Origin of the sequence: Aerococcus tenax, from assembly GCF_003286645.3 — a bacterium.
GTDB lineage: Bacteria > Bacillota > Bacilli > Lactobacillales > Aerococcaceae > Aerococcus > Aerococcus tenax.
In genome coordinates, this window is the sequence record NZ_CP127382.2 from 1,955,112 (window position 1) to 2,012,782 (window position 57,671).

52 protein-coding genes and 1 other annotated feature (2 of these 53 cut by a window edge) are annotated in these 57,671 nt (G+C 44.6%); of the genes, 13 read left to right on the forward strand and 39 right to left on the reverse strand.

The genetic code is table 11. The annotated features are described in order from the left end of the window. The 5 genes from DBT50_RS09035 to fic form a co-directional block, all read right to left on the reverse strand. Positions 1 to 1,397 carry the 5' portion of a DUF262 domain-containing protein gene (locus tag DBT50_RS09035; protein ID WP_111852239.1) on the reverse strand. 703 nt of this gene lie to the left of the window's left edge, so 1,397 of the gene's 2,100 nt are visible here — the first part of the coding sequence; its start codon is at positions 1,395 to 1,397; the stop codon falls past the left edge of the window. A gap of 266 nt (positions 1,398 to 1,663) precedes the next feature. Continuing rightward, complete coding sequence (locus tag DBT50_RS09040) at positions 1,664 to 3,115, reverse strand: 6-phospho-beta-glucosidase (RefSeq protein ID WP_111852240.1); 1,452 nt, start codon at positions 3,113 to 3,115, stop codon at positions 1,664 to 1,666. Positions 3,116 to 3,167: 52 nt separating this feature from the next. Then, positions 3,168 to 5,114, reverse strand: a complete 1,947-nt coding sequence (locus tag DBT50_RS09045; protein WP_111852241.1) for a beta-glucoside-specific PTS transporter subunit IIABC — start codon at positions 5,112 to 5,114, stop codon at positions 3,168 to 3,170. Between the two features lie 11 nt (positions 5,115 to 5,125). Further along, the gene (gene licT, locus DBT50_RS09050) at positions 5,126 to 5,950 is read right to left on the reverse strand and encodes a BglG family transcription antiterminator LicT (protein ID WP_111853423.1); all 825 of its coding nucleotides are present in this window, start codon (positions 5,948 to 5,950) and stop codon (positions 5,126 to 5,128) included. A 196-nt stretch (positions 5,951 to 6,146) separates the two neighbouring features. Beyond that, complete coding sequence (fic, locus tag DBT50_RS09055; protein ID WP_224785062.1) at positions 6,147 to 6,752, reverse strand: protein adenylyltransferase Fic; 606 nt, start codon at positions 6,750 to 6,752, stop codon at positions 6,147 to 6,149. 245 nt (positions 6,753 to 6,997) lie between these two features. Between fic and DBT50_RS09060 the strand changes: the two genes are divergently transcribed. Beyond that, on the forward strand, positions 6,998 to 7,693 hold the full coding sequence (locus tag DBT50_RS09060; RefSeq protein WP_111852243.1) for a DUF6287 domain-containing protein: 696 nt from the start codon (positions 6,998 to 7,000) through the stop codon (positions 7,691 to 7,693). A gap of 119 nt (positions 7,694 to 7,812) precedes the next feature. On the opposite strand, the gene DBT50_RS09065 is transcribed toward DBT50_RS09060, so the two are convergent. The 6 genes from DBT50_RS09065 to DBT50_RS09090 all read right to left on the reverse strand — a co-directional run bounded on the left by DBT50_RS09065 (position 7,813) and on the right by DBT50_RS09090 (position 13,046). Next, positions 7,813 to 8,826: a uroporphyrinogen decarboxylase family protein gene (locus DBT50_RS09065; RefSeq protein ID WP_181566104.1), complete on the reverse strand. Its 1,014-nt coding sequence runs from the start codon at positions 8,824 to 8,826 to the stop codon at positions 7,813 to 7,815. A 39-nt stretch (positions 8,827 to 8,865) separates the two neighbouring features. Continuing rightward, on the reverse strand, positions 8,866 to 9,525 hold the full coding sequence (locus DBT50_RS09070; protein WP_064293419.1) for a methionine ABC transporter permease: 660 nt from the start codon (positions 9,523 to 9,525) through the stop codon (positions 8,866 to 8,868). A 1-nt stretch (position 9,526) separates the two neighbouring features. Next, positions 9,527 to 10,498, reverse strand: coding sequence for a methionine ABC transporter ATP-binding protein (locus DBT50_RS09075; protein ID WP_111852245.1), 972 nt, complete (start codon positions 10,496 to 10,498; stop codon positions 9,527 to 9,529). 1 nt (position 10,499) lies between these two features. After that, a complete protein-coding gene (locus DBT50_RS09080) occupies positions 10,500 to 11,312 on the reverse strand; it encodes a MetQ/NlpA family ABC transporter substrate-binding protein (protein ID WP_181566105.1) in 813 nt (270 codons plus the stop codon). 524 nt (positions 11,313 to 11,836) lie between these two features. Next, a complete protein-coding gene (locus tag DBT50_RS09085) occupies positions 11,837 to 12,079 on the reverse strand; it encodes a hypothetical protein (protein ID WP_111852247.1) in 243 nt (80 codons plus the stop codon). 34 nt (positions 12,080 to 12,113) lie between these two features. Next, on the reverse strand, positions 12,114 to 13,046 hold the full coding sequence (locus tag DBT50_RS09090; protein WP_111852248.1) for an Rpn family recombination-promoting nuclease/putative transposase: 933 nt from the start codon (positions 13,044 to 13,046) through the stop codon (positions 12,114 to 12,116). Positions 13,047 to 13,362: 316 nt separating this feature from the next. On the opposite strand from DBT50_RS09090, the gene DBT50_RS09095 reads away from it, so the two are divergent. After that, positions 13,363 to 13,512, forward strand: a complete 150-nt coding sequence (locus DBT50_RS09095; RefSeq protein ID WP_181566106.1) for a hypothetical protein — start codon at positions 13,363 to 13,365, stop codon at positions 13,510 to 13,512. 717 nt (positions 13,513 to 14,229) lie between these two features. Next, the gene (locus tag DBT50_RS09100) at positions 14,230 to 14,967 is read left to right on the forward strand and encodes a cyclase family protein (protein ID WP_111852249.1); all 738 of its coding nucleotides are present in this window, start codon (positions 14,230 to 14,232) and stop codon (positions 14,965 to 14,967) included. 132 nt (positions 14,968 to 15,099) lie between these two features. On the opposite strand, the gene DBT50_RS09105 is transcribed toward DBT50_RS09100, so the two are convergent. From DBT50_RS09105 to DBT50_RS09120, 4 genes are all read right to left on the reverse strand, one after another. After that, on the reverse strand, positions 15,100 to 16,035 hold the full coding sequence (locus DBT50_RS09105) for an Abi family protein (protein ID WP_111852250.1): 936 nt from the start codon (positions 16,033 to 16,035) through the stop codon (positions 15,100 to 15,102). Positions 16,036 to 16,786: 751 nt separating this feature from the next. After that, entirely contained in the window at positions 16,787 to 18,040 is a 1,254-nt protein-coding gene (locus DBT50_RS09110; protein ID WP_111853426.1) for a CaiB/BaiF CoA transferase family protein, read from the reverse strand. Positions 18,041 to 18,670: 630 nt separating this feature from the next. Continuing rightward, on the reverse strand, positions 18,671 to 19,624 hold the full coding sequence (locus tag DBT50_RS09115) for an NAD(P)H-dependent flavin oxidoreductase (protein WP_224785063.1): 954 nt from the start codon (positions 19,622 to 19,624) through the stop codon (positions 18,671 to 18,673). Between the two features lie 54 nt (positions 19,625 to 19,678). Then, positions 19,679 to 20,464, reverse strand: coding sequence for an enoyl-CoA hydratase/isomerase family protein (locus DBT50_RS09120; protein WP_111853428.1), 786 nt, complete (start codon positions 20,462 to 20,464; stop codon positions 19,679 to 19,681). Positions 20,465 to 20,697: 233 nt separating this feature from the next. On the opposite strand from DBT50_RS09120, the gene DBT50_RS09125 reads away from it, so the two are divergent. Further along, on the forward strand, positions 20,698 to 21,636 hold the full coding sequence (locus DBT50_RS09125; protein WP_181566107.1) for a LysR family transcriptional regulator: 939 nt from the start codon (positions 20,698 to 20,700) through the stop codon (positions 21,634 to 21,636). Positions 21,637 to 21,932: 296 nt separating this feature from the next. Here DBT50_RS09125 and DBT50_RS09130 read toward each other — a convergent pair whose 3' ends face one another. The 20 genes from DBT50_RS09130 to DBT50_RS09225 form a co-directional block, all read right to left on the reverse strand. Then, complete coding sequence (locus DBT50_RS09130; protein ID WP_111853429.1) at positions 21,933 to 22,718, reverse strand: inositol monophosphatase family protein; 786 nt, start codon at positions 22,716 to 22,718, stop codon at positions 21,933 to 21,935. Between the two features lie 115 nt (positions 22,719 to 22,833). After that, a complete protein-coding gene (locus DBT50_RS09135) occupies positions 22,834 to 23,145 on the reverse strand; it encodes a thioredoxin family protein (RefSeq protein WP_111852256.1) in 312 nt (103 codons plus the stop codon). A 61-nt stretch (positions 23,146 to 23,206) separates the two neighbouring features. Beyond that, positions 23,207 to 24,160 carry an NAD(P)/FAD-dependent oxidoreductase gene (locus DBT50_RS09140; protein ID WP_111852257.1) on the reverse strand — a complete coding sequence of 318 codons (954 nt, stop codon included), beginning with the start codon at positions 24,158 to 24,160 and terminating at the stop codon, positions 23,207 to 23,209. 238 nt (positions 24,161 to 24,398) lie between these two features. Next, positions 24,399 to 25,055 (reverse strand): nitroreductase family protein, encoded by a 657-nt coding sequence (locus DBT50_RS09145; RefSeq protein ID WP_111852258.1) that lies wholly within the window; start codon positions 25,053 to 25,055, stop codon positions 24,399 to 24,401. A gap of 262 nt (positions 25,056 to 25,317) precedes the next feature. Then, entirely contained in the window at positions 25,318 to 25,974 is a 657-nt protein-coding gene (locus DBT50_RS09150) for a nitroreductase family protein (protein ID WP_181566108.1), read from the reverse strand. Between the two features lie 470 nt (positions 25,975 to 26,444). Beyond that, on the reverse strand, positions 26,445 to 27,092 hold the full coding sequence (gene fsa / locus DBT50_RS09155) for a fructose-6-phosphate aldolase (protein ID WP_111852259.1): 648 nt from the start codon (positions 27,090 to 27,092) through the stop codon (positions 26,445 to 26,447). Positions 27,093 to 27,192: 100 nt separating this feature from the next. Next, positions 27,193 to 29,190 (reverse strand): transketolase, encoded by a 1,998-nt coding sequence (gene tkt / locus DBT50_RS09160; RefSeq protein WP_111852260.1) that lies wholly within the window; start codon positions 29,188 to 29,190, stop codon positions 27,193 to 27,195. 203 nt (positions 29,191 to 29,393) lie between these two features. Continuing rightward, positions 29,394 to 30,053: an HAD family hydrolase gene (locus DBT50_RS09165; RefSeq protein WP_111852261.1), complete on the reverse strand. Its 660-nt coding sequence runs from the start codon at positions 30,051 to 30,053 to the stop codon at positions 29,394 to 29,396. A gap of 12 nt (positions 30,054 to 30,065) precedes the next feature. Continuing rightward, on the reverse strand, positions 30,066 to 30,758 hold the full coding sequence (rpiA, locus tag DBT50_RS09170) for a ribose-5-phosphate isomerase RpiA (RefSeq protein ID WP_111852262.1): 693 nt from the start codon (positions 30,756 to 30,758) through the stop codon (positions 30,066 to 30,068). A 172-nt stretch (positions 30,759 to 30,930) separates the two neighbouring features. Continuing rightward, positions 30,931 to 31,641, reverse strand: a complete 711-nt coding sequence (locus DBT50_RS09175; RefSeq protein ID WP_181566109.1) for an HAD family hydrolase — start codon at positions 31,639 to 31,641, stop codon at positions 30,931 to 30,933. A gap of 259 nt (positions 31,642 to 31,900) precedes the next feature. Further along, the gene (locus DBT50_RS09180; protein ID WP_111852264.1) at positions 31,901 to 33,250 is read right to left on the reverse strand and encodes a flavocytochrome c; all 1,350 of its coding nucleotides are present in this window, start codon (positions 33,248 to 33,250) and stop codon (positions 31,901 to 31,903) included. 80 nt (positions 33,251 to 33,330) lie between these two features. After that, positions 33,331 to 33,693, reverse strand: a complete 363-nt coding sequence (locus DBT50_RS09185) for a MerR family transcriptional regulator (protein ID WP_060779097.1) — start codon at positions 33,691 to 33,693, stop codon at positions 33,331 to 33,333. A gap of 125 nt (positions 33,694 to 33,818) precedes the next feature. Then, positions 33,819 to 35,015 (reverse strand): MalY/PatB family protein, encoded by a 1,197-nt coding sequence (locus DBT50_RS09190; protein ID WP_111852265.1) that lies wholly within the window; start codon positions 35,013 to 35,015, stop codon positions 33,819 to 33,821. A 184-nt stretch (positions 35,016 to 35,199) separates the two neighbouring features. Next, positions 35,200 to 35,469 carry a hypothetical protein gene (locus DBT50_RS09195; protein ID WP_111852266.1) on the reverse strand — a complete coding sequence of 90 codons (270 nt, stop codon included), beginning with the start codon at positions 35,467 to 35,469 and terminating at the stop codon, positions 35,200 to 35,202. Between the two features lie 34 nt (positions 35,470 to 35,503). Beyond that, complete coding sequence (locus DBT50_RS09200) at positions 35,504 to 35,695, reverse strand: hypothetical protein (RefSeq protein WP_111852267.1); 192 nt, start codon at positions 35,693 to 35,695, stop codon at positions 35,504 to 35,506. Between the two features lie 106 nt (positions 35,696 to 35,801). Continuing rightward, positions 35,802 to 37,940 carry a copper-translocating P-type ATPase gene (locus DBT50_RS09205; RefSeq protein ID WP_224785064.1) on the reverse strand — a complete coding sequence of 713 codons (2,139 nt, stop codon included), beginning with the start codon at positions 37,938 to 37,940 and terminating at the stop codon, positions 35,802 to 35,804. 641 nt (positions 37,941 to 38,581) lie between these two features. Next, positions 38,582 to 39,616, reverse strand: a complete 1,035-nt coding sequence (locus DBT50_RS09210) for a branched-chain amino acid aminotransferase (RefSeq protein WP_258454718.1) — start codon at positions 39,614 to 39,616, stop codon at positions 38,582 to 38,584. 410 nt (positions 39,617 to 40,026) lie between these two features. After that, positions 40,027 to 40,551 carry a peptide-methionine (S)-S-oxide reductase MsrA gene (gene msrA, locus DBT50_RS09215; RefSeq protein ID WP_111852269.1) on the reverse strand — a complete coding sequence of 175 codons (525 nt, stop codon included), beginning with the start codon at positions 40,549 to 40,551 and terminating at the stop codon, positions 40,027 to 40,029. Between the two features lie 194 nt (positions 40,552 to 40,745). Continuing rightward, a complete protein-coding gene (gene serS, locus DBT50_RS09220; RefSeq protein WP_111852270.1) occupies positions 40,746 to 42,044 on the reverse strand; it encodes a serine--tRNA ligase in 1,299 nt (432 codons plus the stop codon). Positions 42,045 to 42,151: 107 nt separating this feature from the next. Beyond that, positions 42,152 to 42,369, reverse strand: a binding site (T-box leader). A 97-nt stretch (positions 42,370 to 42,466) separates the two neighbouring features. Continuing rightward, positions 42,467 to 43,693, reverse strand: coding sequence for a dicarboxylate/amino acid:cation symporter (locus DBT50_RS09225; RefSeq protein ID WP_111852272.1), 1,227 nt, complete (start codon positions 43,691 to 43,693; stop codon positions 42,467 to 42,469). Between the two features lie 369 nt (positions 43,694 to 44,062). Between DBT50_RS09225 and guaD the strand changes: the two genes are divergently transcribed. The 5 genes from guaD (at position 44,063) to DBT50_RS09250 (ending at position 47,836) form a co-directional block, all read left to right on the forward strand. Further along, positions 44,063 to 45,436 carry a guanine deaminase gene (gene guaD / locus DBT50_RS09230; RefSeq protein WP_111852273.1) on the forward strand — a complete coding sequence of 458 codons (1,374 nt, stop codon included), beginning with the start codon at positions 44,063 to 44,065 and terminating at the stop codon, positions 45,434 to 45,436. A 249-nt stretch (positions 45,437 to 45,685) separates the two neighbouring features. Beyond that, positions 45,686 to 46,612 (forward strand): hypothetical protein, encoded by a 927-nt coding sequence (locus tag DBT50_RS09235; protein WP_111852274.1) that lies wholly within the window; start codon positions 45,686 to 45,688, stop codon positions 46,610 to 46,612. Positions 46,613 to 46,655: 43 nt separating this feature from the next. Then, positions 46,656 to 46,784 (forward strand): hypothetical protein, encoded by a 129-nt coding sequence (locus DBT50_RS09240; RefSeq protein WP_258454719.1) that lies wholly within the window; start codon positions 46,656 to 46,658, stop codon positions 46,782 to 46,784. A gap of 184 nt (positions 46,785 to 46,968) precedes the next feature. Further along, positions 46,969 to 47,430, forward strand: a complete 462-nt coding sequence (locus tag DBT50_RS09245; protein WP_111852275.1) for a LytTR family DNA-binding domain-containing protein — start codon at positions 46,969 to 46,971, stop codon at positions 47,428 to 47,430. Positions 47,431 to 47,443: 13 nt separating this feature from the next. After that, positions 47,444 to 47,836, forward strand: a complete 393-nt coding sequence (locus DBT50_RS09250) for a DUF3021 domain-containing protein (protein WP_111852276.1) — start codon at positions 47,444 to 47,446, stop codon at positions 47,834 to 47,836. Positions 47,837 to 48,177: 341 nt separating this feature from the next. On the opposite strand, the gene DBT50_RS09255 is transcribed toward DBT50_RS09250, so the two are convergent. The 3 genes from DBT50_RS09255 to DBT50_RS09265 form a co-directional block, all read right to left on the reverse strand. Beyond that, positions 48,178 to 49,545 carry a serine hydrolase gene (locus DBT50_RS09255; RefSeq protein ID WP_181566110.1) on the reverse strand — a complete coding sequence of 456 codons (1,368 nt, stop codon included), beginning with the start codon at positions 49,543 to 49,545 and terminating at the stop codon, positions 48,178 to 48,180. After that, on the reverse strand, positions 49,529 to 50,683 hold the full coding sequence (locus DBT50_RS09260) for a sensor histidine kinase (RefSeq protein WP_111852278.1): 1,155 nt from the start codon (positions 50,681 to 50,683) through the stop codon (positions 49,529 to 49,531). The genes DBT50_RS09255 and DBT50_RS09260 overlap by 17 nt, the downstream gene beginning before the upstream one ends. A gap of 288 nt (positions 50,684 to 50,971) precedes the next feature. Further along, on the reverse strand, positions 50,972 to 51,658 hold the full coding sequence (locus DBT50_RS09265) for a response regulator transcription factor (RefSeq protein ID WP_013668933.1): 687 nt from the start codon (positions 51,656 to 51,658) through the stop codon (positions 50,972 to 50,974). A gap of 454 nt (positions 51,659 to 52,112) precedes the next feature. On the opposite strand from DBT50_RS09265, the gene DBT50_RS09270 reads away from it, so the two are divergent. The 3 genes from DBT50_RS09270 (at position 52,113) to DBT50_RS09280 (ending at position 55,341) form a co-directional block, all read left to right on the forward strand. Then, complete coding sequence (locus DBT50_RS09270) at positions 52,113 to 52,868, forward strand: TVP38/TMEM64 family protein (protein WP_111852279.1); 756 nt, start codon at positions 52,113 to 52,115, stop codon at positions 52,866 to 52,868. Positions 52,869 to 52,903: 35 nt separating this feature from the next. Next, positions 52,904 to 53,968 (forward strand): glycosyltransferase family 4 protein, encoded by a 1,065-nt coding sequence (locus DBT50_RS09275; protein WP_111853430.1) that lies wholly within the window; start codon positions 52,904 to 52,906, stop codon positions 53,966 to 53,968. Positions 53,969 to 54,078: 110 nt separating this feature from the next. After that, positions 54,079 to 55,341 (forward strand): lipid II:glycine glycyltransferase FemX, encoded by a 1,263-nt coding sequence (locus DBT50_RS09280; RefSeq protein WP_111852281.1) that lies wholly within the window; start codon positions 54,079 to 54,081, stop codon positions 55,339 to 55,341. 70 nt (positions 55,342 to 55,411) lie between these two features. Here the strand turns inward: DBT50_RS09280 and DBT50_RS09285 are convergent, their stop codons facing one another. Next, positions 55,412 to 57,247, reverse strand: a complete 1,836-nt coding sequence (locus tag DBT50_RS09285) for a LysM peptidoglycan-binding domain-containing protein (RefSeq protein ID WP_181566111.1) — start codon at positions 57,245 to 57,247, stop codon at positions 55,412 to 55,414. A 395-nt stretch (positions 57,248 to 57,642) separates the two neighbouring features. On the opposite strand from DBT50_RS09285, the gene ppc reads away from it, so the two are divergent. Beyond that, on the forward strand, positions 57,643 to 57,671 hold the beginning of the coding sequence (ppc, locus tag DBT50_RS09290) for a phosphoenolpyruvate carboxylase (RefSeq protein WP_111852283.1). Its footprint extends 2,683 nt past the window's final position; 29 of the gene's 2,712 nt are visible here — the first part of the coding sequence; it begins with the start codon at positions 57,643 to 57,645; its stop codon lies off the right edge, out of view.

The following is a 57,671-nucleotide window of genomic DNA, read 5'->3' on the forward strand; positions in this document are numbered from 1 at the left end:
TAATTCCCTTCTTCAATCCCCTGATAAATATTCAAAATTTCATGGTGATTATAATTTTCCAAACGTTCAAAGAGATAGGTACGATAATTAGGACGAATATTATAGAAATCTCTCATGCGTAAGTCAGCCAACACCTCTTCATCTTTAGGGAAGGCCAGGTTATTCGACTTATTGACCAGTATCGCTGCCAGGACTTCGACTTTTTCAATGTCTTGCCCCTCTTCCTTAGCCTTTTGATAGAGGCGTTTAAAATAGCGGTATAGCGAGGCATAAAATTTGTTGAACAGGCTGGTTGAAGATTTAATGATGATGTGGCGGGCAGTAAAGGATTCGATCAATTCTAGCATAGCGACAACCTCATCCTCTAATAAATCGCCCTTATTATAGGCTAGGACTAAGGACATCAGGAAAGGTCGCATCACGGTGAGATCGATTTGATTTAGTCGGAACAGAATATCATCAATGGCTAGATTCCCTGTATTCGCCGCAATCACTTCCTGAAAGGCATAGGAATAATCATTGATTTCTTTAAAGAAGATTTCCTTGTCAGTAAAATTTTTCTCATAAAATCGTTTAAAATCTTCATATAAGCGGGCCTTTACTGGATACTTACCTTGCTTAATGGCCATGTAGTACCAGAAAAATAAACTTAAATCATATTGGGTCCGTTTTTCAATTGGATGCCAATAAGTGATAAAATAGCGGTTTTGATCTTCCTGGTTTTCATTCATCAACAGAAAGTTACGTATCTTATCCGCTTCGGTTAGGTCTACCCCAGTGGAATTGAGGCTTTCGAAGATGAGTTGGGCATCATCATCAGGCGAACTTAAATTCACTCCCATGACTTCAAGCCGGGAAATCACTTGGATGAGATCAACAATCGACAGAGAAGTCTGGTCAACTTGTTGGTAGAAATAATTATAATTATCCAGGACATTGGTATTCCCCACGTCTACTGCCCGGTCTGCATGTTTAGGATCGGTCAGTAATAGCTTATAAATTTTATCGTCTTCTATATTCAAATGTAATTTATATTTATCGCCTTCATTAGATAGGCGGTTCACCAAGTATTCATCGCGAATATTTTCACTGGTGAAGGAGCCGTCGCTGACATTATTATCGTACATCCAATTGCATAAAGCGAGAAACAAGAGAGAAACCGTCGTGATCCGCTGTTGGCCGTCGATCACAATAGTTTCATCTATAAGGGTACCTGGCTTTACGACGATGGAACCGAAGAAATGTGTCCTGCGCTTTTCCTCATGAATATTCATTAAATCCGAAAATAATCGTTTACAGTTATCCAGTTTCCAATCATAGTTCCGTTGGTAAACAGGGATAATAATCTTTGAAGATCGCTTCAGAAAGTTAGCTAAATTTTGAATACTACCGTCCATAATTACACCTAATTCCTTTAAAATCTGTATCTTTTTTAAGTATAACAAAGAATAAGGCTACTTTTGTTTTAAAAGTAAAACATACCAATGATCAATAATCTAGGAAATTAAAAACATGAAAATTAACTGCAAACTATCTTCTCCTATTCTCCTCAGGACCTATGTTAGTGAAATATCGATAACCTGCCCAACTCATAAAAAATAGAAAAGCAAGCTACTAATCGTGGTAGCTTGCTTTTTCAATAATTATTTACTTTTTAACAGCATTACGCTCTACTTTCCCAAGACAGGTCTTCCCCATTACTTGAAATCACTTGTTTATACCAATCGAAGGAATCTTTCTTCTTGCGTTCAAAGGATCCTGTTCCGTCATTATGACGATCAACATAGATAAAGCCATAGCGTTTAGCCATTTCACCTGATGAAGCTGAAACAAGGTCGATACATCCCCAAGAAGTATAACCGATAACAGGGACGCCATCTTCTGTAATGGTGTCTCTTAAAGCCTCTATGTGGGCTTGGAGATAGTCAATCCGATAATCATCGTGGATTTTACCATCATCTGTTAGCTCGTCCTTAGCGCCTAAGCCATTTTCTACCACAAAGAGTGGTTTTTGATAGCGGTCATAAAGCTCATTCATTGTAGTACGGAAGCCCAAGGGGTCAATTTGCCAGCCCCATTCTGATTTTTCTAGATAAGGATTCTGGATGGACTTAAAGATATTGCCAGCGGTTTGATCATATTTGTCCAGATTATCCGGGTGTGCCGATACACGGCTCGAATAGTAAGAGAAGGAAATAAAATCGACTGTATTTTGGGCGAGCAGGTCCAAGTCGCCTTCTTCAATAGGTAATTCAATTCCTTCACGTTCTAAGCTCTTCAAAGCGTAATTAGGATAGTAGCCCCGGGATTGAACATCGACAAAGAAGTAATTACCTTGGTTATCAATCTGAGCCTGGCGAACATCTTTAGGATCAGGACTAGCTGGATAATAGAGTCCAGCTGCCAACATACAGCCTACTTGGTTATCTGGATTAATTTCATGGGCGATCTTAGTAGCAAGAGCACTAGCAACTAATTCATGGTGAACAGCCTGGTACTGGGCTTGGCGGTGGTTCTCTCCTTCTTCAAAGACCAAACCTGCACCCATAAAGGGAGCGTGCATGATCATATTAATTTCATTAAAAGTAATCCAATATTTAACCAAATCTTTGTAACGAGTAAAGAGGGTTCTAACCAAGCGTTCATAGAAAGTAACAACTTTTCGGTTACGCCAGCCCCCATAAGTCTCAATCAAGTGAATAGGCATATCGAAGTGGGTAATGGTTACAAGCGGTTCAATACCGTTCTTATGGAGTTCACGGAAGACATCTTCGTAGAAAGCCAATCCCTCTTCATTGGGCTCAGTTTCGTCCCCTTTAGGAAAAATACGTGACCAAGCAATGCTTAAACGAAAGGTTTTAAAGCCCATCTCTGCTAAAAGAGCAATATCTTCCTTATAGTGATTATAAAAATCAACACCTTCCTTAGCCGGATAATAATGATCTGCATCAAAATTTAAATGTTTCTTTTCACCTGCAATGATGCTTGGCCGGTCTTCACCATGAGGAACCACATCCACATTAGCTAAACCTCGGCCACCTTCCTGGTAACCTCCTTCAAATTGATTAGCAGCAGTCGCGCCGCCCCATAAAAACCTTTCTGGAAATTGTGTCATTGTATGAAGTCCTCCTTGTTTAATAAAAGATCTCGATTTAAAATATAAAATCTTAATTGCCGTTATGAAGCACAGTTAAGAGATAATCACCTCTATCAACATGGTCTTCTAAAGTTAATAGTACATCGGTCATTTCTTGGCTATTGGTTACTACAATTGGAATCACAGTTTCATAGCCACGTGAACGGATAAGCTCGCGGTCAAAACGGAGTAAAGCTTGGCCAGCTTCAACACTGTCACCTTCTTGAACAAGTTTTTCAAAGCCTTCTCCTTTTAATTCTACCGTATCTAAACCAACATGGATTAATAATTCAGTCCCATTTTCTGTGGTTAAACCTAGTGCATGACCAGTTGGAAAGACTGAAGTGATAGTTGCTCGGCTGGGAGCATAAATGGTTCCTTCATCTGCTTCAATAGCAATACCTTTACCCATGGCACCACTAGAAAACACCTCATCAGATAAGTCTTCTAAACGATGGATAGCACCCGTTACCGGACTAGCTAAGATCTCTTGTTTAGCTGCATCCCTGGCTAATTCTTTCTGAGCTTGAGGAGTAAATTCAGCAGATGAATTTTCTTCCTCTTGAATTCTTGGAATCTTAATTAAGAAACCAGCGATTAAACCTAAGAGCGTCAAGGCTAGCATGGCCACTGCCGCTACCCAAAAGTTTTGTGTAATCCCATCTTCTGGATGAATAAAACGGCCTAGAGCAAAAATACCCAATCCTCCAGCTGTGTAGGCATAGGCACGGAAGTAACCAATCACTGCCCCTACCAAGGTATTCAGAATAATCGCTACAGCAAAAACTTTCTTCATTGGAAGTAAAATCCCGTAAACAGCTGGCTCCGTAATTCCGAAGAGAGCTGGAACAGCTGATGAAGCTGCTAGGTTCTTCGTCTTCTCTTCTTTCGACCGAATCGCAATAGCTATCAATAAACCTAAAACAGAGAAGGTTGAGAGGATGGTAATCCCTAGAATATCTGAGGCGCCACCTTCTGTAAGCTGTAGAATTCCTATCGGGATCAGACCCCAGTGTAAGCCAAAGATAACCAATAATTGCCATGCTCCCAGTAAGAGCGCCCCAAATAAGATTGGACTGAAAGTAGCCAAGCTGGTAAAGAGCCAACCGACTAGACTTGATAGCCAAGTGGCAATCGGCCCAATGACTAAGAGAGAGACAGGCGTTGCAATCAGTAAAGTAACGACTGGAGCTAAGGTACCCTCAACCACTCGTGGCATCCAAGATTTCACCCAATGATTTATTTTAGAAGCTAACCAAATAGCAAAAACAATTGGAATAACGGTGGAATAATAGTTACCAGCCGGTGGTAATATAATTGGCAAACCTAGGAAAGTCGCATGAACCGCTGATTCGATTGGTGTTCCTGCAAATAAAGTATATAAAGGCTCACTTTCGACCAAACCAGGCAAAGCTGGATGTAGAAAGGCTGCTGACACAGCTAATGCAACAAAGACATTTAGCTTAAAGCGACGAGCTGCGGTTACCGCTAGAGCCATGGGTAAGAATTGGAAGAAGCCATCCCCGACCGCGTTCATTACTTGGTAAAAACCACTCTCCTGAGAAAGGCCAAAAGCAACTAATAGGGCCATAATCCCTTTGATAATTCCTGTCGCTGCTAAAGCCCCTAGAAGCGGTTGAAACAAGCCGGATAATAAATCAATAAAACGATTGAGTAAGTTGCCCTCACTGGATTGTTCACTTGTTTCTGACGATCCTTCTTCGTCTAAAGGAATAATTTGACTGATTGCCTCATAAACATAAGGGACATCATTTCCAATGACCACTTGATATTGGTTACTGGATTGAACAACAGTCACAATCCCATCACGTTTTTTCAGATAATCAGTGTCAGCTAGATCATCATCCCGCAAACGAAAACGCAAACGTGTAATACAGTGTCTCAAATCAACAATATTAGCCTCCCCACCCACGTGGTCAATAATATCTTGGGCTAAGGCTTGAAAATCTTTTGCCATTTCTTCTCCTCCTAAACTTTCATTAGCCGTTGAATATGGATCGTTAAGTAGATCACTTCTTCTATCCCCACCTCTCGATGGTATTGTTTATCAATAAAATCTCTAATTTTCAAAGCTGCTTGGTAAGCCTTAGGGTAAGAAGCTTGAACTTGCTCATTCAAGAAACTGTCCCCTTCAGCAGACATATCTTCTGAGGTTAGGCGTTGAACAAAATATTGTAGATGGGTCATAAATCGTTGGAAAGAAATTGAATTCTCGTCAAAATTCCTTCCATAATGTAAACGTATGAGCGATAAAATGCGTTCGATCATTCGCAATTGCTCCATGGTCTGTTCGAGGTGATCCCCTTCTTTCTGCGCATTGATCAGATGCAGGGCAATCGAAGAGGCTTCTCCTTCAGGCAAACTAATATTGAAAATCTGATTAATCATCTCCACAGCTTCTAAGCCTGTTTGATATTCCAACTTAAACAAACGCTTCACTTGCCAATGCAAGGGATTCTTCAAATGGATTCCCTCTTGGTAGCGAGCTAAAGCATAATGAATATGATCAGCTAGGGTTACATAGAGATTATTTTCAAAGCGAACACCTAAACGCTCTTCAGCCTGTTTAATAATCTTAAAAATCAATTCAATCTCATTAGTCGTTAAATCCTGATAAAGTTGGCTAAAGAGAGAATCATCTTCTAAGACAAAACGTTTTTCAATCTGCTCATCTTGGATGGAGTCCCCTAGTTGCCGTTGAAAGCCAATACCTTTGCCCATAACGACGTATTCTTTATGATCTTTAGTTTCTGCTTGAACCACATTATTATTTAAGATTCGAGTAATTTTCATATCTTCTCACCCCACTTTCTAAAAAAGAAAAGACCTAAACAAAAGTCTAAAGCTAGCACACCTAGCCCTACACTTTTATTTAGGTCTTGCCTGATTGAACAGTCACAATCCATATCTTATTTTAAGTATAGCGAATCCACTTCCGCTTTGCAAGCGCTTTTATAGAAATAAATAGAAATTAAATTTTAGATTTTTCCTAATTCCCCTCGACTGAACCATTATAATCAATCTCCTCCATCGAATAAGCATTCAAATCCTCATAAAGATAAGACTGTTCAATCCCCTTCATATAAACTTGGCGGCTATCAATTTCATCCGTCAAGGCTTCCTTCAGCAATAATTTGATAAAGTGGAGATTAGTAGGGCTCATTGTCATCGCCGATAGATAATCCGTCTTATTAATCTGTTGCCAATCGACACATACAGCTAATTCTTGCTTTAAAATAAGGTCCAACCAAATCCGAATTGCCCGCCCATTTCCTTCTATAAAAGGGTGGAGAATATTCATTTCAACATACTTATCGATAATCTCGTCAAAAGTCTGCTGAGGCATCTTCTCAATCGCTTGCGCCGCACTACTTAAATAAATCGCACTAGCAAAGCGAAAACCCTGTTTTGAAATATTTTTATCCCGTAATTTCCCAGCTTGAAAACCCTCGAGGCCATGGAATAAAGCATAATGGATTTCCTGTAGGCCTTTCATCGTCCCCACTTCAAATTCATGGAGCGCTCTCCTATCCCAGAGTGCGATAGCATGAGCTTTAGATAAGTATTCTTCAAACTCTAAAGAATCATCTGCCAACTCGCTCACCCCTCACTTTACTCGCTTAATATTATGATCCATTTTACCATATAAGCCTTAGTCCACTTATAGTGGAACATTGATTACTGGACAGTGCTCCTAGAACAATTCACCCTTTTAAATTCAAAAAAGCAAAATCCCCTTCATCCAGCTTGACAAGCCCCCTCCTACAGGGTTTAATTAAAGAAAAGGCTCCCAAATCGTTTCTTAAGCCTAGAAAAATTCAATAAATGGAGGAAACAACGATGAATAAAGCAAATCACAAACTCCTATCCCTAACCGCCCTACTCGCCTTATTCCTTGTCGGTTGTCAAAACAACACTGAGAGCTCCACCGCCAATTCCCAAAGCCAAGCGTCAGTAAGTTCTGAAGCCAGTTCATCTAAGGAAGAATCCAAAGCCAAGGAATCAAGCAAAGAAGAATCTAAAGCCAAGGAAAAGGAAGCCAGCAAAGAAGAAAAAGAAGAGAACTCTACCAAGGAAGAAAAAGCTGAAAGTGAAAGCCGAGCGAAAGAGACCGAATCAGAAAGTTCAGCCAATGAGTCGTCAGTCCCCACCATTGCAGGCGATCTCGCTCGTACTACCTCCCAGCAAGCCCTAGACATCGATCAAATCCAACAAGGAGATCTTTCCACTCTAGTTGGAACCTGGCGTAATGGTCGAGGGCAAGAGTTTGTCTTTTATGAAGACGGGCGCGTCGATCCTGGCAGTTATCTCAATCTAGATAATTTCAAAAGAGAAGACCAATTTTTAGTGGCAGACCTTAGATCCAATGGCGGTGTTGGTGGAGCAGCCTTATATATTATTCCGGCTGGAGTAGAAGTTTATACCCCTATCGATCACCTAGTCGATGCCTCAGATAAGAGTCGTGACCGCTTACTTGGAGGGCACACTTATGACATGATCGAATACCCTGAAGAATTCTTTTACCGGGTAGACTAAGAAATTCTAACCACACCAAAATTTCAAACCACAAAAAGACACAGCAATCCCTTCAATCACTAAGGGACTGCTGTGCCTTTTACTTTCTATACGCTATTTTTTAAAACACCACTAAGCTACTAGGCTTCAGTCCTCAAATTAAAGAGGCGATCAGTCTCCGCTTTCACTTCTTTAATATAATAGATCAGCTCGGGGTCAAAGAAGCTATTGGTCCCACAAGACGGGCTGAATAATAAGCGTTGCCCCTGGGTAGCTTTGTAGATTTGGTAGATTTGGTTTCGGATCAGGTTACGGTTGAAATCGTTAAAACTAAAGCGGTCCACCCCACAATTCAGGACGAAATCGCTATACTTGAAGACTTCCTCTACGCTAGGCAAGGATTCAAAGGCATGCCAGTTAAAGACCTGAATCGGATAATCCTTGATCAGGTCAAACATAATATCAGTCCCGTGGGCATGGAAGCTGTTAAACCAGCCCGCCTTAGCTGCTTCTAAAATCTTTAGGTCATAAGGTTTACCAAATTCTAAATATTCTTCCTTCGTTACCCGGTCATAGCGAACAAACTGAGAGGCCAGGTAGACACCAGCGGCTCCCAAGTCCAAGGCTGCCTGAACATATTGAACTTGGACATTGGTCAAGTTTTCTAGGGTTTGGTGAATGAGTTCATTTTCCTCACTGCGGATAAACTCAACTGCCCGACCCTTAGTCAACTTGTCCAGGATGGTTAGGGGACTGAAGGAAATCACGGTCACAGGGACTTGGTCACCTAAGCGGTCTAATAGGTAAGTCAGCGATTTCAACTCGCGCTGGTAAGAAGGAGTAGAGATATCGAGGTCATGGGGTAGCTTCTTCAAATCCGCTGGCTGGTTATAGGGGGTTTTGACTACGATGGACACGCCACCCTTGTAAACCGGGGAATGGTCGACTTCATCCACATAGTCTTCCACCGTGAAGAGCCCGTTACTGCTGTGGCCAGCGTAATCCAAGTCATACTGGTGAACTTTTTCCGCTAGGGCCTGGGCATATTTAACCGGGTCATGGTCGACTTCAGGCAAGTGGGATTTAAAGGAAAAAGGGACATAGTCGGTGACTTCTTTATTAATAACTTTTTTGATTAATTCAATTTTACTCATTTTTGTTTTCTCCATTATCACATGATTTTACAAGGGCTACTATCTTAAGGACTGTTTATAGAGGTAATTGCCGACAAATTGGGCACAGTGGACAATGAGGATAATCACCAGGACGGTCCCGTACATAATCACTGAGTCAAAGCTGTTGTAGCCGTAGTTAATCGCCACTGAACCTAATCCGCCAGCGCCAACGGTTCCGGCAGCTGAAGTGGTTCCGATAATCCCGATAATAGCCACGGTTAAGTTCACAATCACCAGGGGAGCGGCTTCTACTAAGACGACTTCCTTCATGATTTGGTAGTCACTAGCTCCAAATGAACGGATCGCCTCAATCAAGGGCCGGCCCACCTCCCGGAAGGAATTCTCTAATAAGCGCGCCACAGTAGCGGTTCCGCTGATGGTTAAGGGGACCAAGGCCGCAGTCCGTCCAATCACCCCGCCAACAATCCCCCGCGTTAAGGGGATGACGGCTACGACCAGGATAATAAAGGGAAAAGACCGCACAATATTAATGAAAACATCTAAAATGCTATAAATGAGTGCATTGGGTCTTAACCCTTCTTTATCGGTATAGTACAAGGCCACAGCGATGACAAAACCTAAGGCGGTCGACAAGATCATGGTAAAAAACACCATATAAGCCGTGTCAAAAACCGATGGCCCTAAAATGGCTGATAATTTTACTAAACTGGCTTCCATTCTATTCCCTCCATTCAATCTGATGGTCTTTCAAATATTTTTCCAATAAGGCTTGGTGGCGTGAATCGATTTGAATTTTAAAATAAGCGGTCGTCCGGTCGTTGATTTCCTCATAGTGGGCATCCTCGATCGAGTAGGAAATCTGTAAGTCAGAGAATATCTTGGATAAGAGGTCCTTTTGCTGGTCCACATCAGGGAGAACCAATTTAAATTCAAAGCGACCCGCTGCCACTTGGGATTCGGTCTCAGCTTCAATTCCCATAAGGCGTCTTAAAGCTGGTGGTTGGTCAAGGAAGAGATCCACCGTATTCCCGGCTGCCACAATCTTACCGTTCTCAAGAATGGCTAACTTATTGCAGATTTTTTTCACTACTTCAATTTCATGGGTGACCACGATAATGGTTAGCTTCAATTTTTGGTTGATCTTCTGCAAGAGGTCGATGATTGAACGGGTAATGGAGGGGTCGAGGGCAGACGTGGCTTCATCAGAAAGGAGGAGTTTCGGGTTCAAAGACAGGGCTCGGGCAATGCCCACCCGTTGTTTTTGGCCCCCGGATAGTTTGCTGGGATAGGCGTCTGCTTTAGCTGACATATCCACTAAATCCAATAAGCTCTGGATACGCTCCTCAGTCTCTTCAATATTCCATAATTTTAGGGGCAAGGCGACATTCTCACGGACCGTTTTGCGGTTAATTAACTCAAACTGCTGAAAAATCATACCAATTTCTTTCTGCAAGTGTCTGAGCGAATCGCCCGATAAAGTTTGAATATCTTCATCGAGAACATGAATAGAACCCCCATCAAAACTCTCCAAACCGTTAATGCAGCGCAGCAAGGTAGACTTCCCCGCCCCGCTCTTGCCCACCAGGCCATAGATATCCCCTTCATTGATGGTGAGATTGATATCCGAAAGCACCTGAAAATTACCGTAGTTTTTTTGTAAGTGTCTGATTTCTACTAAGGGCTCGGTCATCTTAATCACCTGTGTAAGGGAACCAGGTCCCACCACTGACCTCTTTCACCAGTTCAGCGGATTCCTTGGTTTCAAAGGCGTCATGGATAATCTTGACCGCCTCTTTATCTTGGTTGCCGTCCTTGGTGGCTAGGATGAGCGCGTTGGCCTTTAAATCTTTGGGTTCAAATTTGTACAGGGCATCTTCGGTCTTAAAGCCGGCCTTATGTGCCGCTAAACCACTGAAGATGGCAATATCCACCTCATCAAGAGACTCGATCAAGGTGCCGCCACCTAATTCCACAAACTCCAGATTATGGGGGTTAGAGGTCACATCAAGCGGAGTTAAGGTTTCTCCTTTAGGGATATCTTGTTTGACTTCAATTAATTTGGCCTGTTCTAAGACACGAAGAGCGCGTTGAATATTTGAAGCATCATTTTGAATCGCTACTTTGGCCCCATCAGGAAGTTCGTCTAGTGATTTATGCTTTCTACTGTAAACGCCGATAAATTGCTCAAAGAGGGGTTTGCCGGCTTTGACTAAACTGGCACCACGGTCTTTATTAAATTGGTTCATATAGGCTTCATGTTGCATGATATTCACATCGACTGACCCATCCATCAAGCCTTCATTACTTGCAATGGTACTTTCAGCCACAGACAGTTCTAGCTTGTAGCCTTTTTCCTTCAAGGCTTGTTCAACATATTTAGTCATTCCGGCACTCTGCCCACTGACACCGAGAACCACCTTCTTTTCTTCTTGCTGTCGAGAAAAAAAGATAAAGCCCGCGGCAACGATGGCTATTGCAACAAGAGACAAGACAATTTTTTTCATGTATATACCTCCAAAGGTCATTTCGTTTGATTCCTAGTCAAGAAAAAATACGGGCACTGGGCTCGTAAGTTTCTGATCAAGGATTGGATTAATAACTATTCAGTTATTAGTTTGGAAGTTTAGCATATCTATTCTTTGTCTAGCAATACGAGCAGGATACCCATTCACTATCAGCTATAATCGATCTTTTAGGCCTTTTACTATTAAGCTGGTAAAAATACATTCGCTACATTGAATTTATTTTCAAAAAAGCTGTCATTTCAAGCTTTTTCACTCAACCTGTTGCTTGATCGAAATCCCCAACCTTAAAAACGATTTCCCTAAACGATCAAAAGCAATCATTTACTTGTCGCTCTGGATTCATTTTTTAGCCAGATAAAAACAGCCAGCTCAAGATCTCTAAGCTGGTTGTTTATAGGGTGGATTCAAGTAAAAAAAGACACAGAATCCCTTTAACCACTAAGGGACCTCTGTGTCTTTCCTTTGTAAACTATTTTTATCAATTCTAAACAAGTGGCAGGAAACTATTGATTACTATCTTCGGAAGCTTCTAGAAACTTCTCAATTTCTTCAAGCGGTTCACCTAGCGCTTCCGCGATTTGAGCAGTAGTCATCCCGTTAGCTACTAAATTTGGAACGGCTGCTCGAAGAACTTCTTTACGACCTATCTCTTTACCTTCCTTACGAACTTCTTCAAAACCCACACGTTTTGCTGTCGCTAATAGGGCCTCACTGTTGGCTTTACGATATTCTAATGGATCAATCATGGTTTCTTTTCCCGCTATTCACAAAATACAGAAACTATCGGCCACTATCCTCTGGGTTCTCTAGGAATTTCTCAACCTCTTCAATCGGCAGATCTAAAATAACTGCAATTTGGCCAGTAGTCATACCATTAGCGATCATTTTTTGAATCGTTGATTTGCGTTCCGATTCACGACCTACTTCTATTCCTTCTTTACGCCCTGTCTCTATACCTGCCTCACGCCCTACACGCTCTGCCGTCGCCAATAGCGCCTCACTGTTGGCCTTATGGTACTCTAATTGATTAATCATCGTGATCTCCTCTTTCGTCATGTTGTCTAGTGCGATCAAATCATAGGCACGGTCAATATAAGCTGGTGCTTGGGGTAAACTGTCTAAGCCATTGAAAAACCGCCACCAATGATAGACTGCGGAATCTTCTGGCAAGTTCGTATTGGTGAGATCCAAATAAATGAGTTTCACATCTTCAATTTGCCGTCCATTCATTTGGGCGAGGGGCTCGCCGATCTGGGTATCCTGCATTTCGTAGACACGCAGAGCGGCATGATGTGGCTCATACAAGTTAGAAGCAGAAATATTAATTCCGTAAACAGAGTGAATACTGGAATATTTATTACGTTTTTGACGCATGGAGACTTCATCAGCATAAGCTGCTACATAAGCAGAGTAAGCATAATATTGGGTACGTTCGATAAAATAATCGGGAAAACGGACCTGCATCTCAATCGTTACTAAATCGCCCGTTGAAGTCCGGGCACGAAGATCAACTTCAGTGTAAATGAGGGTGTTGGCTTGAGCTTCTTCTTGAGCATCCTGTTTAAAGCGTTCAAAATTATAGGGCGTCGTCACCTCGACGGCTTCAAAACTTGTCCCGGTTAAATCCTGAATCAATGCTTGGAGGAGGGCTTCGTTACCTATACTAGTAAAGGTTTTTTTAAATAGTAAATCATTAGTGGGTTTATATCGCATAATCGCCTTTAACCTTTCCGATCTCTAGAGATCAAAGCGAAGTAACAGACAAACCTCCCCTATTTAAGCCCATCTTAGCATGGTCCTTTTTAAGAAGTCAAACAAATACTCAGTACAGTGAGATAGCATGTAAAGCCTCGATTTTTAAAGGTGCCTTAGCCAAGTAACTAATCTGACAAATCTTTCAAGAAAAAGCGGTCCATGGTGGTATGGATCAAGTTTTCCGGTTGGAAAATTTCTTCAAAACCATATTTCTGATAGAGACCGATGGCTGCCTTCAAGGAAGAATGGGACGATTAACCTTTATAATATCCCCTTGCGCTTTGACCTGCCAGACTTTTCGGCCATTCCAGAGTCAACTTACATCAATGAAACGAATAAAATGGCCCAAACACCCCAACGCATTGCTGTCAATCCCAAGCAGCCTGACCAAGTCATTCAAACGATTCAAAAACTGCATTACTAAGCATTAGCCTAATTTTTATGGCAAACAAAAAAGCCTTGATCCAGTTCTTCTTTTCCAGAGAAGTCACTGATTCAAGGCTTTCTTTATCAAGTCCCTTTTTCTATTGGGTAACATTCGGCTGATCATTTTTCGCTTAACCACCTCTTTCTCGGCCCAACCACAAGGTCCCAAGCAGCCTGAATGGAGGCTTGTTAAGAACGCTTTGCGGCTGTCAGCCACATACACAATGCTTGAAGGTCGCGGGGGATTGACTGAGGTCTTTCAGTCAGATGAGACGAAGTGCCCTGTCAAGCCGTGATCCCGCTCATTCATTTAGTTATAAGTTATTGTGGGTCAATCATAGTGCCTTTAACTAAGCCTGTCAATCCCAGATTTGATAGGCTTTTTCCTTCTTTTTCGATACCCTATACCGAAGCCCGTTAAGATCAGCATTTTCAGCTTCCTTAATCGTTTTACTTGATAAATAGCGATATAAAGTGAATAAGTTTTACTCTTTGGTTATGAAGTGAACATGGCCCCCACAACTAAAATCACCATTGATCACTATTCCATATTCCTGCTAAAAAGCCGATCAGACCAAGCTTCCACTGACCGACAGTCTTTGGCTCGCCCCCTCCACTCTTGCTTTTTTCGGTGTGCTTATCTAAGATAAGGGCAATTCAGTCGAACTAATGCAACAATAAGTTACTAACGAAAAATTAGAAGGAGTTATGCCCTATGTCACAAGATCTTTCCCAATTACTTAACGCCAAACGCGTCGACCTTTCCCATGAATTGCACGAAAATATTCCTTTGTTCAATGCCTTTGACCCCATTCAGGAAAAAACCTTGAACACAATCGACCAGGATGGCTTCTACGCCAAAGAATACACCCTAGCCACCTCTTACGGGACCCATATCGATTCCCCCGGTCACTTTGCAGCAGGTAAACGGCTCTTAGACGGCGTAGGATTGGATGAATTGATCTTGCCGCTCTATGTCCTCCACCTAGAAAAAGAAGTCGCTGCTGACTCCGACTTCTCCGTCACTAAAGAGGTCATCTTAGACTACGAAGCTGACCACGGCAAGATTCCCGCGGGAACTTTTGTTGCCTTTGCCAGTGACTGGTCCAAGCGCTGGGACGATCCCCAAGCCTTCTATAATGAAGACGAAAACGGCCAAGCCCATACCCCTGGTTGGACCGTGGAGGCCTTAGAATTTCTCGCCCATGAGCGCGATGTCAAAGCCATTGGCCATGAAAACCTGGATACCGATCCTGGGCACATCTACCATGACCAAGAAGCCTTACCGGGTGAATTCTACTGGCTGGACCAAGACCGCTACCAAGTCGAAGTCTTAAATAACCTCTCCGCCCTACCAACCCAAGGCGCAGTCATCGTCGTCGCTCCCCTCAAAGTCAAAGGCGCCCCCAGTTTCCCCGCCCGTGTCTATGCCTTGGTAGCTGAAGAGGAGTAAAGATAATCACCCTATTCATTAATATTAAGACTATTTTTCATATTAAAAACTAAAACGCGCCCTCTTAAACTCGATCAAGGGCGCGTTGTTATTTTATTCCATAAAGGCACAATTTATTATTGCATATATAATTTATTTAAATAATTTAAGAACTGATTTTTTATTTTTAAATCCATAATAATTTGCCTTATGATCATTTTCAATTAATTTATTCAATATATTTCGAATAGAATTAAAACGATAATTAGGATTTATCTGATCCATTAGATACTTAATAATTATTATAGGTAAGGCAATTCTATCTGTAACAATATTATTATCATCACCATAGATATAAAGATATTTCTTCCACTCTTCCTTTATTGGAACAGAAGTAATGAAACGTAAGTCAATTAAATCTCGATTATGAGCACAAGTATTTCGAACTAAATTAAGCATTCTCATCCAGGTATATAATTCATACATCGTACAATTAAAATAATTCGCAATAGGTTCCTTATTACGCCTCGACATTATTTCTAGCATATAAACTAAATTTCCAAACATAAGCAGATTAATCCCCAACCAAACTGGAGGATACTCGGAATTACCATTCTGTTCAAGTTTATTTATTATTTCACGATGGCTATCAGGATTCTTTTTTGCAATCTTAACTTGAGACTTCACCCGATAGTTGACCTTAGATTGGGTTTTAATAATTTTCTTTTTTGAAAAATTATGGATATCAGCCCAATTATTTGCTTTAAGATACCCATACTCGCCTGTATTTTTCCCTAAGTAAAAAGCTATCTGTGTTTGTAAAGCCACTTCTATATCTTCAATAACATGTAAAATATGTAACCGTAAATTCTTATCTCTATAATACCTTGTAATAACTTCTTCAAATGTAATCGACTTATATTGTTTTACTTCATTGCAATAATCTACAAAGGGTTCAGCGAATTCTTTAATTTTATAATAAGATATATAATTTAATGTTTCTTCTGCTCGTTCTGGATCATTAAAATGCATTCCACGTTCTTGAAATAGACTTACCTGATCTGTAAACTCCTTAGATTCAAAGGCCATTTAACTATCCTCCCGTCATACAACTAGAAATAAACATGGTCTTTAGGCATATTAACAGAATTTTAAGTACAAAAAAAGCTCCCCGTCAGACGTATCTGTTATGTTCAGTGACCTAAATCACTAAACTGGGGAGCGATTGAGCATTCACTTATAATACTACATATTGTGATAGAGATTGTCAAATTTTTATCTAACTTTTTAGATTAAATTCTAGTACTTGATATATTTATAGCACTAATAGCTTTAAAATTTCATGCCAAATAAAACCAACTCCCCCACTAATATCATCACTAATGAGGAAGTTGTTTTTATAGACTTATTCGACTTTTGTCACATTCTAACTCAAACCTGTTCCAAGCGCGAGGTGAGCTCCATTTCAAAAATCCTTGAAAATCCTTTTCAAGGATTTACTGCATACTTCTTCCAATTGCTATAGCTGTTCGAAGTAGAGCGAGTTACAGATATAGTATGAGTAGCTCTCTCCCCTCTTGATGCGCTTGTCATACTCTAATAGTTGAGTTCGGACGCCAAGCCTTGAAGTTGCTTCAGAAAATTCCAAGGCACAGCTTTCCTGTGCTTATGGTATTTTCCTCCAGCAATTCAAGTCTCTGACGGCGTCCTCACATCCTTACAGTTGAGTTTGGAAGGGTGAGGGGATGTCCTTTCAGAAAAGTTGAATGATCAGCAAGCTGATCTTTTCAACTTTTCTTCCAAGGAAGCGCCCTCCCTGATCCTTCCTCACATCCTTATTCTAAATAAGCCCTTTTTCTTTAAGTTCAGCAATTTTCTCTTCGGAGTAACCTAGGAGGTCGCCATAGACTAATTCATTATCTTGACCCATGGCTGGAGCACCCCGCCAGACTTTCCCTGGGGTTTCGCTCATGTGTGGCACCACCCCGAAGGCAGTGACTTCTTCGCCACTGGTTTGGTCGGTATAGGTCACGAAGTTGTTGCGGGCCTTGAAGTGCTCGGAATTGAGGGCATCTGAGGCCTTGTTCACCTTGGAAGCCGGTACCCGGTGAGCGTTTAGGGTGTCTTCGATTTCCTTAGCGGTCCGTTGACTACACCATTCTTTAATCTTTTGGTCGAGCTCTTGGCCACGTTCAGACATCACGGCATCTACCCCGTTACCAGCGACTTCATAGGCGAAGTATTCCTTGTCGAAGCCGACTGCTTCAAGGAAACGGTTATAAACATTGCGTCCAAAGGCACCAACCACCACGTATTCCCCGTTCTTGTCGAAGAAGAGGCCGTAAGGTTGGAAGGCCGTGGTCTTGTTACCGGTCCGTTCCTTGTCTTCCCCATTCTCGGTATAGGTCACAAAGGTATCACAGAGGATCCGGGCCATGGCTTCATATTGGGCCACATCCACCACTTGGCCTTTACCAGTCTTTTGGGCGTGGATATAAGCCGCTAGGACTCCATAAGTCGCGTTTAGAGCAGACACATAGTCGTTGAGATAAGGTTTCACGACCATTGGGGCCCCATCCGGTTCCCCGTTCAAGTTCAAGAAGCCACCGTAAGCTTGGCCGATCATGTCAAAGGAGGCCCGTCCGGAAACCCCTTCTTCGCCACCAAAGGCTTCTTGGCCGAAACCAGAGATGTGGCAGATGACGAGTTTTGGATTAGCTTCTAACATTTCATCATCGTCAATGCCTAATTTCTTCAACCACACCATATTGTCCATGAAGATATCGACTTCTTTAATCAAGTCGAGGAAAACTGCCTTGGCGTCTTCATTGTTGAGGTTGGATTCTAGGGTAATACTTAAACGGTTCCGCGCGTCTTGCATCCAGCCGTTAGACACCTTGGTTTTTTTAGAGAAAGGCGCCAACATCCGCAGCGAGTCCCCCATACCGGGACGTTCGATTTGAATAAATTCAGCCCCTAAGTCGGCTAAGAGGTTACCGACATGTGGCATGGCCACAATGGAACCTAAACCGAGGATTCTCACGCCATGTAAGGGACCGTATTCAGGAATTAAGTCTTTACGAGTTTCAGTCATGCTTTATCTTCCTCCTTGAATGATTTTTTCTTTTTAGAATGATTAGGCTAGGTCAAAAATCCTAGTCTCTTTTCAAACGTGTTCCAGTCACACTCTATTAAACGTGTTCCGGGTGCAGATCGATCTCTACTTCACTAAAGCCCAAGAAATTCTTTTCAAGAATTTTTGTTCTTTAGTTCCAGTTGCTATAGCTGTTCGAAGCGTCAGCGAGTTACAGATATAGTATGCGTAGCTCTATCGATCTTTGACGCCCCCGTCACACTCTCTTAAAATGTGTTCCAAGCGCTGAGCAAGCGTCCGCTTCACACAGGGTGTGAGACTTGGCGCTGAGGCTTGGATGATTGGAGCAAGTCAGAATAAAAGCGAAACATTCGCTTGTTTCTAACTTGTGAAATCACTCCAAGTCTGCCAAGGCGAACCCAACTAAAAACTGGTAAGGCTCAGTCTAGTTGAGTTCATACGCCAGACTTGAAGTTGCTTCAGAAAATTCCAACACACAGGTTTCTGTGCTTATGGTATTTTCCTCCAGCAATTCAAGTCTTTGACGGCGTCCTCACATCCTTATAACTGAGCTTATTCCAGTTTTCTCCAGCGATTTCGTCCTTTAATGTGACTGTCACACTCTCTTCTTTAAATTTTCTTGTCAGCTAAGGCGTCAATAACTTCATTGGCTTCTTGGAAGATGGATTCGATAATTTCTTTGACCGGGCGGACTTCATGGATTAAGCCAGCAATTTGCCCGTAAGTCACGATTTCTTCCTTCACATCACCGTCTGCAGCAGCCTTGGTGAGGGATGGAATGGTGTAGGCCTCAATGCCTTTAACATCTACATCAGGATCCATATCCATGTCGTGGTGTTTCTTGGCGGCAGCGTTCTTTTCAATCCGGATCGGAGCCCCGGTCATGGAGCCTGACACAAAGGTCGCGGTGTCGTTTGCGTCCACGATAGCTTGTTTGTAGTTGTCATGGATTGGCGCTTCGTTTGAAGCCACGAGGACAGTTCCGACTTGGACGCCGTCAGCACCTAGGGCATAGGCAGCCGCTAAACCGTGGCCGTCCGCGATCCCACCTGCTGCAATGACAGGGACATGGTCAACCGCTTCAACGGCTTGGCGGGTTAGGGTCATGGTGGTGGCTTGACCCACGTGACCTCCTGCTTCCATCCCTTCAACGACTACGCCGTCCGCGCCAGCATCTTCTACCTTGCGGGCTACCCGGGCGCTTGGCACCACTGGGAAGATCTTAGCGTCAGCTTCATGAATCATGTCGATGAAAGGCACCGGGTCCCCCGCACCGGTAGTAAAGAATTTCACACCTTCGTCAATAAGGACTTCAAGAACTTCTTTAGCGTTACCAGAAATAATAGCTACGTTGGCTCCAAAAGGTTTGTCGGTTAATTCCCGGGTCTTTTGCACCGCTTCACGGATCTTGGCTTCGTCTTTCATCCCAGCGGTCATTAGGATTCCCATCCCACCGGCATTGGAGACTGCAGCGACTAGTTCTGGACGGGAAATTCCTCCCATGGCCCCACAAAAGATTGGGTATTTAATTCCTAACATTTCACATACATCGGTCATTGACATTTCCTCCTTAGGTTTTTCTAATATAATTTTTAATTTAATTAACTATTTTTAAGCTTACTTACCTTGAAAATGAACCTCTTCCTTATTGACAAAGCCCTTGATGGCTTGCTTGAAGTCCTCGGTTGTGGAAAGATATGGGATATTGACCGCTTCACTGAGGCCAAATTTAGCCAAGTCTTGGTAGAAGAATTCATTCATGGCTGCTTTTTGTCTAGCTAAGGCCAGGGTTGGCCGGTTCTTCAAGAGTTCGATAAATTCAGCGACGGTAGCTTCAAAGTCTTCCGGACTAGCTAAACGGGTCACTAACCCCCAGTCATTAGCTTCTTGGGCGGTAATGACTTGACCTAGCGCCATGATCTCATAGGTCCGACTAAAGCCCAAAGACAGTATCAAGGAATAAATCAAGCCCGTGTCGCCACTTAAGCCAATATTGGAGAAAGCCGGCACGATCTTAGCCTTGTCGCTCATGATCCGAAAATCACAGGCCATGATAATCCCCGCTGCTCCACCAGCTACGGTCCCGTGAACGGCTGCCACAACTGGTTTAGAGACACTGCGGATGGCTTGGGCAATTTCATTGGCCCGGTAGATGTCCGTGGAAGCAAAGGACTGGCCTTGGTCAACCATGTCATTCATCCACTCCATGTCTCCGCCACCCGAAAACAGCTTGCCCTTGGCGCGCAGGACGACCACCCGAACGTCAGGTTCAGTCTCCACACGGCGAAAAGCGGCCACTAAGTCCTTGATCATCCCTTGGTCCATGCCATTAGCACTGTCGGGACGATTCATGGTAATGGTCGCCACTTGCTGATCAATTTCATAAAGTAAATTGTCAAACATCGTCCAGCTCCTTTCTCGTCATTAAACTTTTTTAGTGAAAAATATTCATAATTAAGCTATAGTGATAGTCGTTAGAGGAAAAACTAGATCTTGTCTTTATCTATAAGTTACAGCTAAATGGAAGCGGTTACTGTTCCTCTTGTGATTAATCATACAATATTTGATTGGAAAAATAAATTGAAATAATTTCTGCTATTAATGAATATTTTTCAATGATTGAAAGGATCCCGACCATGAAAGAACTTAACTGGCAGCACCTGACTTACTTTATCAAGGTAGTCGAATGCAAAAGTTTGACTAAGGCAGCTGCCCAACTCTACCTGTCTCCCTCCACCCTGTCCAAGGCCATTACCAAACTGGAAAAGAAGCTCCGCATCCCGCTCATTGTGAAGTCTGGCCGCGACATTCAAATCACCTACGCCGGTCACAAGCTGGCTCAACGCCTGGTTCAAGGGATGACCTATATTACCGATAGTATTCGCGAGGTCCAAGAGGAACTGGCCCAGACCAGCGATAGCTTGTCCTTGTCCTCATCCAATCTCTTTTCGACGACTTACTTTGTTATCCCTGAACTGCTCAAAATCTTTAAGGAAAAATACCCCCAAACCGCCATCAACTATACCGAGGTTCTCAGCCAGGAAGTGGTCATGGGCGTCATGGACGGCAGTTACGACCTGGCCTGCCTAAGCGGTGAAGAATTCGACCCCGCTTATCCAGGATTAAAAAGTATTCGTCTGCTTAAGGAACGTCTAGGTATTTTGGTGCCAAAAGACCATCCCCTGGCTAAATATGACTCCATCACTTTCAAGCAAATTCAAGGGGAAACTTTCTTCCGCACCTATGATTCCGAGCACCTGCGCCACCTGGCCATGGAGAAGTATGGGCGCTCAACCGGGGATATCCACTACAATGACATCAACATCCGCCACAAGGTTATGAACGACGCCTCCATCATCTCCCTGGTCCAATCCGGCTTTGGCATTAGTCTAGCTACCAAGTCTGCCAGCCAGACTTATCCCCAGGTCAAATACTTAGCGGTCCGAGATATGGAACTGTACCGGGAAACCTACCTCATTTACAAGGCCAAGGCCCAACTCAATCCCGCGGCCAAAGACTTTATCCAACTCTTCAGTCAGAAAAAAGACCCGCTCACTCAGTCAATTAGTTATTAAAAAAGCGCTGACTCACGGGATAATCCCGACACGGCGCTTGATTAACTAATTTTCATTTACGGTCCCTTACTTTTTCTGTTGATGACTAATTTTTCAAATTTATTTAGTAGCTACGAGCAGTAGTGACGCTTTGAATTTGGGCGTTAGCCATGAATAAGCAAGCGATGTGAAATACGGCTAGTAGGCATCAGCCGTACTAGCCGTTTGAAGCTCGCTAGGTGAGGGACCTTGACCCGAACCGGTGCCATGGCTTTTCAACGCCAAAAATTCAAAAGCAGAACGAATGCTCATATCTACTATCTATTTATTAAATAGTCCAGAACTTGGTCATGGATCTTGGGATAGGCCATCAGGACATATTGACGGTCGAGTAGATTCAGGGGCTGGCCTTTAAAATCGGTCACCTTAAAGCCGCAAAGGTCTGCCAGGATTAAGGCCACCGCATTATCCCAAGGGTAGAGGTGGTTGAGGTAAAGGCCCGTCCGTCCTAGAGCTAGGTGGACCACATCCAAACCCGCACAGCCAAAAATTCTTAAGCCCAGGCTGGCTTTAGACAGCTGATAGAGGCCGAGGTCACCATCTAGGGGTAAAGCCTCAGTAGACATGAGGACTTGGTCCAAGCTGACATCTGCCAAAGCTTGTTGCCGCTCCAGATCCAGAGGCTGACCATTTAAATAGGCGCCCTCTTGAGCCAGAGCTAAAAGCGACTGACCCGTATCCAAGCCATAGATCAGCCCCACTTGGCCAACCCCATCTACGTAACGAGCTAACATGGTCACATAATGGGCCCGCTGCTTAACAAAATTGAGCGTGCCGTCAATAGGATCAATGATCCACACCGCCCCGTCCAGGGATTGGGCCTGGTCCCCTTGCCCCTCTTCTCCAAGGATGCGGTCGTTGGGAAAGTGCTTTTTAATTTCTTGGCGGTAAAAGCGTTCCAGTTCACCATCTAAAACCGTCACCAGGTCGCGGGCACTTGTCTTTTCCTTGACTCTTAGGTCTTGGTTTAGACCAGCATCGACTTGGACCTTAGCTTCTTCTGCCCAGCTGACCATGAGCTTGGCAATCTCTTTGTTTTCCATAGTTATTCCACTTTCTAAACAGCGTCTGACAAAATGTCTTCAGTCTAATTTTTAACTAACTAGAAACAAAAAGCGCCAGTTACTCTAAAACTGACGCTATTTTTTCAATAAAACCTTATTCTGCTTCTTCAATCATCTTTAAAATCACTGGTTTTTGTTGGAGGCCGGCTTTACGGCTGACTTCTTCGCCGTCTTTAAAGGCGATTAAGGTAGGATAGCCTTCAACGCCGTATTCTTCAACTAAGTCAGGGTTTTCTTCAAAGGAAATTTTGATGATGGAGAGGTCCTCCCCCTTAGTCTTGCCCACATCGTCTAAGATAAAGGATAACATCTTGCAAGGACCGCAAGTTTTGGAGTAAAAATCGACCAAAACGGTCCCATTTTGTAAATCTTCTTTGAAAGTCTCTTTGTCTAATTCTTTGATCACTCAGGGTCACTCCTTATTGATTAATTTACTTATACTCTAGCATAAAAGCAGCGACTTTGACTTATTCGTACTTGCCTTCTGCCCGTAATTTCTTGATATAGCCACTGGCTTCTTGGGCTGCGGTCGCACCGTCTGAAGTAGCGGTAACAATTTGCCGTAAGAATTTACTATTGGAGTCTCCCGCGCCATAGATGCCTGGGACAGCAGTTGCCATATGGGCATCGGTTTCCACATAGCCGTGGGACTCGGTAATGCCTAAGTCTTGGATAAATTCGGTACTTGGCACCGCACCGATGTATTCAAAGACCCCATCACATTCAACGACTTGTTCGTTTTCGCCGCTTTCCTTATCCGCAAATTTAACCCCTTTGAGGCTGCCATCTTCATTGGCTTCAAAACTTTGCACGACTTTATAAGGGTAAACTGTCACGTTGTCTAAGGAACGTAAGTAGTCACAGGAAGCTGGGTCAGCCGTCAGGTCAAAGTCGGTAACGATGGTAAGGTGGTTAACAATACCAGCTAGGTAAGTCCCCTCATCCACAGCCGAGTTCCCGCCACCGATAATCACAACATCCTTGTCACGGTATTTGGCCCCATCACAGATGGCACACCAGGAGATGGCTGAACCCTTGAATTGTTCTTCCCCAGGGATGTTTAAGGTCCGCGACCGGGTTCCGGTTGCCACAATTACCGTTGGCGCCTGGACGGTTTCTTCATCTTCGGCAAAGTAAATGGTCTTCATGACCCCATCATCAGCCACTTGAACCCGGGTAACGGTCTTGTAGTCGAAGTCAGCTCCTAAAGATTGGGTATGTTGGAACATGTCCATACATAATTCGGCTCCATTAATCTTGGGTTTACCAGGATAGTTATCGACTTCATTGGTGTTAATCACTTGGCCACCGGGAGCTAATTTATCTAACATTAATACCTTTAAATCGGCCCGTACCCCATAAATCGCTGCGGTCATTCCGGCAGGTCCGGCCCCCACAATCACTAAATCATATTGTGACATTATCTTTCCTCCTCATAGTATTTATTAATCAATCAACTGACTATCGGTAGTCAATCGAAACTTATCACTTGCTCGAAATATCACATGAGAGCGCTTTATTTCTACACCAATATTATAGCAGAAGCCCAAGTCTAGTCCTGTTGTCGCGCCAACACTTTTAGTGTAAAAGAGAAAAAGAGACCATGAAACTAAATCACAGTCTCTAAATATATTGGTCATTAAGAAAATTACAATTAACTTATTCTTCAAAGAAATGAAGAACTTGGTCGACGTCATAACGTTGTTGGTAGACAGCAGCTTGTTCCTCGTTCTTGGCTGGCTTACCGATTGCTACTGCCAGAACTGGAATATAGCGCTCAGGGTCTAAACCAAGAGTTTGAGCAGCTACCTTACTGTTATAACCAGCAATCGCATTGCCCTCATAACCATGGCCTCGAACGACTAAAAGAAGCTGCATAGCCGCCATACTAGAATCGATCATGGCATCCGCCATCAGAAATTCTCGTGAGCCATTCTCATAAAGGGGTAAGAAGGTCGCAAAGACTTCATCTAATTTTTCCTTAGTGATCCGCCCTGCTTCATAAGCCTCTTCCCAGACACGACGGTAGTTTTTGTGGGACTGGGTATCCCCAAAGATTAACACCATGGCGGAACAAGAATCAATTTGCGGATAGTTAAAGGGCATAAAATAGGATTTTAACTTTTCCTTACCCGCCTCAGTGTCAACAATCTCAAAATGCCAGGATTGTAAGTTACATGCGGAAGGCGCGGTGATGGTTTCTTTGACCATCTCTTGCAATTCTTCCCGACTAATTTTTACCTCAGGGTCAAATAGACGTACCGACCGCCGCTGCAAAAGGACATCAGAAAAATCATTATTTTTAAATGGACTCATCTTCTTCGCCTACTTTCTTTTATTTACCAGTGACACTTTCTATAATATTGCATTGTTATGTTTTTCACATAAAGAATAGCATTTTACTTCCCCCAAGTCAAAAGATTGTCTCCCTAGGAACGAATGCTCATAATATTATTTTACATAACCCATAAAAAAGTCCGCTCTTCAAGTGAAAAGAGCGGACTTTAGAAGGAGTGATTATTAGGATTTTTAAATAAACAAGTATGCGTAATTATAAATTGCTAGTAGCCAAAGAGCTTTAATCATCCACAAAGTGTAGGATTGTCTCCAAACCATAACGATCGGAATGGTCTTCCTCAGCTGGCCCGTTTTTAGCAGGCACGCCAAGGGCAACGGCCATGACAGGCAGGTAACGGTAGGGATCCAGACCGAAGGTTTCAGCGGCCTTTGTGGTATCGTAACCGGCGATGGCGTTACCTTCATAGCCATGAGCCCGGACCACTAAAAGCAGTTGCATAGCAGCCATAGCGGCATCCACGGTGGCATCATTGACTAGGAAGTCACGTGCGCCCTTTTCATAGCGGTAAAGAATTCTGGAAAAGTTATCTTCCATTGCTTCCTTAGTAATCTTACCGGCATGGTAGTCATCTTCCCAGGCCTTGCGATAATTCTTATGGGATTGGGTATCGCCAAAAATTAGGATCATGGCAGAACAGGAATCAATTTGTGGGGTGTTGAAAGGAATAAAGTAAGATTTTAATTTTTCCTTGCCCGCTTCATTATCCACAATCTCAAAATGCCAAGATTGTAGGTTACATGCGGAAGGTGCCGTCACGGTTTCTTTAACGATTTGCTTTAATTCGTCCCGGCTAATCTTGAAGTCAGGATCGAAATGGCGAACAGACCGCCGCTTAAAGACCACATCCGAAAAATCATTATTTTTTATTCCAGTCATTATCATAGCACCTTTCCCTTAATCTGAATAAAATTTATCCATGTAATTATTTTCACATAAAGAATACTCCCTTGTAGCTGCCTTGTCAAAGAGCGATAAACGATCATAGGCTGGGAAAACTACGACAATTCCGATCAAAAAATCCATAGAAAAAGAGGCTGCAACCGAAGTCACAACCTCTCTTCTTTACCATGCACTGATAACTAGTTCTCCCATAAGGAGTGAACTGATACAATTTTAACACAATTATTCTATTAAGCAAGAAAAGTGACAAAATATTAGTGACAAATGCCGATCAAAAGCCGATTAATACTGATGGCGTTAGGGGATCATTGATCCTTCCTCATATCCTTACCAAACCTGCTCCAAGCGCGAGGTGAGCTCCATTTCAGAAGTCCTTGCAAATCCTCTTTGAGGATTTACTGCGCACTTCTTCCAATGGTCTCCCCTCTTTTTGCGCTTGTCGCACTCTATCTTTTCGTGAAGGCGTCCCAGTCCTTTTTGAAGCCTTCGATGCCTTTGTCGGTGAGTGGGTGGCTCCAGAGTTTAGGGAAGATGGTGCCTGGGATGGTGGCAACATGAGCGCCGGCGAGGGCTGCGCCTTCGAAGTGACCGATGTGGCGGATGGATGCGGCGATGATTTGTGAGTCGAGACCATAGATGTCTAAGACTTCACGTAATTCAGCGATTAAGCGGAGGCCGTCTTCACCCATGTCATCAATCCGACCGATGAATGGGGAGATGTAGGTGGCTCCAGCTTTGGCGGCTAAGAGTCCTTGGGAAACGGAGAAGATTAGGGTCACGTTGGTCTTAATGCCTTCTTGGGCTAAGGTGTGGGTGGCTTTTAAGCCATCTTCGGTCATTGGAATCTTAACGACCACATTGTCCGCCCAAGCGGCTAATTCGCGGGCTTCTTTTACCATGCCTTCGTAGTCATAGCTGGTGACTTCAGCTGAAACCGGTCCGTCGACAGTTGAAGCAATGTCTTTAATGATTTCTTCAAAGTCGCGGCCTTCTTTGTTAATTAAAGATGGGTTAGTGGTTACCCCGTCACAGAGTCCCAAATCATTGATTCGCTTAATTTCATCAATATTTGCAGTATCTAAGAAAAATTTCATGATAGCCTCCTTGAAAACTAATCGCAGTGATTTTATCTATCAAATCCTAAGTAACAACGCTAATCCATTCATTTTCTTTTTTCCCAATATTGACTATTTATTAAAAGGCGTTTTTGTAGGTTTTCACCACATTGTCTAAGCTAAAGCCTAAAGCTTCCATGACTTGACCACCCTTACCGGATTGACCATAGCGGTCTAAGCCGAGGATGACACCGTGGTCACCCACATAGCGTTCCCAACCAAATGTTGCGGCCATTTCGATAGCCATCCGGTTTTTAACTTCACTTGGAAGGACGCTTTCTTTATAAGCTTGGTCTTCTTGGTCGAAGAGCTCTTGACAAGGCATAGATACTACGCGGACATCGATACCGTCTTTAGCTAGCTCTTCTTGGGCTTCCATAGCTAGGTTGACTTCGGAACCGGTCGCAATTAAGATCCCGTCTGGGGTTTGGCCTTGAGCATCCGAGAGAACATAAGCTCCGCGAGCCACGCCTTCCATAGCTTTGTCCGCGGTACCCTTGAGAACCGGGAGATTTTGCCGGGAAAGAGCTAGGACAGTTGGAGTGTCTTTAGTTTCGACGGCAATTTTCCAAGCGGCTGAGACTTCGTTACCGTCAGCGGGACGGATGGTGTTGATATTTGGCATGGCTCTGAAAGTTGCGAGTTGTTCGATGGGTTCGTGGGTTGGCCCGTCTTCCCCAACGGCAATGGAGTCATGGGTAAAGACAAAGGTTGAAGGTAAGTGGGATAAGGCCGCTACCCGCATAGCTGCCCGGAGATAGTCCGAGAAGACAAAGAACGTTCCGGCATAAGGAATTGATCCACCGTGTAAACGAATCCCGTTCATGGCAGCGCCCATAGCAAATTCACGGACTCCATACCAAATGTTGCGGCCCGCGTAATTACCGGCTTCAAAGTCACTATCGCTATCAATATAGGTATTGTTAGAAGACTTCAAGTCAGCCGACCCACCCCAGAATTCAGGGAGAGTTTGGGCAATGGCTTGGATGGCTTTTTGGCTGGTCTTCCGGGAAGCCATAGCCTCATCATTAACATCATAGCTTGGCAGGCAGTCGGCCCAGTCCGCAGGCAGTTCACCAGCATAGGCCCGTTTGTATTGGGCTGCTAAGTCGGCATAGTCGGCTTCATAGGCCTTGAATTGTTCTTGCCATGCCTCTTGAGCCTTAGCCCCGCGGTCAGCTACCCGTTCTTGGAAACGGTTATAGACTTCTTGAGGAATATCAAAGGCTTCATGTTCCCAACCGTAAATCTTAGCGGCATGGGCCCGGTCCTCTTCACCAATAGGGTTACCATGGGTCGCAGAAGTGCCTTCGTTTTCGGATCCGTAACCGATCACCGTTTTGACTTGGATGATGGTTGGTTTATTGCTTTCAGCTTTGGCTTCTTCCACAGCATTAGAAAGGGCGGCTAAGTCGCGGCCATCTTCCACTAAAATGTGTTGCCAGCCGTAAGCTTCGAAACGGCCCTTGTTGTCTTCGGTAAAGGCCTTGTCAGTTGGTCCATCTAGGGAAATATCATTGGAGTCGTAGAAGACAATTAGTTTACCTAATTGGAGGTGGCCAGCTAGGGAAGCAGCTTCGTGAGAAATACCTTCCATCAAGTCCCCGTCCCCACAGAGGGCATAGGTATAGTGGTCAACGATCTTGTAGTCGCCTTGGTTATAGATAGCAGCGTCATGGGCTTCAGCCATCGCCATTCCTACCGCATTAGCCAAGCCTTGACCCAAAGGACCAGTTGTTGCTTCCACCCCTTCAGTAAAGTGGACTTCAGGGTGGCCTGGGGTTTTCGAATTCAATTGCCGGAATTGTTTAATGTCATCCATGGTCAGCTTGTAACCAGATAAGTGTAACAAGCTATAGAGTAAGGCAGAACCGTGCCCCGCTGATAAAACAAAGCGGTCCCGGTTGGTCCAACGCGGATCACTTGGGTTTTGCACCATATGTTCAGCCCACAAAGCATAGGCCATAGGCGCCGAACCCATCGGTAAGCCTGGGTGGCCGGAATTAGCCTTGTTAATCATATCAATACTTAATATACGCACTGCATTAACAGCGAGTTCATCTGTTTGATTAAACATCATTTTCTCCTTTACTGTTATTGATTTATGCATCTTCTAAAAACAACTATATCGGACTTTGAAATCGATTTCAAGCGAATAATCAGCGAGATAATGGCCCTTACAGCGGTCATTTCTTGTACATTTGTACAGAGAATTCGTCATTTTTTCAGTCGTTTTGGCCGAGGCCATTCTTCAAACGACTTTTCACCCGACTTTAATGCTTACTTTTGTTCAAAGTGTTTGAGAAAGTCAGCTAAATTTATTTTAGAAAAATCAGAAATAATCTCATCTGCTGCGGATAAATCTTGGCTAGGATAGTCAGGATTTTCAAAACCAATGGTATAGGCCCCAGAACGGTGGGCGGCTAGACTACCATTTTTGGTATCTTCAAAGACTACGCACTCTTTGGCTGAAAGTCCTAGTTGGCGAGCGGCTTCAATAAAGATATCGGGAGCCGGCTTAGAATGGTCGACTTCTTCCCCACTAACATAGGCTTGGAAGCAATCTGACAAGCCCAATTCTTCCATAAAGTGTTCAATTTCGGCCCGTGGCGAGGAAGAGGCTACAGCTAAGGGTAAACCAGCTTGGTACAGGGACTTAACGAAGTCCACCACGCCCCTAATCGCTTTCACCCCATCACGAGCGATCATTTCATGGCGTCTTTGATTCATTTCTTGGATATAAAAAGCCACCGTTTCCGGTAATTGGCATTCGTCCTTCATCACTTGCCACATGTGTTCATGGGTCGTTCCCATAAATTGATATTGATAGCTTTCATCCTTATCAATGCCGCGGTCACGTAGCATTTGCGTCTTGGTTTCTAGGTAGGTATACTCGGAGTCAACCAGGACCCCATCCATATCAAATAATACTGCCTGCATAAGTCACCTCACTTAGTCTTGTTTAGGAAATTCGCGTCCGGAAACAAAGTAAACTTGACCGTCTTGAGCGAGTAAAACATCCTCGGTCATGCCTAAGAAGAGGCCATGTTCCACCACACCCACTAAATGAATCAGTTCATCGGCCAGAGCCTTAGGATCTTTGATCGCTTCTAAGTGCAGGTCAATAATATAGTTATCATTATCGGTATGGAAGAGGTCGCCATTTTCCGTTTTTCGCATAGTCGGTTGGTAACCCTTGTCTTCAAAGTGTTTGAAGAGGTGTTGGTGGCCGTTTTTAATCACTTCAACCGCTAGGGGAAAGGCGCCTAAGTGGTCGACGTGTTTACGCTCTTCGGCGACCCAAATAATCCGTTTACTGTAAGTTGCCACGATCTTTTCTTCTAAGAGAGCACCGCCGCCCCCCTTAATGCCGTCAAAGTCGTCGGTAAATTCATCCACCCCATCGATGGTTAAGTCGACAGCATCCACTTGGTCAATGGGGAGCACTTCAATCCCCAGGGCCTTGGCTTGGTCAATGGACTTGATCGAGGATGACACCGCCTTGAGGCTTAAGCCTTCCTCTTGAACCCGTTTACCCAATTCATCAATAAAGTACCAGGCCGTTGACCCAGTTCCTAAGCCCACCACGCTATGGTCTTCTACCAGATAGGCTGCTTGACGTCCAACTAATTCTTTATTATCCATTTTCTATGTCCTCCTTTTTGCTTCCATTATACCTATTTTTCCTTGAATGTATAAGAATGACACCGATTTCTCTGGGAATTCCATGCCAGACTTTGATCGAGTCCCTGTGACCACTTTGTCAAAGCAAAAAAGGGAAATACCCTAACAATATTTCCCTAATTTGTATTTATTCTTAAGCTAATTGTGCTTGACTTAAAAAGTCATAGACCGCTTCCATATTTTCACATACGGGAATAGCCTCATCAATATCTTCCGCCTTCTTGTGATGGACGTTCAAAAACAAGCCCTGCCAGCCTGCCTTAGTGGCCCCCATCATATCCGCTTCGTAATTATCGCCAACATAGAGAGTTGTCGCTGGATCTAAATCTAAAGACTCTTCCACTTTTTGAAAAATCTCTAAGGCTGGTTTAGCGGTCCCCATCTGACTGGAGATGAAAATATTCTTGTCATTGAAATAATCTTCCAGCCCTAATAAATCAACCTTATGGGCTTGTTGGGCCGGGCCATTGGTCAGAAGGAACTGCTTAAGGCCAGCCTTTTGAAGCAGGTCTAAGCAGTCCTTGGCGCCGGGGCGTAAGACAATATCCTCTTTGGCTTCTTCATATTTTTGATTGAAGAGGATGGCATCCTGCTTCTTAATGGTAAAACCAAATTGGGCATAGGTCATCAAGACCCGGTTATTGCGGTATTGGTCCACTGATGCCTGTCCATCGGTATAGCGGCGAAATTCAATATCACTATTCATTTGATAGAAATAATTAAAGGTCTCAAAACCAATTCCGGTTTCTACCACGTTTTCTTCCATATACTGGTAAACGGCTAAATAGGGTAAATTACGGTCATATAAAGTATCATCCAAATCCCAGCCTACTGCTTGAATCAAGGAACTCATCCTTCCCTTTTATAGTTAGCAAGTGAAGCGAGGGAAAGCCTGCCAATCTTCAAAAGAAAAGCCGCCTCCTGGGCGACCTCTTACTTCCATCGCTTCATCTTAGTTTGTTTTCTTCCTAAAATCGATTTTAACATAAAGTCGATAAAGTACCAGATGAAATCCCATAATGTAGCGTTTTCATTGGTTTACAAAATAAAAACAGGAGCCTATCAATCATTTGAAGCTCCTGTTTTTCCCCTTTGATTAAAAACTACCCCTTCACCGCTTCCGCCGCCTTCTGTCCAGCTAAGCGGCCAAAGACAATAATTTCAGCGATGGAGTTCCCGCCGATCCGGTTAGACCCGTGCAAGCCACCCACGACTTCCCCGCAGGCGTAGAGTCCAGGAATGTAGCCAGTGCCATCTGTCTTAAGGACCCGACCGTCTTGGTCAATGCTTAAACCACCCATAGTGTAGTGGACCCCTGGCGCAATTTCAATGGCATAATAAGGGGCTTGGTCAAGGGCATGTAAACCGGTTGTGCGCCCGAACTCGTCTTTGCCTTCAGCGATACCTTGGCTATAGTCTGCCACAGTTTGAGCCAGTTGGTCTGCTGGCAAACCGATCTTTTCAGCTAATTCAGTTAAATCGTCTCCTTCAGTTACATAACCCTTGGCAGCGTAGAATTCAATCGCCTTGGCCCGGTCACGCACCCCTTGGTCAAAGATCAAGCGGGCCTTGTGGTCAGGAAGGTCGGTAATAGCCTGGGAAACCACATCCCGGGTTCCTAATTCATTGGTAAAACGTTGGCCTTGACCGTCAACCAAGATGGCTCCTTCACCGCGGACCGCTTCCCCGATTAATATGCCTTCCTCTTGGTGAACAGTAGGATGGACTTGGATTTGGTCCATATCAACCGTGCCAGCGCCGAGTTCTTGGGCCATCAAGATCCCGTCTCCCGTAATTCCTGGGCCAGAAGTCGTCACATAACCAGCCAACTCTGGACGAGCGGCTTCAACCAATTTGGCATTGGCCCCAAAACCACCGGCCGCAATAATGACGGCTTGGCCTTGGACTTGATAATTTTCTCCATCAACGGTCACTTTAACGCCTTTCACTTGGCCCTGGTCGACCAAAATTTCTTGGACATCAGCCTGGGGTACCACAGGAATCTGACGTTTTTCCAGATTGGCTTTCAACCCTTTAACCAAGTAACCGCCTACCGCCGAACCATCATGGGGACGGTGGGTGCGGGCCTTGGACATGCCGCCAGTAATGGTCAAGTTATCCAGCACAATCCCTAAATCAGCCAACCAATCAATAGCTTGGGCCGAATGATCGACAAAATAATGGAGCAGGTCTTGGTGATTGGCCCCGTGTCCCCCTTTGAGCGTTTCTTCAAAGAAGTCTTCCTTCTTATCATCCACGCCAGCCGCCTTTTGGTAGCTGGTCTCACTGGCATTCATCCCGCTGGAAGCCTTATTGGTATTACCACCGATTTTTTCGGTTTTTTCAAAGATGATAGTCTCGAGCCCCAGGTCATGGGCGGTAATGGCAGCAGTCATCCCCGCGCCCCCGGAACCGATAATAATCACATCGTAAGCATCTTTTATCTTAGCCATGTTTTTTCCTTTCACTTAAGAGCCAAAAAAAGCAACCCATCCCTCATTGGACAGGCTGCTGCATAAAACCCTAGTATGTCTTAAAAGCGCGGTTTCTCTCCCGGAACATTATCAAAGCCCCCGGCGGCGAGAAACTCATTATAAAGAATACGACGGACATCATCCTCAGTTAATTGCTTACTTTCATGGGTTACGTCCTTAGGTTCATTATAAATTTTATAAATCATCTGGATACTATAGCCATCATCGAGATAATCCTTAATATCCAGTAAACGGTCCACATCATTCAAGGAATACATCCGCCGATTGGTGTCGGTGCGGTGCGGGGCAATTAACTTTTGCTCCTCATAATAACGAATTTGACGTGCGGTGAGATCGGTTAACTTCATCACTGTCCCAATCGGAAAGACCGCCCGTGACCGCCGTAATTGTTTCTCTGCCATATCTAAAACCCCACTTTCTTTTTTACCTCTTAGTAGTTTCTGTCATGAATATGTTACTTTATCTCACATAAAAAGGCAAGTTCCTTGCCCTTTTATCTTTTATTCACTTGTCGATAAAATATTACTTAATGTTCAGCTTGATAGTCTTTAATGGCTTGAACCAGGTTTTTGCCAGCTTGCTCAATTAAGGCCGGATCAGTCCCCAAGTTAATGCGAATATGGGTATCATTGGCTTTGGTTGGCCAATAAGTATGGCCATAGTTTACCGCTAATTTAGCCTTATCTTGGACCACATGTTTCAAGTCCTTGCTTGGCACGTAAGCGCCCAGGTCAATCCACATCAGATAAGTCGCTTCCAAGTTAGCAACCTTGATTTCCGGGAGAGCCTCTGTGAGGATGTCGCGCAAGTTTTGGTAGTTTGAGTAAATAATTTCTTTAATGGTCTCGAGCCAGTCTTCCCCGTGACGGTAAGCCGCTTCTAAGGCCAGGTAGCCTGCTGGCGAGCCTGGATTGTTCAAGTGCAACTTGTCATAGAAGGCTTGAATTTTGGCCCGTAAGTCTGGGTCACGAACAATCATTAGGGAATGGCTGAATTGGGCCAAGTTAAAGGTCTTAGACCCCGCAGTCAGGGTAATCACTTGGTCAAAGTCTTGGTCTTGAGCCACTTTATCGATGGCGATATGATGATGGCCTTCCCAGACAAAGTCGCGGTGGATTTCATCAGAAATCAGTAAGACATCATATTGCTTACAGAGGGCGACCACTTGCTTGAGTTCTGCTTCCGTCCAGACCCGGCCAGTCGGATTTTGCGGGGAACAGAAAAGCAGAGCCTTGATATCGTCTTCCTTGAAAGCTTTTTCCAAGGCTTCAAAATCGATGGTGTAGCCCGTATCATCGTCACCTAAGAGGTCTTGCATGACCAGGGTGCGGTTGGCTTCTTCAACCACGGTCCGGAAGGGATTGTAGACCGGATTTTGGATCAGGACCTTATCTCCTTCATTTAAAAGTGCTACGAGGACATAGGCAATCCCGGTGCAGACTCCTGGGGTATAGAAATACCAGTCTTTTTCGGTGTCATAGTCGAAATGCTTCTTGGTCCAGTCAATAATAGCTTGGTAGTATTCGGGACGCACAGGGGCATAGCCGTATTGGTTTTGTTTCACATAGGCGTGGAGAACTTCTTTAATTTCCGGTGCGGTAGCAAAGTCCATGTCCGCAATCCACAAAGGAATCAGGTCAGAGTCCCCAAAGCTGTTCTCTAACTGCCCCCATTTGGTGGTTTGGGTCCCTCTTCTATCTACAATTAAATCTGCTTTATTCATCAAATTCCTCCCTTTCCCAGTCTTTTCTATAAGTGTAGCATAGATTAGCGGCTGAACTGCTCGCTGACCCCTCGCCCGCCATATTAAAAGCTGATCACTAGCTATCCCTAAAAGCGATAACTGATATAAAAAGACTTCCACTGGATAGAAGCGGAAGCCATTTGAATTCGCTGATAATAATTTTTTAGGGGCCAAAGATCAGCGTTCCCACAAACCAGAGAATACCAAAGGAAAAGATCAAACAGAGATTACCGAGAAAGTACCACAAGCGTTTGTGGTAGAGGGACAGGAGTCCGCCAACTAGCCCTAAGGCAGGACAAATAAAGATGGTGGCATAGGCTAAGGGGCGCATGGTAGGGCCGAATAAGTCAGGCAGTAAAATAGACAGCAATAGAACCAAGATTCCCAGCCAAAAACAATACTTGTGGCCAGAATGAAGCACTTGTTTAAACATCTTGTCACCTCTAGTCAAGGATTTGGATAAATTATTATAGCCAATTATCAGGAGAAAGGGAATAATTTTTAACTTGATCTCTCACTTCACTGAGGCTATAAGCCCTCCCCTCTTCTAAACCAGCAAAGCTCTGACTAATTTCAGATTGCAATTCTTCCAGAAGAGCTTCTCGCTCCTTATCAGCACTACGTTCAAAAGCTAGAGTATCCTTTCCTATTCTATCCATAAGCTTCCCCTCCTTTTTTCTTATTATAAGACAAACAAGTATGAAATCATTTATAAAAACAAAGAAAAAACCAAGTCCCCTTAAAGAGCAACTTGGCTTTTCTCAATTAGTCATATTTTTCAAAGTTAAGGCTTTGGGCGTTGACGGCACAAATCACCGTCGAGAGCGACATGAGAATCCCTGATAGGGCAGGGCCTAAGGTCAGGCCAATGGGTGCTAGTAGACCAGCGGCTAAGGGGATGGCGAAAATATTGTAGCCCGCTCCCCAGGCCAGGTTTTGCTTGATCTTGGTATTGGTAGCTTGGGAGAGACTCAGGCTGTTCAAGACATCCTTCAATTGGCTTTCCACTAGGATAATATCGGCCGAATCCATGGCCACATCAGTCCCGGCACCGATAGCCACTCCCACTTCAGCTTGGGCTAGAGCGGGCGCATCATTGACCCCGTCACCCACCATCATGACTGACTTGCCTTGGCTTTGCAGGCTTTGAATGGCTGCGGATTTTTGGTTGGGGAGGACTTGGCTAAAGACTTGGTCTAAGCCGATTTCCTTAGCTACCGCTTGGGCAACTTGGTCGTTGTCCCCGGTTAACATCACGGCCTCAATGCCTTGCTTGTGGAGGACTTGGATCACTTCCTTGGCTTCGGGACGGACTTGGTCAGAGACCGCTAAGGCACCAATGACCTGGTCTTCCTTAATGACAAAGACCACAGTTTTGGCTTGGCTGGTAATGGATTCTAATTGGTCTTGGTCATAGTTATAACCTGCCTCGCGGGTGGCTTTCGGGCTAAGGATTTTGACTAAATCGCCATCCACTTCTCCTTCTAAGCCAGCCCCGCTGTGGTTTTGATAGTTGTTGACCGCTTGTAAGTCCAAGCCTTTTTCCTTGGCCGCTTTAACAATCCCCTTAGCAATGGGGTGTTCGGATTGGGCTTCCAAAGAAGCGGCTAGGGCGAGAATTTGGTCTTCACTGACCTTAGCGATTGGGTAAACTCCGTCAACCGCAAATTCACCCTTGGTTAGGGTACCAGTCTTATCGAAAACCACCGTGTCGACTTGATAAGCTTGCTCAAAAGGAATCCGGTTTTGGACCAGGAGACCTGAGCGAGCCGCTAGGGAGGTCGATTTAGCGTTGACCAAAGGAATGGCCAGGCCGAGAGCATGGGGACAAGCAATGACAAAGGTGGAGACCATAAATTGAATGGCAGTTGAGGCCGTAGTCAAGTTCCACCAAATCACTAAGGCAATAATCCCGACCCCAAAGGCAATGTAGAAGAGCCAGGCTGCTACCCGGTCCGCCAAACTTTGGGCCTTGGATTTTTGGGCTTGGGCGCCTTTAACCAGGTCAAGGACTTGGTTGACGTAAAAATCATTACCAGCTTTAGCGACCCGGACTTGGAGGGCGCCGTCGCCATTAATGGTTCCGGCAATGACCTCATCACCATCATCCTTAGCCACAGGCACCGATTCCCCGGTAATGACTGCTTCATCCAGAGTGGAATGACCGCTAGCAATGGTCCCGTCCACAGCCACCTTTTCCCCCGGGCGGACGAGGACGAGGTCATCGACTTGTAATTGATCGATTTGAACCACTTCAATCTCCCCATCAGCCGTGATCCGACTGGCTTCATTAGGGAGGAGATTGGCCAGGGATTCCAAATCATCATTGGCCCGCATTTGTGACTTCATTTCAATCACATGGCCCAGGAGCATGATCAGAATCAGGGTAGCCAGTTCGAAGTAATAATTCATGCTGGCATCGAGGAAAAAGGTGGTCATGACACTATATAGATAGGAAGACACAATCCCCAAAGTAATCAGGAGCATCATGCCCGGTTGTTTGTTTTGAATTTCCATCCAGCCGTGCTCTAAGAAAGGTTTACCCCCATAGAAGAAGACGATGGTCCCTAAGATAAATTCGATCCAGCCTTGGCCGGGAAAAGTAATGGAATAATTAAAAATCATCATCAACATGGGCGATAGGACCGCAATCGGGAGAGTGAGCACCAGGACCACCCAGAACCGTTGCTTCATATCGTCCATCATGCCCATGTGGTGGCCACCATGCCCTTCGTGACCGGCGTCATCGTGACAGGAAGCCGCTCCATGGCTCTCGTGATCAGCCGCTTGACTATGGTCTACTTGTTCATAAGTCTCATGGCTAGGGCAGCCGTCTTGTTGACAGGTACATGCGCCCCCTTGCCGGCAAGCATGCGGACAAGCATTTAAACAAGCTGTTGCCATTTCATTCATCCTTTCTTTCTTGGTTGATTCAATCATTTTATACTTCATTTATCCGTTGACTACATTTGTAATCAAGTTACATTGCTAGTATAAGAGCACCCGCTTAAAATTGCAAGTCCTTCTGCTCGCAAGATGAATGAAATAATAAAAAAACCGCCTACTTTTTCAGTAGACGGTTCTTTTATTATCATCAATTGTTTATTGGGTGACAATTGATTGACAGGTTTTTAAAGGATGATTTGAAAAAACGGACTTAGTTTTTTGCGCTTGTCGCTCTCTGTTAGTTGAGTTCGAACGCCAGACTTGAAGTCGCTTCAGAAAATTCCAACGCACAGACTAGCTGTGCTTATGGTATTTTCCTCCACCGATTCAAGCCTTTGACGGCGTTCTCACATCCTTACAGTTGAGCTCGGAAGGGTGAGGGGATGTCCTTTCAGAAAAGTTGAACGATCAGCAAGCTGATCTTATCATCTTTTCCTCCAAGGAATCTCCCTCACTGATCCTTCCTCACATCCTGTACAAACCAGCTCCAAGCGCAGAGCAAGCGTTCATTTCAGAAAACGCCGACAAATTCTCCTTGAGAATTTTTACGCATTTTTTCTTCCAATGGTCTTGCTCTTCTTTGCGCTTGTCGCACTCTGTTATTTTTCAGGGACTTCGACGATCCAGCCTTCTGGGGCTTCGATGTCTCCGTATTGGATACCCACTAACTCATCGTAGAGTTTTTGGGTGATTGGTCCAACTTCTTTGTCAGAGTAGAACTTGAAGGAACGGTCGCCGTGGTCAATCCGTGACACTGGAGAAATTACGGCAGCGGTTCCCATGGCACCAGCTTCAGCGAAACGATCTAATTCATCCACGTAAACGTCGCCTTCTTCAACCTCTAAGCCTAAACGTTCTTTAGCTAAGTGGATGATGGAGTATTTGGTGATGGATGGGAGGATTGAAGGTGATTTTGGTGTCACAAACTTGTTGGTATCTTTTTCGATCCCGTAGAAGTTTGCGGAACCGACTTCTTCAATCTTGGTATGGGTGGCTGGGTCTAAGTAAACCACGTCACCATAGCCGGCTTTCTTCGCTTTTTCACCTGGTAAGAGTGAACCACCGTAGTTCCCACCAACTTTAGAAGCACCAGTCCCGTAAGGAGCGGCACGGTCGTACTTGCTGGTGACAAATGGCATTGGTGCTAAACCATCACGGTAGTAAGGTCCTACTGGCATGGTGAAGATAGTAAAGATATATTCCTTAGCAGGGGAAACACCAATGTTGTCGCCTACCCCAATTAATAATGGACGGATATACATCGAAGCGCCTGACCCATAAGGTGGGACGTAGTCAGCGTTGGCTTGAACTGTTTTGACAACCGCTTCAACAAATTTTTCTTCAGGATAAGCTGGCATCAACATTCGTTCGGCGGAGTTAGCCATCCGTTTAGCGTTTTGGTCTGGACGGAAGAGTTGGATCTGACCATCTTTACGACGGTAAGCTTTTAAGCCTTCAAATGCTTCTTGGCCATAGTGTAAGGCCGGAGCACCTTCAGCAATTGGAAAAGTCTTTCCCTCTTCTAAGCCTTCTTTATACCATTCGCCATCTTTCCAATAAGCACGCCAACGATAAGGAAGGTCCATATAAGCAAAACCTAAATTATTCCAATCGATATTTACAGACATTGTCATTCCCCTTTCAAAATTACAATTTTGGGCACTCGCCTGAACTGTGTTCTAAGAGCGGCGCCCATTAGTTAAGTAGACTTATAATACCTTTTTCAAAAACATTTGTAAATACTTTAGGGGTAATTTGTTTGAATTGCTCGACAATTTAAATAAAAGACAATTTTTATTTAGCATATTTTAAGACCTTTTCCGTGGCTAGGCAAGGAAAAATTTAACCTATAAAATATTTTTACAAAGGAAGTCAGACACATGCTTTCCAGTTTAAAATTCACTTAATAAAGAAGCCATAAAAATAAGCCGGGACTTGGCCCAGCTTACTTTTCAATATTTACTTGTCATCCATGAGTAAGCCGAATTCCTTCAAAAAAGAAGTTAAGGTCTTGCCTTTTGAGGCGTTTGTCGCACTCTCCTTCTTAATCTTTCCAGTGCTTATCAATGAAGGCTTGCCGACCTGAGCCTTGGCGGTAGGCTTGGTAGTGGTCAGGGTTCTTGGCATGGAAGTCTTGGTGGTATTCTTCGGCAGGATAGAAGGTTTGGGCCAGTTCAATTTGGGTAACGATAGGTTTATCAAAACGACCACTGGCTTCCAAGGCTTCTTTGGAGGCTTGGGCGATAGCCTTTTGTTGGTCATCGTGGTAGAAAATTACGGGACGGTAAGAGTCCCCCCGGTCCGCAAATTGGCCCATGGCATCAGTAGGATCGGTTTGTTGCCAATAAATCTCCACCAGGTCTTGGTAGGAAATCCGTTCGGGATTATAGGTGATTTGCACCGCTTCCGTGTGCCCCGTTCCCCCCAGACAAACTTCGCGATAAGTGGGGTTTTCGGTGTGCCCACCTGTATATCCGGACACGACTTTTAAAATCCCCGGCATGGTCTCAAAAGGTTGCACCATGCACCAAAAACAGCCCCCGGCAAAAGTAGCTAATGCTTGACTCATCCTTAGTCCTTCTTTCTATACTTTAGTCTTTCAAACATGACTCATTGTAAAGACTGATAAAGGCAAAAACAAGACTTTTGCTTGGCAGGACGGATGACTTGACTAAAAAACAGCTCCCCCAACTATGATGATTGAGAAAGCTGTTTCGTATTAGTTAAACAATTTCATTTTATGAGCATTCGCTCTTAATCTTCTTAATTTAAGCCACGAGCATTTTCCTTGGTAATTTTATCTACCCCACCCATGTAAGGAACGAGGACTTCTGGAATGGTAATGGAACCATCGGCGTTTTGCCCGTTTTCTAAGACCGCAGCCACCGTCCGACCCACGGCTAAACCAGAACCGTTTAAGGTGTGAGCCAGTTGGGTCTTGCCATCGACATCCCGGTAACGGACTTGGGCCCGGCGTGCTTGGAAGTCCACACAGTTGGAGCAGGAAGAAATTTCCCGGTAAGTATTTTGGGCGGGCATCCAAACTTCGATGTCATAGGTCTTGGCTGCTGAGAAGCCCATATCCCCAGTACAGAGGACAATGCGGCGGTAAGGTAAACCAAGTAAGTCGAGAATGTTTTCCGCATTTTCGGTCATGGCTTCCAGTTCATCGAAGGATTGGTCTGGAGTCGCTACTTTAACCATTTCTACCTTTTGGAATTGGTGCATACGGATCAAGCCCCGGGTGTCCCGTCCCGCTGAACCGGCTTCAGAACGGAAACAAGGTGAGAGGGCAGTTACTCGGATAGGCAGGTCTTCTTCCTTCAAGATTTCCTTAGCAAAGTAGTTGGTTAAAGGCACTTCTGCGGTAGGAATCAAGGTCAGGTCTTGGTCTTCGTTAGTGATTTGGTAAACGTCTTCGGTAAACTTAGGGAATTGTCCGGTCCCGTACATGGCTTGGTCGTTGACCAAGAAAGGCGTAATCATTTCCATGTAGCCTTCTTTTTGGTGTTGGTCCAACATGAAGTTATACAAAGCCCGTTCCAAACGTGCGCCCAGACCCTTATAGTAGACAAAACGTGAGCCGGACACCTTGGCCCCTGCATCCCAGTCCAGGATATCTAAATCTTCGGCTAAGTCCCAGTGGGCTTTGACTTCAAAGTCGAATTCAGGCGTCTCGCCATGGCGGTGGATTTCCACGTTCTCATCTTCGTCTTCACCGACTGGTACCCCTTCAGCAGGAAGGTTAGGAATCCGGGCGAGGATATCATGTTCTTCTTGGTCAAGTTTAGCTAAGTCACTATCCAAAGCCTTAATCTTGGTGCCCAAGGCCTTCATTTCTTGGATCTTGTCATCGGCATTTTCCTTATTACGCTTGAGTTGACCAATGGCTTCAGAAGCGATATTCCGTTCTTTTTTCAAATTTTCCGCTTCGACAATCACTTGGCGGCGTTTTTGGTCCAGGTCGCGTAAGTGTTCTAGAGTTTCCTTCTCCACTCCGCGGCCCTTCAAAGCCTCAGCCACTTGGTCAAAATTATCCCGTAATAAACGTACATCAATCATTACAAATCCTCATTTCTTTTAAACTTTTTCATTATTACTTTATTAATATTGGCGAATGCTCATTAACACTATTTGAGCAAAAAGAAAAACCATCCCGCCCTCTCAATCAAAGGGACGAAATGGTCATCATTCTGCGCGGTACCACCCTGCTTCAAGGCAAAATATGCCTTACACTTACAAATAACGGTTTGTGCCGGCGCTACTTCCTTAATACTAAGTCGTAGGCAGTCCTTGTGTGGATTCACCCAGGTCCCCTGTCCATTCTCACCCACCATGGACTCGCTAAAAAGTTTCCTAAGCTACTAGTCACAAGCATCACTTGGTCTATAAATAAAGTCATCTCCGACTTTATTGGAGTCAAACTCCAAAGTTATCTTTATTTTAAGAAGAAAAGCTGACCTTGTCAAATGGGATTTTCCTAGCTAAGCCAGATCAGAGCTTTCCGTCTCATTTTGCTTAATGTAATTATGGTAAATCTTATCGATAAAGACCGCAATGGCGTTATCTCCGGAAATATTGGCCGCGGTCCCAAAGGAATCCTGGGTCAAGTGGAGGGAGATCATGATTTGTTGCATGCCAGGGTCAACAATCCCCACCATTGGTAAGAAAGGCAAGGCCGACATAATCGCGCCCCCAGGGGTTCCCGGTGCCGCCACCATGCAGACGCCCAAGGTGAGTATGAAGCCTAAAACCATGGTGAGGTTGTGGGGCATGCCGTAAATTAACAAGAGCGCCGTGGCATTGGCCGTAATGGTAACCATAGACCCGGTCAAATGAATAGTGGCACAGAGGGGCACGACAAAGTTGGCAATGTCTTTAGAAACCTCATTTTTAGCCGCTGACTTCAAGTTGACGGGAATGGTCGCAGCGGAGGACTGGGTCCCAATCGCGGTCATATAGGCCGGGATTTGGTTTTTCATCAGTTCCCAAGGATTCTTGCCGGCGTAGGTCCCAAATAAAATAAAGAGAAAAGCCACATAGAGGATCTGTAAAAGAATCACGCAGATAAAGACCTTCCAAAAGACCGAAATAATGGCAAAAACCGAGCCACTATAGGACAGGTTACTAATATTACAGAAAATATGGATCGGTAATAAGGGTACCACAATTTTGGCCAGGACTTGGCTAATAATCCCGCCAAAGTCGCTAAAACCCTCATAAAGCACCTGGCCACGACCGTGTTGACGGAGCCAGTAGATCCCCAGGCCCATCATAAAGGCAAAAATAATCGCCCCCGTCACGTCGAAGAAGGGTTCGATCGGAATCACAAAGAGTGGTTCCAGACTGGGCGCAGTTTGGCTTAAGCGTTCAACCAAACTTTCACTGATAAAGAAAGGAAAGATCTGGCTGGCCATCAAATAGGCCAAAAATCCGCCGACGATAGTCGATAAATACGAGGTCAAGACCGTAATCCCGAGTAGCTTACCCGCTCCTTGACCCAGGTCAGCAATCCCTTGGACCACAAAACCAATAATCATAAAGGGAATCACAAAGCTTAAGAAGCTAGAAAAAATTCCGGTAAAAGTAACACAGAGCCGGAAAAACCACTCCGGTACCAAACTTAACTGTCCGACAATAATACCTAAAATAATTGCTAATAATATTCGGGGAACGAGGCCAATTTTCCTTTTTTCAAGTACTCTTGCCATCCTTTCCCACCTCCATTTCATTTTCTTATCATGGCATTCTAATAATATTAGCAAAAAGTGATCACTTTGTAAAATCAACTTAACCGCACGATTCGATAAAAAATAACCCATAAAAGGCCAAGCCTGACTAGAGACTAGACTTGGGTGATTTTTTACAGGTGTTTTAGGAAAAGTCCCTAACACTGGTATTTTCCGGATAATTTTAAATTACACTTGATTTATATTCGTGTTTTGTTAGAATAAAACTGTTGTTTGGCGCACAAAAGACCAAATATCAAGCATTTTGTGAATAATAATCACTCTGAACACTATCAATATTCGCTTATTGCCTCAAGTGATAAGCGGCAGAATAGAAAGGATATTTAATCGATGACCCAGTATTTCCAAGGTGACCTCTTCCATACCCCTGTTTACGGCCAGTTAGACTATGTCTCCCAAGCCCTGATCACGGTGGATGATAACGGTAAAATCGACCAAGTCTACCGCCAAGAGGACCCCGCTTACAGTGAAATGGTCAAGCAAGCCCAAGAATCTACTGACTTTGTTCGTTTAGAGGCCGGTCAATACTTCCTGCCTGGTCTAGTGGACCTCCATATTCACGCTCCCCAATGGCCCCAAGCCGGGATTGCTTTGGATGAGCCCCTCAATGTCTGGTTGGATGAGTGCACCTTCCCCTTAGAGGCCAAGTACGCCGATCTGGACTTCGCCCGGGCGGTTTACACCGACCTCGTCCAACAGCTACTAGCCCGAGGCACCACAACTGGGCTCTATTTTGCCTCTGCCCACTTAGAATCCTCCTATGAATTGGCTAAAATCTGCGCCCAAGCGGGTCAACGTGGCTTAGTCGGTAAGGTGGTCATGGATGATCCCGAAGCCAACCCAGACTTTTACCGGGATGCCTCGACTGACCAAGCCCTCAAGGATACCGAAACCTTTATTCAAAAAGTCCGTCAACTCGGCAAAGATTACAAGCAAGGTGTCTATCCGGTCGTTACCCCGCGTTTTGTTCCTAGTTGTACTGATGATGCCTTAGCCGGATTGGGCGAATTAGCGCAAAAATACCAGGCTCATGTTCAATCCCACTGCAGCGAAGGTCAATGGGAGCACGACTTTGTCATGGAACGCTTCCAAGGTAAACGCGACACCGAGGTCTTACGCGATTTTGGCCTCTTAGGACCTAAGTCAGTTATGGCCCACTGTAACTTCCTGAATGAAGCTGACGGCAAGATCTTCCAAGAAACCGGGACGGGGATCGGCCACTGCCCTTATTCCAATGCCTACTTCGCCAATGCGGTCCTCCCGGTTAAACGCTTGAAGGCTCAAGGCGTCAATATCGGCTTAGGAACAGATATTTCTGGTGGCTTCTCCCCAAGCCTCTATGAAAATATCCGCCAAGCCGTGGTCTCTTCCCGGATCCTCGAAGATGGGGTCGATACCCAAGTGGGCCCTGACGAACGCGGAGTCAGTGACAGCCGGATTTCCTTGGTGGAAGCCTTCTACCTGGCTACTAAGGGCGGCGGCGAGTCTCTCGACCTCCCACTAGGCAGTATCGAAAGCGGCCAAGCCTGTGACCTCCAACTAGTCGACACCAAAGTCGCCAACAACATCCTCCCCGACTTTGGCGTCTTCAATGACCCTCGAGAAATCTTTGAGCGGATTATTTACCTAGTCACCCCAGAAAACATCCGCAAGGTCTGGGTCCAAGGCGACTTAGTGGTGGATAAGGAAATATTTAGTAAATAAGCAAAATTATCACAGTTATTTTGATTAGAAAATGAGAAAAAGGTTCCGAAAACAATCGGAGCCTTTTTAATAGTCATTCAATTCTTATCTTCACTATGCAATAGGCCTATAAATCAACTAAATTAAAAATTACCTATTCTTAAGTAAATAAAATGGTAAAGTAATTTTAGCTGTAAATTTTTAAAACAATAGTTATACTTACTAGCGTTTAGCTAAAACAAAATCTTATTTAAAGGAGTATACTTCCTAATGAACGACAAAGATAGAAAAGAGTTTGAAGCTCCTGTTCGATCAATAATAACCGCCCTTGAAAGTATAGCCTTAGTGATCATACTTTATATATATGCTTCTATTACTAGCCAATTCGAAGCATATATTAATTTTAAAAGTAGTATGGCTCTTACATTTTTGTGTATTTCAATTACTTACGGCTTTTATTTTTATCAAATTAGATTAAAAAGCGATCACGTTATACCTCATAACTTAAATTCTAAAGTTATAAGCACTAATATGCGTATATTTATAATCATAATTGCTGTAATATTATCTTCTCTACCTGACTTTTTTTCATCTGTAATTTTCCCTTCGAGTCAAAACGCTACTGATATCTGGTTCCTAGAACAGATTTTAACATTGTTAATCTCTATTTCTTTAATATTTATCTTTAAGCAAATATCTTTAAAAGACTCCACCTTGATAAAAAAAATAAACCATTCTTCTTATAAATTTAGCAAGCTAGAATTAAGTCTATTTTCATTATTGGTCATTCCTTACTTGCTCCTTGTCTTAGATAAAGGAAGTTTTGACCTTAAAAATAACAATATAAATTTAGAAAATATAGAAAAAGATAAAATTGTAAAGGTCGAAAAAATGCAAAAAGAACTTTCACTTCACAAAGAAAGAGATACATTCTACATTATTTATCCAATCAACAACGATTTAATTAGGGTAAATTCAATTCAAAATAGCAACCCTGTTGTACAAAGCTTTTATATGTATTTCTTCTTATACATACTTTGTATACTCACCATGAAAGTAGGACGATTTATTGCCTTGCTACTATATTGGAAACAGTGTTCAACTAATGACTCTACACAACTATCCAATAAAAATAGTCATATATCGGAAAGTAAGATTTTTTATAACGAATTTTTCTTAATAGACTTAGATAAATAAAGGTTTAGATTCTTTTATTTTATAATCTTTAAAGGGAGGCAGTATGAGGAATATCCATTCAAACTTTCCTAAGCACTCTGTTATCTCCATCCCTAGCGATGACGAGGTCATGAGTCTATCCGAGAGATTACTTGAAGACAATAAAAAGATCTATGAAGAATTAGACAAATAGTCAATTTTACGACTGTGCCCACTGAGTCACGGTCGTTTTTTATTCAACCCATCCTCTTTACCGCTTAGCCCAAATTTCCCACCGCTTAGCTAGAAAACTCCCTGCTATCTAAGCGATTTGCTATACTAAAACTGAAGAAAAGGCAGCCTTCATTCATCATTCTCTCTAGAAAGGTAGTGAATTTATGGATGACAGTAAGATCAAGATTCAGCAAGTCATTGATCCCCACTTAAAAGAAAACTACATCACTATCCACGCCCAAACCGAGCCCCAAGCTCAAATCCTCGCCCAGCAAATTAGTCCCTGCTTGAACCAAAACCAAAAAGATATTGCCCTTAAAGTCGACGACCAGTATTTTATCCTCCACACTAAGGACATTCTTTACTTGGAAGTTAGCCAGGGCATCTTGACCATCACGACTAGAAAAGGTAAGTACCAGACCCGGCAAAGTCTCTCGTCTTTAGCTGACAAGTTAAACAGCCAGGACTTCATCCGTATCTCTAAGTACGCCATGGTCCGTATCCAAGCTATCGAGCGCTTGGAGATGGCCTTTTCTGGGAATATGTATGCCTACCTTTCTACCGGTCAACGGGTCAATGTTTCCCGGCGTTTCGTCAACAACCTCAAAGTCCGCTTAGGTATCTGAAAGGAGTCTCATCATGAAAAATATTCTCAACGCTATCTCACAAAGTGTCTCCCTAGCCATCATTATCTGGGTGATTATGGGAGCGATTTACACTGAAGATTGGTCCTATGTCACCATGTTAGGCTCAGTCATGTTCTTCGGTGCGGTGATCGGAGGGACCTCAGCGATCTATCAATACAGCTCTTGGCCCCTCTTAGCCAAGGTTTCCGTCCACTTTACCGTTTCCCTCCTGGCCTTCATCTTGATGGGCTACGCCAACCACTGGTTTCCACTCACTGGACAAGTCCTAGTAAGTGTCATTGTCTACTTCGCCCTCATCTTCTTTGCCATTTGGACCTGCTACTACTTCTATAACCGCCACAAGATCAATCAAATTAACCAGCAACTGAAAAAGAAAAAAGATTAACACGAGCGTATGACAAAAGTCAAAAATCCCCTCAGTGGAAGTGTCTTATCCACTGAGGGGCTTTCTTCATTGTTTGGTTATTTATTAAATGATTTTAACTAGCATGCGTTCTGCTTTTGAATTTTGGTCGTTAAAGAGCCATGGCACCGGCTCGAGCACAAGGTCTCTCGCCTAGCGAGCTTCAAACGGCTAGTAAGACTATCGTCAACTAGCCGTAATTCACAACGCTTGCTATTCATGGCTAACGACCAGATTCAAAGCGCCACTCCTGCTAAAATCCTTTTATAAAAATTATTTTATTAAATAATTAGTCCACAACAATAAAAATTAACGAAGCTTCTCTAATTACTATACTCTGCAATTTTGGCATTCAACCAGTCACTGATGGACTGCATGCTTTCATGGACCTTGCGGGTGATTTGGACGAAGGGGCTGACCCGTTTGACATTTTCCGTTGGCATCAAGTCCGTCGCCAAGGCTAATTGACCGTCCACGCTGTCCACAAAGGGAATATGGAGAATTTCCGTATTAACGGCCTCCCCCTCTTCCAGAGGCGCATTGACCTCCAAATTACCGTTCATGGAATAGGAGGCTGGTTCGGTAAAGTCAGCTTCGGGACTCTCACTAATGCTGTAATTTTGGGGAACGAAGCAGGCCACAGTATTACCGTATTGGAGCTGGGTTGTGGCCTTATTGCCGCCATAGATCTCGACTTCCTCACCATTGTTATAGAGGGCGCCTTGGGGAATCAAGACAATCCAATCCAAAGTACTTTGGAGATCAGAGAGCAAACGAGAAGTTTCCAGGAAGCGGTCTTCATTACTTCCCGCTCCCAAAGTCACTAGGATAACCGGCCGTTGGTTGATAAAACTAGTGGCTACCAAACAATAGCCCGCCCCCAGTTCGGTCCCCGTCTTCAGTCCGGTAATATCCCGTCGCCCGTAAGTCATCCCGGGCAGGAGTTGGTTACTATTGGTCATGGTCACCTGCCAGTCAGGAGCCACTTGGAAGACTTTTTCTTCCACTTGGGAGCGACTTTGGATATCGGGGTAATCCTTGAGCAATCTTTGGACCACGAGGGCCAGGCTTTTTGCTGAGATTTGGTTTTCTTCCGTCTCGCTGTATTGGCCGGGGCGAGCGTCAGCCCGGAGTTCGCCGCGGAGGCCAGAAGCGGAGACCAAGTTATAATCTTTGATGCCGAGTTGGTCTAACTTCTGGGCCATGAGTTCGATAAAGTGGTCTTCACTGCCAGCCACCTTTTCTGCTAGGGCCACCGTGGCGGAGTTGGCGGAAGCAATAATGACCGCATCGATCAATTGGTCGACGCTGTAGTTGGCCGGTCCCGCCACTAAAGGCACGTTGGATAGGCCTTCTGCTTGGGACTGCTTAGCCAAGGCAGGTGAGACGGGGACGGCTTCATCGAGGGAAAGCTTGCCCTGGGCCAGTTGGTCATAGATCACATAGAGGCTCAGTAACTTGGTCAGGGAAGCAATCCCATGCAAGTCATCGGCGGCCTTCTGGTAGAGAATTTGTCCCGACTCTTGGTCAATAGCGATGGCATGCTTGAAGCCGTATTGCTGGCTCTGGGTGAGTTGGTCAGAGAAATCTGCCACCGTCTCGCCACTGGCTAAGACTGGACTAGCAAAAAAGACCAAAGCCAGGATTGCCCCAGCCACACTGCTGGCGATCTTCTTAGTCACTGTCTTCATGCTTATCAGCCTCCTTCTTATCAAGGGGTTGTTGGTTGGGTAGGACGAAAATAAAGCGGGTTTGGCCATGGTCGGATTCAGCCCAAATCTTGCCGTGGTGCAAGTTGACAATGGTTTGGGCAATGGCAAGTCCGAGCCCGCTCCCCTTGGTCGTCCGAGAGGGGTCGACCCGGTAAAAACGTTGGAATAAGTTCTCCAAAGCTTCCTGGGAAATTTCGTTCCCGTCGTCGATCACTTCAAAGCGGGTGCTTTGCTTTTGCGGAATCACTCTAAGGAGAATATAGTCACCCTCCCCACCATATTTAATAGCGTTAGTAATCAGGTTGGAGAAAAGACGGACAATAGTTTCGGGGTCAATTTCCACCCAAATGTCCTCTTGACCCGAGCTATCCACCTCAATCCGCCGGCCGACCTCATCGGCCTGGAGTTCAAATTCGGCACTTAATTGTTCTAAGAGGCGGACTACATTGGTCTTTTGGGTATTGATCTTAGTATTGATATTTTGAATCTTGGTATACTCAAAGAGATCCTCCACCATTTTCTGCATCTGCAGGGCCTTGTCGTAGGCAATATGAACATATTCTTGGATCTTCTCGGGGTCATCGATTTGCTTATTTTCAATTAGTCCCAAGTAACCAATCACCGAGGTCAGAGGGGTGCGGATGTCGTGACTCATATTGGCGATCAGTTCGTCTTTGGATTCCTCAATCCGGCGTTCCTCCTCCATAGCCTTCACCGTCGAATCGACCAGTCGGTTAATGGACGAGACCACGGGTTCCATGCTGTTCATATGCTTGGTAGAAATTTTATGGTTGTAATTGCCCTTGGAGATGTAGTGGAGCTCATCGAGGATAAAGCCTAATTGAATGGTGCGGTTGCGTCGATAGACCCGCCAGATTAATATCATCAAGCCCGCCATCAAGTAAAAGGCGGTAAAACCAAGGAGAAAATAGCGTTGGAAGCGAGGAAAGAAAAGCAACCAATAAGGATTTTCCTGGGCCACAAGGGGCATGAAATAGTCGGTCAGGGTAATAAAAACAAAGACCATCCCAAAATAACCGATCACCAGTAAGGCAGTTACGGCGATGGTTTCAAACAGTAATTCCGTAAAAATACGTAAGCGTCTTTTAGCGGGCATGGGCTCTTTTTCCTTCTTTCCTAGCCTATGGGCAGGGCAAAAAGTAGCGTCAGCGCGCTACTCTAAGCTTGTCTTCGGCAGATTTAGTATGGCACTCTTCAGTCGCGTTCAGACGCTCACCTTGAAGTTGCTTCAAGCCTCTGACGGCGTCCTCACATCCTTTTCAAACCTGCTCCAAGCGCAAGGCAAGCGTCCATTTCAGAAAATGGCGACAAATTCTCTTGGAGAATTTTTACGCCCTTTTCTTCCAATAGTCTTGCCTTCTAGTGCGCTTGTCGCACTCTCTTCCTATTCACTGATCTTATAGCCTACTCCCCAGACAGTGGAGATGACTTTGTCGCCGCCGGTTGCGGTTTCGATTTTGTCGCGGAGGTGGCTGACGTGGACCATGACCGTCTTGGCGGAGACCACGGATTCTTGTTGCCAGACCCGTTCAAAGATTTCATCGGCTGAAAAGACTTCATTAGGGTGGGAAGCCAAGAGATAGAGAATGCCAAACTCAAGAGCTGTTAACTGGATATCTTCCCCGTCAATAGTTTTGACTTCGTGGGAGTTCTTATGGATGATCAAGGGACCAATCTCAATGGTATCGCCACTGCCTTGGTCACTAGCTCCCGACCGGCGTAAGAGGGACTTGACCCGAGCCATCACTTCTAAGGGGTTAAAGGGCTTGGTCACATAGTCGTCAGCTCCCGTAGTTAAGCCGGAAATCTTATCCATATCAGCGGATTTGGCGCTCAATAGGAGAATCGGCACGTCGACTTCCCGGCTCCTTAATTCCTTGACCACAGTCAAGCCATCCTTACCAGGCATCATAATGTCTAAAATAATTAAAGCAATATCGGGGTTTTCACTAATCCGTTTTAAAGCTTCATCTCCGTCATAAGCTTGGATCACATCATAACCTTCATTGCTGGAATAAATAGTTAGTAATTCAACAATTTCCTTGTCGTCATCAACGATCAATAATTTCACAAGGATCCCTCCTCTGTTTATTTTTAATAAGACTGAGGCAAAAAATCCTAGCCTCTTTTTGCGCTTGTCGCACTTTCTTAAACCTGCTCCAGTCACAGGACGAACGTCCGCTTCAAAAACTGGTAACGCTCATCTTAGATGAGCTTATCCCAGTTTTCTCCAGCGATTTCGTCCTTTTGCGTGACTGTCGCACTTTCTGTGAAACTTTTTTGGTTTTGAATCTATTCTACCAAAGATCCGCCCAGCAATAATCTCATTCGCCTTAAAATCTGCTTAAGAAAAGCTTAAATTCAAAGCAATCCGAACAACTTTGCACCTATTTCTTAAAAAAATCCTTAGTTTTTTTATATATTATTTCAATTCTCCTTAACGTATAATGGATTTAACGGAGCTGTTGTGACAGCTTTCAAGACCTAATTTTTTCTCTAGACATGCTGAAAGCGAGGCGACCGCCATGTCCACACCCAAGGATTTTCACCCGAAGCCAGTCTCCCCCAAACCCTCCTGTCCTAAAGACAAGCCGGTCCAGCGAAGTGGAGCTGGAAAGCAAGAGAAGGCCTTGAAATCTGATTCCAATAAAGGCCAACACTTGGCCCGAGAAACGCGGTCGCTTAAGCGGGCCCGTTTAGCCAACCGGATCTTCAATCTGGTCGGGATTTTAGGGATAATCTTAACCATCTGGCTGATCTACGTCGCCTATCAAAAAGGGCTCTTTTCCTCTCAAGAAAACTTAGAGGCTTTTTTGCGTGGCTTTGGTGGCTGGGCGCCCTGGCTTTTCATCCTGATTCAAATTGTCCAAACCGTTATCCCCGTCATTCCCGGAGGCTTGACCTGTCCGGCTGGGGCCGCCATTTTTGGGGTCTGGTACGGTTTCCTCTTAAACTTTATCGGGATTATGATCGGCAGTGTGATTGACTTCTGGCTGGCCCGTCGCTACGGTCGCCACCTGGTCATGGCCTTAATCGGGCCCAAGTCCTATAACAAGTACATCCACTATCTCAACACCAAGACCTTTGACCGGATCTTTATCTTTGGCATGTTCTTTCCGGTCTCCCCAGCCGATGCCCTCTGCCTCTTAGCTGGCCTCTCCAACATGTCCTTTAAACGGTTCTTCCTCTTCTTATCTCTAGGAAAACCCTTTACCTTATTTATCTATACTTACGGCCTCCTCTACTTGTCCAGCTGGATCGGCCAGCTACTGGGTCTCTAAGTCCCTAGTCCCGCCAGCCTTAGAAAGGATTTTCTATGCAGTCTTTATCGATTAACATGTTCTCAAAAGCCGAAAGTAAAGCCGGTCAAGGCGTGGGCTCTGCCTACCGGGAACTGGTCAACACCCTGGTTAAACACTACCCCAAAGACCTCAAAGTCACTTATAATGCCCTTAAAACCAGCGACATTTCCCACTACCATACCGTTAATTTTCCCTTCTATTTATCAACTTTCTTAAAACGTCGCCGCGGGGTCCGCTTGGGCTATGTCCATTTTCTCCCTGAGACCTTGCGGGGGTCCATCCACCTACCTGGTTGGATCCAGACCCTCTTCGATAAGTATCTGATTGCCTTCTACCGGCGAATGGACCATTTGGTGGTGGTAAACCCCGTCTTTATTGATAAGTTGGTCCAAGACTACCACTTTGACCCCAAGAAACTCTCCTATATCCCCAACTTTGTCTCAACCGATACTTTCTACCCGCAAAGCCAGGAAGAAAAAGCTAGCTTCCGCCAAACTCTAGGTCTCAGTCCCAATGACTTTGTGGTCTTAGGCGTGGGGCAAATCCAGGGTCGTAAGGGGATCGACGACTTTATCCAGTTAGGCGTCGACCATCCAGAGATTTGTTTTTACTGGGTGGGTGGCTTTACCTTTGGCAAGTTGAGCGACGACCATGACCGCTACCAGGAAGCCCTCAAGCACCTGCCGCCTAATGTTCACTTTACCGGGGTGGTGGACCGGGCCGACATGGTCAAGTATTACAACCTGGCTGACCTCTTCCTCCTGCCCAGTTACAGCGAGCTCTTTCCCATGAGTATTCTCGAGGCCTTTGCCTGCCAGACTCCGGTCATGCTGCGCGACTTGGACCTTTACCAAGATATTTTAGGCGGTTACTATATCCCTTGTGCTGACCGAGCAGCCATGGGCGAAAAGATTGTTCAACTGGCCCAGGACCCTCAAAGTCTCAAAAGCTACCAGGACAAGGCTCAAGCGGCCTCCCACTACTACAGTGAGGACCGGGTGGCGCAAATCTGGCTCAACTTCTACCGCGACCTGGCTAAAAGTCAGGCGAACAACCATCTGGCCCAGCCAGGAAAATAAGACGATTTGGCCTAAAACTTTCCTTAAAATTGAGGCCAGCTTTTCAAAAAAAATTAAAGCCGTGGTAAGATTAAGGGAGTAGTAAAACATGCGAGAGGATTTGAAAATAAATGACTCAATACCATAGCGTCCAATTAAGTGACGCGGACCACAACCACTTCGTTGAAAACCATCCCAATGGTGACTTATTGCAACTGACCGACTGGGCTAAAGCCAAGGAATTTACCGGTTGGTACTCCAGAAACGTTGCCGTGGCTGATGACGCCGGCCAGGTTGAGGCGGTCGCTAACATTCAATTCAAGAAAATCAAAGGCACGCCATTGACCTTTGCCTATGCTTCCCGGGGCTTTGTGGTCGACTATGACAACCACGATGCCGTTGCTGCCATCACCCAAGCCGCAGTCAAGGCCGCTAAAGAAGAACGCGCCGTCTACCTTAAGATCGACCCTGACTTAGAACGAGAAGGTCACCAAGAAACCTTGAAACTCTTAGAAACGCTGGGCTTTCGTCATACCGGTTTTAAGGATGGGATGAGCGAACAGTATATCCAACCCCGCCAAACCATGTACACCCCCATCGACCAATCGGACGAAGACCTGTTAAATTCCTATGAGCCTAAGACCAGAAACCTGGTTCGTAAGGCCATGAAGTCGGGTCTAGAAGTCTTTGAAGGGACCCGGGAAGAACTGGATGTCTTCCACCGCTTAATGGAAGAAACTGGGGAGCGGGACGGTTTTGCCACCCGGGATATTTCCTACTTTGAAGCCCTCTACGACAACCTCCATCCCCAAGGGCACTTATATTACTTTATGATTAAGTTAATGCCCGACAAGATGGAAGCAGAAGCCCGCCAGGAACTAGCCCTGATTGCAAAAGACCGGGAAAAGGTTGAAGCCCGCCGTGATAGTAAGAAGAAAGACAACCAATTGAAGGAACTGGCTACCCGGCAAGCTAAGCAAGAAAAATTAATTGCGGACGCGGACGACTTGCGCAAAGACCACCCCAACGGTCTCCCCCTATCAGCAGCCATTCTCTGCTTCTGCGGTAAGAAGGCCTACTATCTCTATGCGGCCTCTTCCAACCACTACCGCAAGCTCAGCCCCAACTACCAACTCCAATACGATCTCATGCGCTTCGCTCGTGATAAAGGCGCCACTAGCTATGACTTTGGTGGGGTCAGCGTGGATCCGGATGAAGATTCGCCTTACCGGGGACTCTGGGTCTTCAAGCGCATGTGGGGGACCAAGGTTTCCGATAAAATCGGTGAATTTGACTATGTTCTTATTCCTGGCCTCTACCAATTGATGACCTACGCCATCCCAAGAGTCCGCCACTTCATGAAAGGCTTCCGTAACAAGGGAGACAATGAATAAGACTGAAAATTTATTTCGACCATAGTAAAAGCCCTCAAGCATTGACTTGAAGGCTTTTTTAACGTCTATTTTATCTTAATTCCCAGTCTAAGGTATAGCTATTCGGTCCGGCATAATTGACATAGAACTTCTTGTACTTGCGCCAATTGAAAACGCCATTTCCGTAGTTCAGAGCTTCTTGGATGGAGCTAAAACGACGAGATTCACGGACAAAACCATGTTTGGTGTTAACTTTAACAGCTTGTGATTGTTTTTTAGGACTTGTTTGGGGAGTTCTTAATTTCCATTTCAGCACATAGCGGCCGGAACCATCACTATCTACCCGGTATTGTTTATATTTAGACCAGTCAGCATGTTGACTGCCGTAAGTCATGGCCTCGTCAACCGTCTTAAAGCTTTGGCTTTCTTGGATCCAACCGTCTTTAGCTGCACTTGATAGCGCTGGCTTAGTGCTTTCATCCTTGCTTGGTTTTTCAGCTGGCGTTCCCGCTTTGGCTGGCGCTTTGACCACTAACTTATCTCCTGGGTGAAGCATGTAGTTAGCACCTAGCTTGTTCCAAGTCATTAAATCTTGGATACTTACCCCATACTTGTTACTAATTCTCCAGAGTGAATCGCCGGATTGGACGGTATAGGATGCGCTTGAAGTCGTATTTTCGGCTGGTTTTGAAGTTTCAGCGGGGTTCTCTGTACTTGGTTTTTCAGTAGGCGTTTCCGCTTTACCAGGGGCTTGAACGACTAGCTTATCACCGGGATGTAACATGTAGTTAGCACCTAACTTGTTCCAAGTCATTAAGTCTTGGATACTTACCCCATACTTGTTACTAATTCTCCAGAGCGAATCACCCGATTGGACCGTGTAGGATGCTCTTGAGGTTGTGTTTTCAGCGGGTTTTGCTGGCTTTTGTTCATTAGCTTCAGGACTTGCATCTGGATTTCTTAATTCCCATTTGAGAACATAGCGACCATTTCCAGCATAGTCGACCCGATATTGTTTATATTTAGACCAGTCAGCATGTTGACGACCAAAGGCCATGGCTTCTTCAACAGTCTTAAAGCTTTGGTCTTCTTTTTGCCAACCATCTTCTACTGTTGTTGCTGGTTTTTCTGTACTTGGTTTTTCACTTGGCCCTTCCGTTTTGTCAGGCGCTTTGACCACTAACTTATCTCCTGGGTGGAGCATGTAGTTAGCACCTAGTTTATTCCAGGTCATCAAGTCTTGGATGCTTACCCCATATTTGTTACTGATTCTCCAGAGCGAATCGCCGGATTGAACCGTGTAGGAAGCGCTAGGAGTTGTGCTTTCAGCGGGTTTTGCGGCTTCACTTGGTTTTTCGGTACTTGGTTTCGTTGTTGGAACTTCTGCCTTGTCAGGCGCTTGAACCACTAACTTGTCACCTGGATGTAACATGTAGTTAGCGCCTAACTTGTTCCAAGTCATGAGGTCTTGGATACTTACGCCATGCTTGCGACTGATTCTCCAGAGGGAATCGCCGGATTGGACAGTATAAGAGCCGCTGCCAGCTGGTTTTTCAACCGCTTTGCTGGTCTCTACAGGTTTCTCACTGCTTGTTTTGACTGGGCTTGTCGTTTCAGTGTTTTGACCACTCACTTGAGGGGTCTTCAATTCCCATTTGAGGACAAAGTGATTAGGGCTCACGTAATTGACCCGGTATTGTTTGTATTTGGACCAGTCCGCATGTTGACTGCCATAAGTCATGGCTTCGTCAACAGTTTTGAAACTGTGCCCTTCTTGGACCCAGCCACTGGATGCACTGCCTGGATTGGCTTCAGCCTTGACTTCCGGTCCACCTGCCACTTGTAAAGCTGCCGCCGACAATAAGGACAGTGACGCCAGGCTAATCCATTTATTATATTGATTCATTTTTTGATTTCTTGCTTTCATTTTAATAACCTCCCTTAGGGAAAGACGGCATACCATGCTCTCTTTTCACTTATATTATAACAAGCCCTCAATAGAAGTTAAAGTCATATTGTAACATTTCTGTAATATTAACCATTCCTTAAACTTTCTAATGCTATTTTCCGAAAAAGTAGTGGAAACCCTTATTTATAGGTGTTTTTATAAGTTTTCGTTAACTTTAAAAGTAAAGAAAAGCTGATCAAAGCTTGCTTTATGACAAACTCATGTAATATTTACGTAATATTATTTCAGCGATCAGTTAAGAAAATAAAGAAAGTAAGCGTTTCCTAAGGGGTGATCCCCATGTTTCATTAGCGGGAAAAGTGGTATCATAGGGACAAATAAGGAACGTGCGGTTCCATAAAGGAGTGAACAGTGTGCCAGTCAAAAAGTTGGAAGCCAATAT

Bases quoted from the DNA above. Each gene is read 5' to 3' on its own strand.
- DBT50_RS09115 (WP_224785063.1), bottom strand. From the start codon at position 19,624: ATGTCAATGACCGATGTATGTGAAATGTTAGGAATTAAATACCCAATC.
- DBT50_RS09140 (WP_111852257.1), bottom strand. From the start codon at position 24,160: ATGTCACAATATGATTTAGTGATTGTGGGGGCCGGACCTGCCGGAATG.
- DBT50_RS09255 (WP_181566110.1), bottom strand. From the start codon at position 49,545: ATGAAGACAGTGACTAAGAAGATCGCCAGCAGTGTGGCTGGGGCAATC.
- DBT50_RS09195 (WP_111852266.1), bottom strand. From the start codon at position 35,469: ATGTTTAAACAAGTGCTTCATTCTGGCCACAAGTATTGTTTTTGGCTG.
- licT (WP_111853423.1), bottom strand. From the start codon at position 5,950: ATGAAAATTACTCGAATCTTAAATAATAATGTGGTTCAAGCAGAAACT.
- guaD (WP_111852273.1), top strand. From the start codon at position 44,063: ATGACCCAGTATTTCCAAGGTGACCTCTTCCATACCCCTGTTTACGGC.
- DBT50_RS09080 (WP_181566105.1), bottom strand. From the start codon at position 11,312: ATGAAAAAAATTGTCTTGTCTCTTGTTGCAATAGCCATCGTTGCCGCG.
- DBT50_RS09205 (WP_224785064.1), bottom strand. From the start codon at position 37,940: ATGGCAACAGCTTGTTTAAATGCTTGTCCGCATGCTTGCCGGCAAGGG.
- DBT50_RS09145 (WP_111852258.1), bottom strand. From the start codon at position 25,055: ATGAGTCCATTTAAAAATAATGATTTTTCTGATGTCCTTTTGCAGCGG.
- fsa (WP_111852259.1), bottom strand. From the start codon at position 27,092: ATGAAATTTTTCTTAGATACTGCAAATATTGATGAAATTAAGCGAATC.
- DBT50_RS09085 (WP_111852247.1), bottom strand. From the start codon at position 12,079: ATGATTGATCCATTAGAATATCGTAAAGCCAACAGTGAGGCCCTATTA.
- DBT50_RS09120 (WP_111853428.1), bottom strand. From the start codon at position 20,464: ATGTTTGACAATTTACTTTATGAAATTGATCAGCAAGTGGCGACCATT.
- DBT50_RS09040 (WP_111852240.1), bottom strand. From the start codon at position 3,115: ATGACACAATTTCCAGAAAGGTTTTTATGGGGCGGCGCGACTGCTGCT.
- DBT50_RS09130 (WP_111853429.1), bottom strand. From the start codon at position 22,718: ATGGAAAACAAAGAGATTGCCAAGCTCATGGTCAGCTGGGCAGAAGAA.
- DBT50_RS09285 (WP_181566111.1), bottom strand. From the start codon at position 57,247: ATGAAAGCAAGAAATCAAAAAATGAATCAATATAATAAATGGATTAGC.
- DBT50_RS09075 (WP_111852245.1), bottom strand. From the start codon at position 10,498: ATGACCGAGCCCTTAGTAGAAATCAGACACTTACAAAAAAACTACGGT.
- DBT50_RS09260 (WP_111852278.1), bottom strand. From the start codon at position 50,683: ATGCCCGCTAAAAGACGCTTACGTATTTTTACGGAATTACTGTTTGAA.
- DBT50_RS09210 (WP_258454718.1), bottom strand. From the start codon at position 39,616: ATGACAATGTCTGTAAATATCGATTGGAATAATTTAGGTTTTGCTTAT.
- DBT50_RS09250 (WP_111852276.1), top strand. From the start codon at position 47,444: ATGAAAAATATTCTCAACGCTATCTCACAAAGTGTCTCCCTAGCCATC.
- DBT50_RS09180 (WP_111852264.1), bottom strand. From the start codon at position 33,250: ATGGCTAAGATAAAAGATGCTTACGATGTGATTATTATCGGTTCCGGG.
- DBT50_RS09190 (WP_111852265.1), bottom strand. From the start codon at position 35,015: ATGAATAAAGCAGATTTAATTGTAGATAGAAGAGGGACCCAAACCACC.
- DBT50_RS09275 (WP_111853430.1), top strand. From the start codon at position 52,904: ATGCAGTCTTTATCGATTAACATGTTCTCAAAAGCCGAAAGTAAAGCC.
- serS (WP_111852270.1), bottom strand. From the start codon at position 42,044: ATGATTGATGTACGTTTATTACGGGATAATTTTGACCAAGTGGCTGAG.
- tkt (WP_111852260.1), bottom strand. From the start codon at position 29,190: ATGTTTAATCAAACAGATGAACTCGCTGTTAATGCAGTGCGTATATTA.
- DBT50_RS09065 (WP_181566104.1), bottom strand. From the start codon at position 8,826: ATGAGTAAAATTGAATTAATCAAAAAAGTTATTAATAAAGAAGTCACC.
- DBT50_RS09125 (WP_181566107.1), top strand. From the start codon at position 20,698: ATGAAAGAACTTAACTGGCAGCACCTGACTTACTTTATCAAGGTAGTC.
- DBT50_RS09280 (WP_111852281.1), top strand. From the start codon at position 54,079: ATGACTCAATACCATAGCGTCCAATTAAGTGACGCGGACCACAACCAC.
- DBT50_RS09105 (WP_111852250.1), bottom strand. From the start codon at position 16,035: ATGGCCTTTGAATCTAAGGAGTTTACAGATCAGGTAAGTCTATTTCAA.
- DBT50_RS09245 (WP_111852275.1), top strand. From the start codon at position 46,969: ATGGATGACAGTAAGATCAAGATTCAGCAAGTCATTGATCCCCACTTA.
- DBT50_RS09185 (WP_060779097.1), bottom strand. From the start codon at position 33,693: ATGGCAGAGAAACAATTACGGCGGTCACGGGCGGTCTTTCCGATTGGG.
- DBT50_RS09235 (WP_111852274.1), top strand. From the start codon at position 45,686: ATGAACGACAAAGATAGAAAAGAGTTTGAAGCTCCTGTTCGATCAATA.
- DBT50_RS09150 (WP_181566108.1), bottom strand. From the start codon at position 25,974: ATGACTGGAATAAAAAATAATGATTTTTCGGATGTGGTCTTTAAGCGG.
- DBT50_RS09110 (WP_111853426.1), bottom strand. From the start codon at position 18,040: ATGACTGAAACTCGTAAAGACTTAATTCCTGAATACGGTCCCTTACAT.
- rpiA (WP_111852262.1), bottom strand. From the start codon at position 30,758: ATGGATAATAAAGAATTAGTTGGACGTCAAGCAGCCTATCTGGTAGAA.
- DBT50_RS09060 (WP_111852243.1), top strand. From the start codon at position 6,998: ATGAATAAAGCAAATCACAAACTCCTATCCCTAACCGCCCTACTCGCC.
- DBT50_RS09045 (WP_111852241.1), bottom strand. From the start codon at position 5,114: ATGGCAAAAGATTTTCAAGCCTTAGCCCAAGATATTATTGACCACGTG.
- DBT50_RS09225 (WP_111852272.1), bottom strand. From the start codon at position 43,693: ATGGCAAGAGTACTTGAAAAAAGGAAAATTGGCCTCGTTCCCCGAATA.
- DBT50_RS09165 (WP_111852261.1), bottom strand. From the start codon at position 30,053: ATGCAGGCAGTATTATTTGATATGGATGGGGTCCTGGTTGACTCCGAG.
- msrA (WP_111852269.1), bottom strand. From the start codon at position 40,551: ATGAGTCAAGCATTAGCTACTTTTGCCGGGGGCTGTTTTTGGTGCATG.
- DBT50_RS09100 (WP_111852249.1), top strand. From the start codon at position 14,230: ATGTCACAAGATCTTTCCCAATTACTTAACGCCAAACGCGTCGACCTT.
- DBT50_RS09090 (WP_111852248.1), bottom strand. From the start codon at position 13,046: ATGCGATATAAACCCACTAATGATTTACTATTTAAAAAAACCTTTACT.
- DBT50_RS09240 (WP_258454719.1), top strand. From the start codon at position 46,656: ATGAGGAATATCCATTCAAACTTTCCTAAGCACTCTGTTATCTCCATC.
- DBT50_RS09270 (WP_111852279.1), top strand. From the start codon at position 52,113: ATGTCCACACCCAAGGATTTTCACCCGAAGCCAGTCTCCCCCAAACCC.
- DBT50_RS09070 (WP_064293419.1), bottom strand. From the start codon at position 9,525: ATGGAAGCCAGTTTAGTAAAATTATCAGCCATTTTAGGGCCATCGGTT.
- DBT50_RS09200 (WP_111852267.1), bottom strand. From the start codon at position 35,695: ATGGATAGAATAGGAAAGGATACTCTAGCTTTTGAACGTAGTGCTGAT.